Below are 57,671 nucleotides of genomic sequence, written 5' to 3' on the forward strand. Positions count from 1 at the left end.
AGGGGCCGGCGGTTTTACCGCCGGCCCTTTTTTCATGCGCTCACGCGGTGGCCTTGCGGTTCTGGCGGTTGCCGATGAGGTCGTCGACGACGCCCGGATCGGCGAGCGTGGAGGTGTCGCCGAGACTGTCGAAGGAATCCTCGGCGATCTTGCGCAGGATGCGCCGCATGATCTTGCCCGAGCGCGTCTTCGGCAGGCCCGGCGCGAACTGGATGAGGTCTGGCGAGGCGATCGGCCCGATCTCCTTCCTCACCCACTGGACGAGCTCCTTCTTCAGCTCCTCCGTCGGCTCGACGTCGCCCATGAGGGTCACGTAGGCGTAGATGCCCTGGCCCTTGAGGTCGTGCGGATAGCCGACGACGGCGGCCTCGGAGACCTTCGGGTGCGCGACGAGGGCGGATTCGACCTCGGCCGTGCCCATGCGGTGGCCGGAGACGTTGATGACGTCGTCGACGCGGCCGGTGATCCAGTAGTAGCCGTCGGCGTCGCGCCGGCAGCCGTCACCGGTGAAGTAGTTGCCCTTGTAGGCCGAGAAGTAGGTCTGAACGAACCGCTCGTGGTCGCCGTAGACCGTGCGCATCTGCCCCGGCCAGGAGTCCGTGATGATCAGGTTGCCCTCGCAGGCGCCCTGCTGCTCGTGGCCCTCCGCATCGACGATCGCCGGCTGGATGCCGAAGAAGGGCAGGGTCGCGGAGCCGGGCTTCTGGTCAATGGCGCCGGCGAGCGGCGTGATCATGATCCCGCCGGTCTCGGTCTGCCACCAGGTGTCCATGATCGGGCAGCGGCTGTCGCCCGCGACCCGGTAGTACCAGAGCCAGGCTTCCGGGTTGATCGGCTCGCCGACCGAGCCGAGCAGCCTCAGCGACTTGCGGCTCGTCTTCTTCACGTGCTCCTCGCCCGCGCCCATCAGCGCGCGGATCGCGGTCGGCGCGGTGTAGAGGGTGTTGACCTCGTGCTTGTCGACCACCTCCCAGATGCGCGACGGTGAGGGCCAGTTCGGCACGCCCTCGTACATCAGCGTCGTCGCGCCGTTCGCGAGCGGGCCGTAGACGATGTAGCTGTGGCCGGTGACCCAGCCGACATCGGCGGCGCACCAGTAGATGTCGTCCTCGTGGTAGTCGAAGACGTACTGGTGGGTCATCGAGGCGTAGACGAGGTAGCCGCCCGACGTGTGCATCACGCCCTTCGGCTTGCCGGTCGAGCCCGAGGTGTAGAGGATGAAGAGGGGATCCTCGGCGTTCATCTCCTCGGGCGGGCAGTCTGCGGAGACCTTCTCCATCTCCTCGTGCAGCCAGACGTCGCGCTCGGCGTTCCACGCGACGTCCCCGCCCGTGCGCTTCACGACGATCACCGTCTTCGCGCTCGGCGACTTGTCGCAGGCGGCGTCGGTGTTCGCCTTCAGCGGGATCTTGCGGCCCCCGCGCACGCCCTCGTCCGCCGTGATGACGCAGTTCGAATCGCAGTCCTGGATGCGGCCGGCGAGGCTGTCGGGGGAGAAGCCGCCGAAGACGACGGAGTGGATCGCGCCGATCCGCACGCAGGCGAGCATCGCGTAGGCGGCTTCCGGGATCATCGGCAGGTAGATCGTGACGCGGTCGCCTTTCCCGATGCCACGGGCCTTCAGGACGTTCGCGAAGCGGCACACCTGCTCGTGCAGCTCGCGGTAGGTGATCCTCGCGTCGTCCTTCGGGTCGTCGCCCTCCCAGATGATCGCGACCTTGTCGCCGCGCGTCTCCAGATGGCGGTCGATGCAGTTCGCCGAGACGTTGAGGGTGCCGTCCTCGAACCACTTGATCGACACGTTGTGCGGGTCGAACGAGGTGTGCTTGACCTTCGTGTACGGCCTGATCCAGTCGATGCGCCTGCCGTGCTCGGCCCAGAACCCGTCGGGGTCGCTGACCGACCGCTCGTACATCTCCTTGTACTTGGCCGCGTCGACATGGGCGCGCCTCTTCCACTCCTCAGAGACCGGAAACACGTTCTCCGACATCTTTCCTCCCTTCGTCCGGTTCTCCGGACATTGCTGCTTATGTGGAACGAATATGCGCCAGGGGAGCTTGTCGCTTCAACCGAGCGGCCATCCGACCTTTGTCTGATCCGGCATGGCCCTCAGGCGCCCAGTAGGCCGATCGTCGCGCCCATCAGGCTCAGGACGACGAGCCAGTGGCCGGCGTCGATCAGCGTCACCGTGACGGGCGATCCGGCGAAGCTGTCATTGACCGCGATCGAGGTCGCGACGAAGCCGAGCCAGGCCATGGCGCCGATGACGACGCCCGATTCTATCGTGACCCTCCCGGCCTCGCCGATCAGGCTAGCCAGGACGTAGGCCATGACGAGAAGGGCGACGGCCGCCGTCACGTAGGTCTGCGGCGTGGTCTTCATCGGCTCGGCGCGCCCGAGGGCGAGGCGCCAGGGGGTCCCGAAGGCCTTGTACCAGAGGAAGCTCGCGAGGAAGCCGACGGCGGCGGCGAGCAGCACCGCGAAGGTGGATGTGTTGGCGGCGGCCATGTTCTTTCCCTTTTCGCCTCGAATGTCGAGGTCCGGACGCTATCACGCGTGCGGTGGGACGGCGAGTTGGCTGGACCACGCATTTTCCCGCGCTTTCCCGCCCGATGCGCGACGGTGAGGCCATGCCGGCGCCATGGCGGCGGATCGCTCCGGCGCCTTTCCGCGTTTCCCATACCCCCCGCAGAGATCTCCCGCCATGCGCATCGCGATCATCGTGAACGAGGGCGCCGGCCACGGCGCCGGCGCCGCCGCGCTCGAGGCGCGTGCGGCCGGGCTGCTGAACGAGCGGGGCCACGAGGTCGTGCCGGTTCCGGCGGGGGAACTGGCGGGCCGCATCGAGAGCGCGCGGGACGGCCCCGCCGAGATCGTGCTCGTCGGCGGCGGCGACGGCACGCTGAACCTCGCGGCCTCGCTCCTGGCCGGCAGCGGCAAGGCGCTCGCGATCTGGCCCCTCGGCACGGCGAACCTCCTGGCGCGCGATCTCCGCGTGCCGCTCTCGCGCGACGCCGCGGTCCTCGCCCTCTCGGAGAGCGAGCGTCAGGAGATCGACCTCGGCGAGGTGAACGGCCGGATCTTCCTGTCGAAGTGCATGATCGGGGCGACGTCGAGCCTGTCGTCGATGCGCAAGCGCCTGAAGGCGCGCCTCGGGTCGCGGCCGTGGGTCGGGCTGCTCGCGGCCTTCCTGATCCTGTTCCGCCCGTCGCCGAGGCTCGCGCTCGTGGCCGAGACCGCCGAGGGGCGCCAGAGCCTGCGGGTGCGGGTCGTCGCGGTCCTCAACAACGAATACGACGAGGGCAGGGGCCGCGTCTTCGCCCGCTCGCGCCTCGATCGCGGCCTCCTGACGATGTACCTCGCCAAGAGGATCTCGCCGGCCGGCCTCCTGCGGATCGTCGGCGGGATGGCCGTCGGGCGCTGGAAGAAGGCCGACATCCTGTCCTACCGGACGATACGCGAGATCACGATCCACTCGCGGCGCAGGCTCCTGCACGTGACGGTCGACGGCGACCTCGTCCGGATGGCCCCGCCGCTGCGCTTCAGCGTGCGGCCAAAGGCGCTCGCGGTGATGGTGCCGAGGCGGCGGGCGTTGGCGAGCGGCCGCGATCACAACGACGAGAGCGGGGAAAACCGGTGCGGGAGGGGCGGCGTAGGGACATGAGCGGGCAATATTGCCGCTCAATCAACGGAAGGACCACCATGACCCGCACAATGATTGCACTCCTGGCCACGGTCGGGTTCGCCACAACCGCTCTGGCGCAGTCGGACATGCAGCCGTCAGTCTCGGCCTCCGACCAGGACGTGTCGAACGGGATCGTGAGCGCCGACGCCGTCACGGCAGAGGAGAACGGCTGGCTGGTCGTGCACAGGACGGATTCGGAGATGAAGCCGGGGCCCGTCATCGGCTACGCGCCCATCCGGGCGGGCACGACGCAGGACGTCGCAGCGATCCTCCAGGAAGAGGTGGCGAGCGGCGACATGCTGATGCTCATGGTCCACTCCGAGCAGGGCGGCACCGCGACGGGCGTCTTCGAGTACACGCTCGGCGCGACGGAAGACGGGCCGGTGCGCGTCGACGACGAGCTCGTGATGCAGGTCATCACCACCCAGTAAGAGGGGGCTTTGCCTGTCCTGGACGACAGGCAGAACCGACTGGGAAGGGGGCCGGACGGGCCCTCTTCCGCCCTGGCCGAGCCCGCCGGGCTCAGGGCCCTCCGGCCAGGGAGCCGGCGATGACCATGACGAGGTCGTCGATCTTCACCGGGCCATTCACGACAATGTCCTCGTCGCCCGCCTCCACGGTCAGCCGGCCCTCGCTGATCTCCGCCTGGCGCCGCAGCTCCTGCACGATCGCCTCGCGAAGCTCGCCCTGCATGTCCATGTCCGTCTCCTCAGATCGCCGGCACCCATTTCCAGAACACGCCTTCCATGCGGTCCGGGTAGTGCTTGAACTCGCACTCGAACCGCCAGCCGAACTCGGCGGCGGCCGCCTTCGCTTCCTCGCTCAACGGATCCATGCCCGCGCCCGGCGCGAACCAGGCTTCGAGGAGGTCGTCGGGCACGGCCGTCGCCACGCGCAGCGGCAGTTCGCGCAGTATGTTCGCCAACGCTTCTGGGGGCATCGGGGGTTCCTTTTCAGCGGGTGAAAGCTGCGGCCGCAGATGCGTTCCGGGCTACCGGGCGGCGGCACATTGGCGCGCAAGAATATGGCTGCAAGTCGAAGAGCGACAACGATCGGCGCGGCGGCCGGCGCCAGGACGGGTCGTGAGCCTGAAGAAAAGCCCGTCGTGCCCGGCACTTCCACGCAGCGCCGCAGATGATCGCCGCGAACTACGTGGCACTTCGTACGCAGTCGGACGAATTTCGCGGGGCTCCTGCGTCCGGTACCCATTGGATCACGCCACCGCGAAACCCGCGGCAGATCGAGGAAGCCACAAGATGCAGATCGCGACCGACACGCAGCGTCACGAGACGACCTTCCAGCCGACCTCGGCTTCCGTCGCCGCCGGTACGGCCAAGCGCCCGCGGCTCCAGAGCTTCGCGGCCCACGCCGAGGTCTTCGCGGAGGGCGACGCCGCCACCGCCGTCTGGGAGATCGTCGAGGGGGCGGTGATGCTCTACAAGCTCCTGCCGGACGGCCGGCGCCAGGTCGTCGAGCTTCTGGGGCCCGGCGACTTCTTCGGCTTCGGCATCGGCGACGAGACCGACTGCGGCGCCGAGACCGTGACGGCGGCGCGCATCCACGCCCACGACCGCCGCTCGGCGGAGGAGTCCGCGGAGCTCCAGCTGCGCCTGATGGCGCATCTGCGCCGGCGCGTGCGGCTGATCCACGAGCACACCGTGCTCCTCGGCCGCAAGTCGGCCCTCGAGCGGCTGGCGACGTTCCTCGTCGGGCTGCCGGCAGAGGAGGTGATCGAGCTGGCGCTGACCCGGCAGGAGATCGCCGACTATCTCGGCCTGACGATCGAGACGGTGTCGCGCTCGTTCAGCGAGCTCCGGCGCAGGGGCGCCATCGTGCTCGACCGGCAGGACCGCGTGCGGCTGACCGACCGCGAGGCGCTCGAGGAGCTCGCCGGCTTCTACTGAGGCCGCGGGGCGAGCGGTGCCACGGGCTTCGGCTCGAGGGCCCAGACCGACGTCTTCTTGATCTCCATGTCCTCCAGCGCCCGGGGCGTCGGGACCTCGTAGAGCGCGAGATGCCGCAGCCGCTCGCGCGGCAGGTAGGTTCGGTCGGGGTCGCCGACGAGGACCCCAGCGCCGGCCTCCATCGCCCGGTCGAGAAAGGCGAGGACCCGGGCCGCGAGCGGCCTCTCGTAGAAGAGGTCGCCGACGGCGACGAGGTCGAAGCCCTCCGTACCGCCGTCGAGCATGTCCTGCGTGCTCGACGTCACCGCCACGCCGTTCAGAGAGGCATTGAGCGCGACTGCCGCCTCGGCCCACGGGTCGGTGTCGGCGGCGAGGGCGGAGGCCGCGCCCGCCTTCATCGCGGCGATGGCCACGAGCCCGCTGCCTGCGCCGAGGTCGAGCACGCGTCGGCCGGAGACAGTTTCCGGGTTGTCGAGGATGTAGCGCGCCAGCGCCTGGCCGCCCGCCCAGGCGAAGGCCCAGAAGGGCGGCGGCAGCCCTGCCTCGCCGAGCTCCTCCTCGGTCTTCTCCCAAAGGGGCAGCGCCTCGTCCGCCACGTGCAGGCGGATCTCCGGGCAGTGCGGCACCGGCAGGACGAGCGTGTTCGCCTCGACGAAGGCGCGCCGCGCTTCGAGGCTGCGGGCGGTGAGGGACCTTTCCGTCAATCCGTGTGTTCCTCGGGCGCCCTGGCGGAGCCCAGCCGATGGGGACGTGGCGGCACGCCGCCGCGCGTCGTCAGGTCAAGCAGAGCCGACGGACCCAGTCGCGGATGTCCTGCGGTGCCCGGTGCTCGACGATGAAGGCTTCGATATCGAGACCCAGTGCCTCGGAATCGAAGCTCGGTTCCAGGTGCCAGCCGTTCCGAGCCAGGAATTCGTCCATCGCGGCGAAGGCCGTGCGCTTGTTGCCCTGCTCGAAGGCGTGACTTTGACAGATCCCCTGGAGCAGCGCGGCAGCGAGGGTGAAAAGATCGGTCTGGCCATAGGCCCAGTGCTGGCGAGGGCGCATCACCGCGCTCTCGAGAAGTCCGGCATCCCTTACGAGGTGCGTCTCCCCCGTCGCCGAGACGATCGCCAGATTGAGCTCCACGACGAAGCCGGGCTCTATCCAATCCGGCTCCAAGTCGTCTGTCACTTCGAGAGCTGGTCCATCGTCCTGGGGAAATTGCGCAGCGTCCGGGCAGCAGCGTCCGAGGCCGTGGATCTCACCGCCTTTTCGGGACGCGGCGCTGCGGGCGGCTGGTGTGCCTCGTCACTCGCCGGCTTCGCTGGCTCAGCCATCACGGTCCTCCCGCTCGCGCACGATCGCGCGGTATCCATTATCGTCTGTCGACCTGATGTGTGTCCACCGACACGCGCGTGCAAGCCGCACCCGAGGCCAGGCCCCACGCCCGCACCGGGCACCGAGCCTCGCTCGCCTTCAGCCCATCCCGCCCATCTTCCGGATGAGCTTCCACTCCTCCTCGCGGACCGGCTGGACGGAGAGACGCATCGAGGTGACGAGCGACATCTCCTTCAGCTCCGGCGTGTCCTTCACCTCGGCGAGCGTCACCGGGCGCGGCATGGGCTCTACGGCACGGATGTCGACGCATTCCCACTTGCCGGTCCCGTCGGTCGAATCGGGATGGGCCTCGGCGCAGACCTCGCAGATGCCGACGATCTCCTTGCCTTCGTTCGAGTGATAGAAGAAGCCGAGATCGCCGACCTTCATCGCGCGCATGTTGTTGCGCGCCTGATAGTTGCGCACGCCGTCCCACTCCTCGCCGGACTTGCCCTTCTTCCGAAGGTCCTCCCAGGAAAAGACGTCCGGCTCGGACTTGAACAGCCAGTAGGCCATCGCGTTTCGCTCTCCAGCTTGAGTTGAACTCATTCCTCGTCGCGGAACGGGCGCGCCAGCAGGGCTTCGACCGCCCGTGCGACGTCGAGCTCTCCCGCGAGCACCCGCGCCACCGCGTCGCACACCGGCATCTCGACGTTCAGGCGCCGGGCGAGGCCGACGACGGCGGGGGCGGTGAAGACCCCCTCCGTCACCGCCGTCTGGCCCGCGAGCGCCGCGTCGAGCGTGCCGCCGCGGCCCAGGGCGAGGCCGAACGACATGTTGCGCGACTGCTCGCTCGTCGCCGTCAGCACGAGGTCGCCGAGGCCGGAGAGCCCCATCATCGTCTCGGGCCGCCCGCCCATCGCCTGGCCGAGGCGGCGCAGCTCCGCGAGGCTTCGCGAGATGAGCGCCGCCGAGGCGCTCGCTCCGAGGCCGCGGCCCTTCGCGGCGCCGCAGGCGATGGCGAGCACGTTCTTCACGGCGCCGCCGGCCTGCACGCCGACGAGATCCGTCGAGGAGTAGGGGCGGAAGGCCTGATGTCCGAGGGACGCGACGAGGGCCTTGGCAAGGCCGGCATCCGCGGCGGCGAGCGTGACGGCCGTCGGCAGGCCGGCGGCGACGTCGGCGGCGAAGCTCGGCCCCGACAGGACGGCAGGGGTCGCGGCCGGCAGCGCCTCCGCCAGAACGGCGCTCATCAACGCGCCGCTGTCGCGCTCGAAGCCCTTGGCCGCGACGACCACGGGCGTGTCCGCGACGAGATGCGGGCAGAGCTCGCCCGACACCTGCCGGACCGTCTGGGCCGGCACGGCGAGAATCACGAGGTCGGCGGTCCGGACCTGCGCGAGATCGGGTGTCAGCGCGAGACCGGGTCCGAGGGGGATCCCCGGGAGCCGCTTCCGGTTCTCGCCGTAGAGCTCGATGTCGCGCAGTGTCGTGGCGTCGCGCGCCCACAGCGTGACCTCGCATCCGGCGCGAAGCGCGGACATGGCGAGCGCGGTGCCCCACGCGCCGGCACCGAGAACGAGGACGCGCCGGAACCCGCTCATGCCGCGGCGCCCATGTCGGAGAGCGGCCAGCGGGCCCGGGCCTTCGTCTCCATGCCGCCGGTCTCGCCGGCGGCGAGGCGCTCGGCGCCCGCGAAGGCGATCATGGCGGCGTTGTCGCCGCAGAGCCTCAGCGGCGGCGCCACGAGCGCCGCGCCCGTCTCGAAGGCGAGCTCCTCCAGCGCGGCGCGGATCGAGCCGTTCGCCGCGACGCCCCCCGCCACGACGAGACGCAGCGGAACGTTCGGATCGATCGCGCCGGCGAAGAGCTCGAGCGCCCGCCGCGTGCGGTCGCGTATCACGTCGACGACGGCGGCCTGGAAGCCGGCGCAGAGATCCGCGACGTCCTGCTCCGACAGGGGAACGAGACGCTCCGCCTCGATGCGCACCGCCGTCTTGAGGCCAGAGAAGGAGAAGTCGCAGTTCGGGCGGCCGGACATCGGGCGCGGCAGGGCGAAGCGGTGGGGATCGCCCTGCGTCGCCGCGCGCTCGAGAGCCGGGCCACCGGGATAGCCGAGGCCGAGGAGCTTCGCCACCTTGTCGAAGGCCTCGCCCACCGCGTCGTCGACGGTGGTGCCGAGGCGCTCGTAGCGGCCGAGCCCGTGGACGGCGACGAGCTGCGTGTGCCCGCCCGTGACGAGGAGCAGGAGGTAGGGAAAGCCGATCCCGTCCGTCAGGCGCGGCGTGAGCGCGTGTCCCTCGAGATGGTTGATGGCGAGGAACGGCTTGCCGGCGGCGAAGGCGAGGGCCTTGCCCGTCATGACGCCCACCAGGAGGCCGCCGATCAGCCCGGGCCCTGCCGTTGCCGCGACCGCGTCGACCTCGGCGAGCCGCACGCCCGCCTCGCGCAGCGCCTGGTCGACGAGGTGGTCGAGCAGGTCCACATGGGCGCGCGCCGCGATCTCCGGCACGACGCCGCCATAGGCGCGGTGCTCGTCGAGCTGGCTCCGCACGACGTTCGACAGGATCGACGCACGCCCGTCCGCCTCGCGGCGCACCACGGCGGCCGCCGTCTCGTCACAGCTCGTCTCGATACCCAGCACCAGCATGATATGCGTCATCCGCGGTCTTTATCGGCGCGTCCGCGTCTCTATAGTCGCGCCGATCCCGTTCTGTCATCCGACGAGGCCAAGCAGTTGATCGACTTCCCCGTCCGCATCGCCACGCGCGGCAGCCCTCTCGCCCTCGCACAGGCCCACGAAGTGCGCGACCGGCTCGCCGCCGCGCACAATCTCGGACAGGAGGCCTTCGAGATCGTCGTCATCCGCACGACCGGCGACCGCATCACGGACCGTCCGCTCTCGGAGGCGGGCGGCAAGGGGCTGTTCACGAAGGAGATCGAGGAGGCTCTCGCGGACGACCGGGCCGATCTCGCCGTTCATTCCGCGAAGGACGTGCCGACCTGGCTGCCGGACGGCATGACGCTGTCGGCCGTCCTGCCGCGCGAGGATCCGCGCGACGCCTTCATCAGCCATGTGGCGAGCGACCTCGCGGGCCTGCCGCGAGGCTCCGTCGTGGGCACCGCCTCGCTGCGCCGGCAGGCGCTCGTGCGGCGGGCGCGGCCGGACCTCGAGGTCGTCACCTTCCGCGGCAACGTCCAGACGCGGCTCGAGAAGCTGAGGCGGGGCGAGGTGCAGGCGACGCTTCTGGCCGCGGCGGGCCTCAATCGCCTCGGCATGCCCGAGGTGGCGACGTCGGTGTTCGATCCGGCGGGCTTCCTGCCGGCGCTAGGGCAGGGAATCATCGCCATCGAGACGCGCGCCGGCGGCGCGATGGCGGCGTTCGTGGCCGCCATCGACCATGCCGACAGCGCCGCGGCGCTGCAGTGCGAGCGCGCGTTCCTGACCGTCCTCGACGGCTCCTGCCGCACGCCGATCGCGGGCCACGCCACCGTGGAGGGCGACCGCATCTCCTTCTCGGGCCTCGTCATCAGCCCGGACGGGCGCACCGAATTCGCCACGTCGCGCTCGGGGGCGGTCGGGGAGGCCGGGGCGCTGGGGCAGGATGCCGCCGAGGAGATCATCGCGGAGGCGGGCGAAGCGTTCCTGGCGGAGCTGCGCTCGCACTGATGAGGGTGCTCGTCACGAGGCCGGAGGGCGACGCGGGCCGCACGGCGGAGCGGCTCGAGGCGGCGGGGCACGAGCCGCTCGTGGCGCCGCTGATGGAGATCGCTCCCGTTCCCGCTTCCCTGCCCGGCGGGGAGGTGCAGGCCGTGGTTCTGACGAGCGCCAACGCGGCCGCCGAGATCGGCCGCCGCCCCGAGCTCGCCCGCCTGCTCGCTGCGAGGGCCTTTCCCGTCGGCGAGCGCACGGCCCGGGCGGCGCGGGAGGCCGGCTTCACCGACGTGGCGGAGGCGTCTCCGACCGGCGAGGGGCATGCGCTCGTCGCGGCCGTCGCAGCCGCCTGCCGGCCCGAGGGCGGCGCGATCCTGCATCCGGCCGGCCGCGACGTCGCCGTCGACGTGGCGGCCGCGCTGGCGGGCCGCGGCTTTCGGACGCACCGGCTCGTCCTCTACGAGGCGCGCGCGGTGGAGCGCCTGCCGGCCGACGCGGCGGAGGCGCTCCGGCAGGGGCGGATCGATGCCGTGCTCCTCTATTCCGCCCGATCCGCGCGGCTGCTGCTCGAGGTCGCCGCGCGCGAGGGGCTGTCGGACGCGCTGGCCCCGCTGGCCGCCGTGGCGATGTCCGAGGCGGTGGCGGAACCGCTTCGTCAGGCGGGCCATTCCCATATCGCCGTGGCACGCGGCAACACGGAGGATGCGCTCGTCGAGGCGCTGCGGACCCTTCGGCCCGGTGTCGGCTGAGGTGTCCTGCCGGGTCGCGACGTGCGCGCAAATGCGTGTATAACGGCGGGATCGACTTCCCGAAGAACTGGAACGGCAACGGATTTCGAAGATGGCAGCAGGCGACGACGACAGGAAGAAGACAGCTCCGGGAGGACGCCGTCGCGCCGTCAAGCCTCCGACGATCCAGGGCACCGCCAAGGACGTCTCCAAGCCCGGGACATCCTCCGGCACGGCCTCCGCCTCGGGCACCGGCGCGTCCTCGTCGGCAACGTCGTCATCGAAGCCCGCCCCGTCGAGCTCGCCGGCAACCCCGTCGGGCCCCGCCACGACCTCGCCCTCCGCGAGCTCTCCGTCCTCCGCAAGCTCGTCGACCTCCGTTCCGAAATCCGGCTCCTCCGGCGCCGCCGCGACGGGCAGCGGCGCATCGTCCACGCCGGCTTCGAAGCCCGCCGATCCGCTCCAGGGCTTCACCACCGACTTCAAGGCGAGATCCGAGGACGGCAAGCCGTCCGCGGCGACCTCGGCGGCGGCGGGGACGGGAGCTGCGGCCTCCACATCCTCGGCGTCGTCCGCCTCGAAGGCGTCGGGCACGGCCGCCTCGGCCGCACCTTCGTCTGGCGCGCCGTCCCCGGGCACGACGTCCTCTTCCGCGAAGCCGTCGGGCACGGGCTCAACGCCGCCGCCCGCCGCACCGGCGCGCGGGGGAGGCGGCGGCGGCTTCCTCGGCGGGCTCGTCGCGGCGCTCATCGTCCTCGGCCTCTATCTCGGCGCCCTCTATGGCGGCCTTCTGCCACCGGTGCAGACGGCGGGGCCGGGCGATCTCGAGGCGCAGGTCGAGAGCAACGCGGAGCGCCTGCAGGCGCTCGAGGGCACGATCGACACCGTCCGCAGCGAGGCGGCGCCGGCCGACCTGCAGGAACGGGTCGAGGGGCTCGAGACGCAGCTGTCGCAGCTCGGCGAGGGCGTGCAACAGGCCGAGGGCGGCGACCTGGGCGAGAGGGTTTCCCAGCTCGAGCAGCAGCTTGCGGCACTCGGCGAGCAGCAGCCGGGCGGCGGCGCCGACCTCGCGCCGATCGAGGAGCGCATCGCGGCCCTCGAGGAGGCGGCGGCGCCTGCTGAGCAGGCGGGCCCGTCCGAGGACGCGCTCGCGGGGCTCCGCCAGTCCGTCGGCTCCGTCGAGCAGGCGGTCCAGTCCGTCGAGTCCCGGCTCGGCGAGCTCGCCGGTCAGGTCCAGGTGAACGCCGAGGCGGCGTCGGCTCCGTCGGAGGAGACGCGGCAGCAGCTCGCCGATCTCGACCAGCGCGTGCAGCAGCTCGAAGGCACGCTCGGCGAGCTGCGGCAGTCGATCGACACGGTGAGCGGCGATCTGCAGGGGCGCATGGAGGAGCTGCAGGGCAACCTCGCCGCCACCGACGCGAGCGCGCGGCAGATCCTCGCCCTCTCGGGCCTTCGCCGGGCGGCCGAGAGCGGGCAGCCCTACGCGACGGAGCTCGCCATGGTGCGGGCGCTGTCGCCGGGCGGCGCGGGGGCACAGGCGCTCGCCGAGAACGCCGACGCGGGCCTCCCGACGGTTTCGGACCTGCGCGCCGAGTTCGACCGGGTGACGACGCGCGTGCTCCTGGCCGGCGAGGACCGCACGGACGGCTATGCCGGCGAGATGCTCCAGGGGCTGCGCTCGCTCGTGCGCGTGCGCCCGGCGCCGGGCGCCGAGGGCGAGGGCCGCTCGGCGACGCTCGCCCGGGTGGGGCGTGCGCTCGAGGCCGGCGACGTGCAGGGCGCACACGAGGCGTGGCGGTCGCTCGAGGAGGCGGCGCGTGACGCCGCCCCCGAGTTCGACGCGATGCTCTCCGCCCGCGCCCGCGCCGAGGCCGAGCTGCAGCAGCTGACGGCCGCCACGTCCGGGCGCGGTCAGCCCGCCGCCGAGGCCGCCGAACCCGCCGCAACGACGAACTGACAGAGCACCGATGATCCGCGCATTCCTCTACGTTCTCGTCGTCGCGGCGCTGGCCATCGCGGCCAGCTGGCTCGCCGACCTGCCGGGAGCTTTCCAGCTCACGGTGGCGGGCTACCAGTTCGAGACGAGCCTGCTCGTCGCGTTCGTCCTGCTGCTCCTCGTGGTCGCGGCGGTGATGATCCTGTGGTGGCTGATCTCCGCGATCTTCCGCAGCCCGGCCGCGGTGTCCGGCTACTTCCGCGCGCGCCGCCGCGACAAGGGCTACCACGCCCTGTCGCGCGGCATGGTGGCGGCGGCGGCCGGCGACGTGCGGCTGACGAAGCACTATTCGGCCGAGGCGCGGCGGCTGGCGCCGCGCGAATCGCTGACCGTGCTGCTCGCCGCGCAGGCCGCGCAGCTCTCCGGCGACCGCGCGGCGGCGCGGGCCGCCTTCGAGGCGATGCTCGCCCGGCCCGACACCGAGCTCCTCGGCTATCGCGGCCTCTACATCGAGGCCCAGCGCGACGGCGACTACGCGGCCGCCCGGACCTATGCGGAGGAGGCCGCCCGCCGCGCGCCGAGCCTGCCCTGGGCCGGCAACGCGCTGCTCGACTACCAGACGCGCGAGCACGACTGGGACGAGGCGCTGGCGACCGTCAAGCGGAACGCCGACGCGCGGCTGATTGACCGGAAGGCCGCCGCCCGCCAGCGCGCGGTTCTCCTGACCGCGAAGGCGCAGGAGACCGAGGAGAAGGACCCCGACGCCGCTCTCGCGCAGGCCCAGGAGGCGCACAAGCTCGCGCCCGACCTCGTGCCGGCCGCGGTGATCGCCGGCCGCCTCCTGTCGGCGACCGGCAGCTCGCGCCAGGCCGCGAAGATCGTCGAGCGCACGTGGAAGGAGCACCCGCATCCCGATCTCGCGGAGGTCTACGCGCACGCCCGCCAGGGCGATTCGGCGCAGGACCGCCTGAAGCGGGTGCGCGCGCTGGCCGACAAGCGGCCGCACGAGGCGGAGAGCCGCATGGCCGTCGCCGTCGCCGCGATCGAGGCGCGGGAATGGCCGGCCGCCCGCGAGGCGCTGGAGCCGCTGCTGCGGGAGCGCCCGACCCGGCGCACCTGCATGCTGATGGCCGAGATCGAGGAGGGCGAGCGCGGCGACGCGGGCCGCGTCCGCGAGTGGCTGTCGCGGGCGCTGCATGCGCCCAGAGATGCCGCCTGGGTCGCCGACGGCTACGTGTCCGAGGAGTGGCAGCCGGTCTCGCCCGTCACGGGCGAGCTCGACACCTTCGAGTGGACGACGCCGCCCGAGTTCCTGACGAGCGGAGAGGTCGAGGAGGAGCGCCGGGCCGTGATGGCGCTCGAGAGCGAGCGGCCGGCCGACGAGCCGGTGGTGCCGGCGGCCGAACCGCATCCGATAGACCACGAGCCGACGACGCCGGCCGAGAAGGAGCACGGGGCCGAGCCGACGACGGCGCCCGCGCCGGTGGCCGCGCCGCCGGCGGAAGCGGGCGAACGGGCGGAGGCGAAGACCCGTTCCCCGAGCCGGCCGCCGCCGCCAAGCTGGAAGCGGGTGCCGCGTCGGCTCCCGCCGCCGGCAGCGAGGCGGGCCAGCCGACGACGGCCGAGCCGGGGCGAGGCGTCGCGAAGCCCGTGACGCAACCTGTGCCGGCGGAGCCCGCGGCGCCGGGTCCGATGTCTCCCACGGCCGCCCCGAAGCCGGCCTCCGCCCCGAAGCCTGCCTCGGCGCCGCAGCCGGGACCTTCCTGGCGAGGCGGCGTGCCCCGGCGCGGCGAGGCGGCCTCCTCCGACCTTCCGCGGCCGCCCGACGATCCGGGCCCCGACGGGGCGGACGATCCCGACGCGCCCCCGCATCGCGCGCCGGTTCTGTAAGGGACGGGAAAAAGGCGAGCGGACCGCTTGAAAAGATCGGCCGAGACCTTTACTAGAAGGCTCGGCCGGACGGCAGGCTTCGCCTGTTCCGTCGGTCGGGGCCCAGCGTCCCGGCCAGGCCGAGGGAACCGGGAGGGCACACCAGCACGCCCGGTGCCGGCAAGCCGCTTTAGCTCAGTTGGTAGAGCACATCATTCGTAATGATGGGGTCGCGTGTTCGAGTCACGCAAGCGGCACCACTTTCCTCTCCACCCGCTCTGGCGGGTCTTTCCCCTCCGATCCACCACGTCTCCACAGCGCCGCGACGAAACCGGGCGCGGGCGCAGCGCGTTGACTCCGCAACACCATGCCGCGGATGGCGGCAGCACATGGAAGAGACGGAGTCGGAAGCATGAGCACTCACGGCGACATCGGCGCGCGCCGCGGCGACAAGATGGACGTCCTCCGCATCCTGGTGGCGATCATCCTCCCGCCGGTCGGCGTCTTCATGCAGGTCGGGCTCGGCCTGCATTTCTGGCTGAACATCCTCCTCACGATCCTCGGCTACGTGCCCGGCATCATCCATGCCGTCTGGATCATCCTGAAGAGGTGACGACATGACCTACGCCCACGCCACGGGAACGCGGGCCGGTTCCCCGCCCGACGAAAGCGCGCTGATCGAGGAACTCGAGTGGCTCGCGCATCTGCTCGACTCCCGCTGGCGCGTTCCCGGCACGAACTGGCGCTTCGGCGTCGACGGCCTCGCCGGGATCATCCCCGGCGTGGGCGACGTGTCGACCGGCCTCGTCTCGGTCTATCTCGTCTGGCGCGCCCGGGAGCTCGGCCTGCCGTTCCACGTGCTCGCGCGGATGGGCGGCAACGTGCTCCTCGACACGACCGTCGGCTCGATCCCGATCCTCGGGTCGGTCTTCGATTTCGCCTTCAAGGCGAACCGCCGCAACATGGCGCTCATGCGGCGCCACCTGGAGCGCCGAAGGGCCTAGGCGCCCTCGCTCCCCGAGAGCAGTCATCGAGGCCGCCGGCTCGGCCGGCGGCCTTTTCTATTGTCCGCTCGCGCGGCTCTATTGTCCGCTCGCGCGGCTCGGAAGCGCCATCGTCACGACGAAGATCGTCAGCGCGGCGACGACGATCGACGGGCCGGAGGGCGTGTCGAACTCGAGCGAGCCGAAGAGCCCCAGAGCCACCGCCGCCACCCCCGCCAGTGCCGCGAGGCCGGCCATGGCCTCGGGCGAGCCGGAGAAGCGGCGGGCCGTCGCGGCCGGGATGATGAGCAGCGACGTGATGAGGAGCACGCCGACGATCTTCATCGCGATCGCTATGACCATCGCGATCAGCAGCATGAAGGCGAGCCGTGCGGCGCCGGCGGGAACGCCCTCGGCGCGGGCGAGATCGGCGTTCACCGTGCCGGCGAGCAGCGGGCGCCAGATCGCCGCCAGAACGACGAGCACGAAGAGGCTGCCGCCCCAGATCACGAGCAGGTCGCCGCGGCCGACGGCGAGGATGTCTCCGAAGAGGAGAGCCATGAGGTCGAGCCGCACCCAGCTCATGAAGGCGACCGCGACGAGGCCGAGCGAGAGCGAGGAGTGGGAGAGGATGCCGAGCAGCGTGTCGGTCGGCATGGTTCTCTGGCGCTCGAGAAGCACGAGAATGACGGCGCCGGCCATGCTCACGCCGAGAATGCCGATCGAGAGGGGCAGCTGGAGGAGAATCCCGAGGACCACGCCCAGGAGCGCGGCATGGGCCATCGTGTCGCCGAAATAGGCCATCCGGCGCCAGACGATGAAGCACCCGAGCGGCCCCGCCGCGAGCGCGACGCCGATGCCGCCGAGCATGGCGCGGACGAAGAAATCGTTGAGCATGCCCGTCAATGGCCTCCGTGATCGTGCAGCGGGCCGTGAGCCTCGTCGTGCACGTGGTCGTGCTCGTGCCGGTAGACGGCGACGACCTCGGCGGCGCGGGGCCCGAAGAGGGCGGTGTAGGCGGGGTCGCGTGCGACGTCGCGCGGCGCCCCGGCGCAGCAGACATGCGTGTTGATGCAGATCACGCGGTCCGTACGGGCCATCACGAGGTGCAGGTCGTGGCTGACGAGCAGTATCCCGCAGCCGAGCTTGTCGCGGATCGTGCCGATGAGCTCGTAGAGCGCGATCTCCCCCGCGAAATCCACCCCCTGGACGGGCTCGTCGAGGACGAGGAGCTGCGGCCGGTTGAGGATCGCGCGCGCGATGAGCACCCGCTGGAACTCGCCACCGGACAGGGCCTGCACCGGCCGGTCGACGAGATGGGCGACGCCCGTCTCGGCGAGCGCCGCCTCGATCCGCTCCCGCGGCTGCGATCCCGTCAGCGTCATCAGCCGCTTCACGGAGAGGGGCAGCGTCCAGTCGATCGCGAGGCGCTGCGGCACGTATCCCACGCGAAGGCCGGGACGCCGCTCGACGGTGCCGAGTGTCGGCTTCACGATCTGAAGGATCGCCCGCAGCGTCGTCGTCTTGCCGCCCCCGTTCGGGCCGAGGAGCGTGACCACCTCGCCCTCGCTCACCGTGAGATCGATGTCGCGGACGATGAAGCGGCCGCCGCGTTCGACACCGAGGCCGCTGGCGCGCACGAGAGGGCCGGCGGCGCGCGCCGGCTGGGTCTGGTTCGTGGGGAGCACGGGGAATATCCGACTTGCTGAGGTTACGTTATAACGTTACACACCGTCGCGGAGACCACAACCGGACGAGAACTCATGAGAGCTGTCTGCGCTGCCATCGTCGCCAGTCCCCTCCTGTTCGCTCCTGCCGCGGCCGCGCCGTCGGTGGTCGCTTCCGTCGCCCCCGTGCATTCCCTCGTCACCGCCGTCATGGAGGGCATCGGCGAGCCGACCCTCCTCGTGAAGGGAGCCGCGAGCCCCCACACCTATTCGATGCGTCCCTCCGACGCCACGGCCCTGTCGGAGGCCGATGTCGTATTCTGGGTGGACGAGGATCTCGAGGCCTTCCTGCAGCATCCCCTGAAGACGCTGGGCAGCGAGGCGGAGTCCGTGAGCCTGATCGATGCGCCGGGGGTCGTGATCCACACCTATCGCGACAGCGGCGAGGTGGGCGACGGCGGCGCGGAGGCCCACGATCACGGCCATGACCACGATCACGACCATGCGGAGGGCCCGCACGCGGACCACGACGACGCCCATGATGATGGTCACGCCCACCGTGACGACGGGCGCGGCCATACCCACGCCGCGGGCGAGCCCGACGCCCATGTCTGGCTCGATCCGCAGAACGGCGTGGCCATGCTGGACGCCATCTCCGGCGCCCTAAGCAGCGTCGACCCGGAGAATGCCGGCCGCTACCGCGAGAATGCGGAAGCAGCGAAGGCGCGCCTTCGCGAGCTCGACCGGGAGATCGCCGAGACGCTCGAGCCGGTGAAGGACCGGCCCTTCGTCGTCTTCCACGACGCCTTCCAGTACTTCCAGCGGCATTACGGGCTGAACATCGCCGGGATCGTCACGGTGTCGCCGGAGCGGGCGCCCGGCGCGGCGCGGCTGCGGGAGATCCAGGCGAGGATCACCGAGACCAGCGCCGTGTGTGTCTTCGCCGAGCCGCAGTTCGAGCCCAGCGTCGTCCAGGTAGTGATGGAGGGCACGCCGGCGCGGTCGGGCGTGCTCGACCCGGTCGGCGCCGATCTCGAGCCGGGCGCGGATCTCTACGCCGGGCTTCTCCGGAACGTCGCGCAGCAACTGGTCGACTGCCTCTCCGAAGAGGGCTGAAATCCTTGTCCGCCGGCGCGGACGCCGCGACGCTCTCATTCCGTTAGCGGAACATACACCCCCGGCCCACGATTAGTGACGCTTCGCGGGGCCGGGGGAGCGATGCTGAAACGATGCGCGGATATCGGCCTGGCTGTCGGGCGAGGGGCGGTCGCGAACGGCCTGTGCTTCGCCGTCGTGGTCGGGCTGACGAGCCTCGAGAACCATGAGCGGACCCGCCGGGAGACGGTGCGCCACGCGACGACCGCCGAGGGCGTGGAGACGGAGGAGGAGCTTGCCGCCGTGCGCGAGGCCGGCTGCAGCGAGGTGCAGGGGTATCTCTTCGCGAGGCCGATGGCCGCCGAGGCGGCACGGGCTTTCCTGCTGAACGGCCGCCAGCGGGCGGCCTGAGCAAGTCAGCCGAGCATCGCGTCGAGCGCGAACCCGGCGAACAGCAGCGCGCCGGCGTAGCGGTTCGACCTGAAGAGCATCAGGCAGACATCCGGCGCGTTCGCGTCGAGCCTCCAGACCTGCCAGGCGAGGTGTGCCGCGAAGGCGGCGACACCGAGGAAGGACATGGCGCCGCCGCCCGCCAGCCATGCCGAGAGCCCGGCGCAGATGACGGTCGCCCCGAAGATCCCGACGAGCGCCGGCTTCGTCTTGTCGGCGAAGAAGAGCGATGAGGACTTGATGCCGATGATCGCGTCGTCGGCCTTGTCCTGGTGGCCGTAGATCGTGTCGTAGCCGAGGCCCCAGAACCAGACGCCGATGTAGAGAACGATGGGCGCGGCGGCGAGCGAGCCTGTCGTCGCCGACCATCCGACGAGGGCGCCCCAGGCGAAGGTCAGCGCGAAGACCGTCTGCGGCAGGGCGATGAAGCGCTTCATGAAGGGATAGATCGCGACGATCAGGAGCGACGCGAAGGAGAGGAGGATCGTGAAGAGGTTGAACTGCAGCACGACGGCGAGCCCGACGAGGCTCTGGAACACCGCGAAGGCCAGCGCCTGCTTCACGCTCACCTGGCCGGACGCGACGGGGCGGTGCCGGGTGCGCGCGACCTGTGCGTCGACCTTCCTGTCGACGATGTCGTTCCAGGTGGAGCCCGCTCCCCGCATCGCGACCGCCCCGACGAAGAACAGGAAGAGGTGCCAGGGATCGGGGTAGGGCAGGCCGGCCGCCACCGCCACGAGCGCGGTCGACCACCAGCAGGGCCACATCAGGAGCCACCAGCCGATCGGCCGGTCGAGGCGGGCGAGCCTCAGATACGGCTTGAGGCCGTCGGGAGCGCGGCGGTCGACCCAGTTGCCCTTCACGGCGTCGGCCACCGTCGGGCCGGGCTCGCCGAGGCCGGTGGTGCCTCCGTCGCTCGTCATCGCGGTCTCCCTGCCCATCGTCCTGTCGTCGAACCGGGTTATGGCGTGGGAGAGGGGCGGGTCAAGCGGAACCGTTGCCGGGAGGAGCCGGTTGATCCGTCCTGTCGTAACGCCAACGGAACGATAGAACCGGGCCGCGCCTCGTGCATTGTATGCTTCAGAAGGTCTGGCGCCAAAGCGGGAGGGGCAGTTTGAGACGCCGCGCACCCAGTCTCTACCAACTCCGACTCGAGAGCGGGATCGGCCCCGAGGGCTGGGCCGAGGAGGCCCGGCGGGCGCTCGATCTCGGCTTCGACCACCTGCTGCTTCCGAGCGTCTTCGCGCTTCCCTCGCCGGGGGGCGGGACACCGCCGCTGTCGGGAGCGTTCGAGCGCTTCGAGGCTCTCCCCCAGGTGCTCGATCAGCTCCGGAGCCTCGGCCTTGGCCTGGTGCTGGAAGCCGCCTTCGACGAGGTCGACCAGAACTCCCCGATCGCCCGGGAGGAGCACGACTGGCTGAAGCCTTCGAAGACCGACTCGACGCTCGATCCCCGGCCGGAGCGGCCGTCGACGCAGCCCGACTACACGCGCAACCAGGTGCGCGACGGCATGGCGTCCGCCGCGCAGCATTTCGGGCGGTTCCTGGCCGGCGCCGGCATCGACGGCATCCTCGCGCGCCGGGCCGCGAAGACGCCCGCGCCGATCTGGCAGCGGCTCGTCGGCGCCGCGCGCGACCTGACCCCGGATTTCCTCGTCATCGCCGACACGCTCGCCACCCCGCCCCTTGAGGTCGAGGCGCTCGCGGGGGCCGGTTTCGATTTCCTGCTCTCGAGCGCGGCGTGGTGGAACCTGCATGACGACTGGCTGATCGAAGAGCACCGGCGACAGGGGCGCATCGCGCCGCTGATCGCGTTCCCGACGCCGCTCGACGAGCCGGCGCCCGCCATGGCGCCGGAGGAGCTGAAGGGCCGCATCCGGGCGTGCGGCGCGCTTTCGGCCGGCTTCCTCCTGCCGGCGAGCGCCCGTGACGCGGTGGCCGCCCATTCCCCCCATGCCTCCGGCGAGAGCTTCTCCGCCGCCATCGCGGACGTGAACGCCCTGCGGGCCCGCCACGACATCGTGGGCCGGGCCGAGAGCCTGGAGCGCGTGACAGGCCCCTACGATCCGCTCGCCGTGATCTGGCGCCACGACGGCGGCCATCCCCAGACGGCGCAGGGCGCGGTGGCGATCGCCGTGAACACCGGGCCCGAGCCCATCGCGGTCGAGCCGCGCCTGCTCCACGGCGCCGGGGGCGGCCAGATCTGCCAGTTCACCGAGATCCTGCCGGGCTGCGTCGAGAAGCCGGTGGCGCCGTCCGTCCCGATCGAGCTCGCGCCCGGCGAGGTCCGGCTGTTCGTCGGAGGCGAGGGGCCGGTCCGCGGCAAGCGGCGCAAGCTCGCAGCGGCGGAAGGAGCGGACCGGCGCCTCGAGGCGCTGGCCGCCGAGCGGGTCGCGATCGAGGCCGTCGAGCCGCAGATCGAGGGCGGCCGCTTCCCCGTCAAGCGGGTGATCGGCGACGAGGTCCACGTCACCGCCGACATCTTCTGCGACGGCCACGACAAGATCGACGCCCGCATCCTCTACCAGGGGCCGGGCAAGCGCGACTGGGAGGCGGTCCCGATGCGCTTCGTCGAGAACGACCGGTGGGAGGGCTTCTTCCCCGTCACGCAGCTCGGCCGCTACTCCTTCACGATCGAGAGCTGGCGCGATCTCTTCGCCACGTGGCGGGAGGAGGTCGTCAAGAAGCGGAATGCGGGGCAGCGCGTCGCGCTCGAGATCGAGGAGGGCAAGCACCTGCTCGAGGCCGCAGACGAGAAGGCGGGCAAGAACGAGCGCATCCTGATCGAGACCGCGCTCACCCGCCTCTCCGAGCTCGAGGGAGACGATGCGCGGCTGGCGGTGCTGCTCGACGAGGACCTGTTCCTCGCCATGAAGGCGGCCGGCGCGAAGACGAACCTGACGCGCTGGAACAGGAAGCTCGAGGTGCGCGTCGACCGCCCGGCCGCGTCCTTCTCGGCCTGGTACGAGATCATGCCGCGCTCGCAGTCGGGCGATGCCGGCCGCCACGGCACGTTCGACGACGTCATCGCCCGGATCCCGTCGATCGCCGACATGGGCTTCGACGTCCTCTACTTCCCGCCGATCCACCCGATCGGCAAGACGAACCGCAAGGGCCGCAACAACACGCTGACGCCCGCTCCCGACGATCCGGGCAGCCCCTACGCGATCGGCTCTCCCGAAGGCGGCCACGACGCGATCCATCCCGAGCTCGGCACGCTCGACGACTTCCGCCGCATGGTGGACGCGGCGAACGCGCACGGGCTCGAGGTGGCGCTCGACTTCGCGATCCAGTGCTCGCCCGACCACCCCTGGATCAAGGAGCATCCGGAGTGGTTCGACTGGCGGCCGGACGGCACGATCAAGTTCGCCGAGAACCCGCCGAAGAAGTACGAGGACATCGTCAACGTCCACTTCTACCGCGGCGCGATCCCGAGCCTGTGGTACGCGCTGCGCGACGTCGTGCTGTTCTGGGTCGAGCAGGGGGTGAAGATCTTCCGGGTCGACAACCCGCACACGAAGCCGCTGCCCTTCTGGGAGTGGATGATCGCCGAGGTCCTGGCTGTCTCGCCGGGCGTCGTCTTCCTCGCCGAGGCCTTCACGCGGCCGAAGATGATGAAACGGCTGGGCAAGGTCGGATACCACCAGTCCTACACCTACTTCACGTGGCGCAACGAGAAGTGGGAGATCGTCGAGTACATGACCGAGCTCGCCCACACCGACATGCGCGAGTACTACCGGCCGAACTTCTTCCCCAACACGCCGGACATCAACCCGGCCTACCTGCAGACCGGCGGCCGGGCCGGCCATCTCGTGCGCGCCGTGCTGGCGGGGACGCTCAGCCCCTCCTACGGCATCTACGAGCCTTTCGTGCTGACGGAGGCGACGCCGGTGCCTGGCAAGGAGGAGTATCTCGACTCCGAGAAGTACGAGATCCGCGCCTGGGACCGCGAGCGGCCGGGCAACATCAGGGCGGAGCTCACGCGCCTGAACGAGATCAGGCGGCTGCATCCCGCCCTCAGGCGCATCGAGACGGTGTCCTTCCTGAACGCCTGGAACGACAACATCCTCGCCTACGCGAAGATCACCGCCGACAGGTCGGACGCGCTGCTGATCCTCGTCAATCTCGACCCGCACACCGCGCAGACGGCCGACTACGAGGTTCCCTTATGGGAATTCGGCCTGCCGGACGACGCCACGATCGGCGTGCAGGACCTCTTCGGGGGCAACCACTTCACGCTGACGGGGAAGATCCAGTCGATTACGCTCGATCCCGCCGACAGGCCGTTCATGGTCTGGCGGCTGATCCCGCCCGGCGCGTGAGCCGTCGCTGCCAAGTCAGAACAAGACGTATCGGAACCGGAACAACATGATCGATCGCTCCGCCCACGACTGGTACAAGGACGCCGTCATCTACCAGACGCACATCAAGGCGTTCTTCGACTCCAACGACGACGGCATCGGTGATTTCCAGGGGCTGATCCAGAAGCTCGACTACATCCAGAGCCTGGGCGTGAACGCCATCTGGCTCCTGCCGTTCTACCCCTCGCCGCTGCGCGACGACGGCTACGACATCGCGGACTACCGTGGCGTCAACCCGGCCTACGGCACGGTCTCCGACGTGAAGCGGCTGATCAAGGAGGCGCATCGGCGCGGCATCCGGATCATCACCGAGCTCGTCGTCAACCACACCTCGGACCAGCACCCCTGGTTCCAGCGGGCACGCCACGCGAAGCCCGGCTCGCGCTACCGCGACTACTACGTGTGGAACGACACGGACCAGAAATACACCGACACGCGCATCATCTTCCTCGACACCGAGAGCTCCAACTGGACGTGGGACCCGGTGGCGCGCGCCTATTTCTGGCACCGCTTCTACTCGCACCAGCCCGACCTGAACTTCGACAATCCGGTCGTGCGCCGGGAGATCATCGGCGTCCTCAGACACTGGCTCGACATGGGCGTCGACGGGCTGCGGCTCGACGCGGTGCCCTATCTCATCGAGCGGGAGGGCACGAACTGCGAGAACCTCGACGAGACCCACGACATCCTGAAGGAGATCCGCGCCGAGATCGACGCGAACTACCCCGACAGGATGCTGCTCGCGGAAGCGAACCAGTGGCCGGAGGACACGCGCCCCTATTTCGGCGACGGCGACGAGTGCCACATGGCGTTCCACTTCCCGCTGATGCCGCGCATGTACATGGCGCTGGCGCAGGAGGACCGGCACCCGATCACCGACATCCTGCGGCAGACGCCGGAGATCCCCGAGAACTGCCAGTGGGCGATCTTCCTCCGCAACCACGACGAGCTGACGCTCGAGATGGTGACGGAGAAGGAGCGGGACTATCTCTGGCGCTTCTACGCCGCCGACCCGCGGATGCGCATCAATCTCGGCATCCGCCGCCGCCTCGCGCCGCTGATGGACAACGACCGGCGCAAGATCGAGCTGATGATGTCGCTCCTCATGTCGATGCCCGGCTCGCCGGTCCTCTATTACGGCGACGAGCTCGGCATGGGCGACAACATCTATCTCGGCGACCGCGACGGCGTGCGCACGCCGATGCAGTGGTCGCCCGACCGCAACGGCGGCTTCTCGCGCGCCGACCCGCAGAAGCTCTTCCTGCCCTCGGTGATGGACCCCGTCTACGGCTTCCAGGGCATCAACGTCGAGGCGCAGGACCGGAACCCGACGTCGCTTCTCAACTGGACGCGCCGCCTCGTCTCGGTGCGCCGCAACCACAAGGCCTTCTCCCGGGCGAGCGTCGACTTCCTCTATCCCGGCAACCGCAAGATCCTCGCCTTCATCCGCGAGCACGAGGGCGAGGCGATCCTGTGCGTCGCGAACATCTCGCGCACGGCGCAGCCGGTCGAGCTGCACCTGCAGGACTACAAGGGCCGCGTCCCGGTCGAGCTTCTCGGCCGCAACGCGTTCCCGCCGATCGGCGAATTGCCCTACCTCCTGACGCTGCAGCCCTACGGCTTCTACTGGTTCCTCCTCGCCGAGGAGGCGGAGGTTCCGAGCTGGCACACCGATGCGCCGGAACCGATGCCGGAATTCGTCACGCTCGTCGTGCCGGAGGGCCTGAAGTCCCTGTTCGACGGCCGGCCGCGCAAGGAGTTCGAGGGCGGCATCCTCAGGAGCTTCATGCAGCACCAGCGCTGGTTCGCCGCGAAGGGCGAAGGCCTGAGCCGCGTCCGGATCGGCTGGGCGAGCCACGTCGAGGCCGGGCCGGATTCGCACGCGCTCCTCGGGCTCGAGGCGGCGATCGGCAGCGGCGACACCCAGACCTACCTCCTGCCGCTCGACATCGCGTGGGGCGAGGAGAATGTCGGCCACGGCAACCCGCTCCTGCCCTACACCGTCGCCGAGGTGCGGCGCGGGCCCAGGCTCGGCGCCCTGTGCGACGGAACGCATGGCGGGGCCTTCGCCCGGGCGACGCTGAAGGCGATGCTGGAGGATAAGACCGTCGACACCCCGGACGGGGCGCTGCGCTACCTGCACAGCCCGAAGTTCGAATTCACCGCCGATCTCGACGAGCTCGAGATCAGGCGCCTGGGGGCGGAGCAGTCGAACTCCTCGATCATGATCGGCCAGGAGGTCATCATGAAGGCCTATCGCCGCCTCTCCTCCGGCATTCATCCCGAAGTCGAGGTCGGCCGCTTCCTGACCGACGTCGCGGGCTTCGAGAACACGCCGCCCCTCGTCGGCTCGCTCGAGCGGATCGCCCCCGACGGAACCGCGACAGCGCTCGCCGCGGCGTTCGGCTATATCTGGAACCAGGGCGACGGCTGGCACTTCACGCTCGACTACCTGAAGCGCGAGCTCGACACGCTGACGATCGGCGGGCCCGAGGAGGAGGCGAAGTCGCCGGAGGACATCTTCGGCCTCTACAACGAATCCGCCCGCGGTCTCGGCCGGCGGACGGCCGACATGCACCGCGCCTTCGCGATCGACACGGACGACGAGGCCTTCGCCCGCGAGCCGGTCGACGTGGAGGACCTGCGGGACTGGCAGCTCAAGGCCGAGGCGCAGCTCGACAAGGCGCTCGAGGCGGTGAAGCGCGTCCTGCCGGACCTCGAGGGCGACGACCGCGAGACGGTCGACCGGTTCGTCGCCGCCGAGCCGGCGATCCGCGAGCGGCTCAAGGCGCTGTCGGAGACGCCGGTCGAAGCCGCCAAGACGCGGGTCCACGGCGACTACCACCTCGGCCAGGTGCTCGTCGCGAAGGACGATTTCTTCATCCTCGACTTCGAGGGCGAGCCGTCGCGGCCGCTCGAGGAGCGGCGGGCGAAGACTTCGCCGCTGAAGGACGTCGCCGGCATGCTGAGGAGCTTCGACTATGCCGCCTGGGCGGCGGTGGACGCCATGTCCGACAACGGCCGCTCCTCGCGCGGCGCGCTCACCCACTATGCGCTCATGTGGCGCGAGGAGGCGTGCCGCAACTTCCTCAACGCCTACCGCGAGACGATGGGCGACTGCCCCTCGCTGCCCGAACCGATCGGGGAGGCGAACCGTTTGCTCGAGACATTCCTTCTCGAGAAGGCCTTCTACGAGCTCGTCTACGAGGCGAGCAATCGCCCCCGCTGGGTCTCGATACCCTTGCGCGGGATCCTCGGTCTCCTCGAGACCAACGACGAGAGCCAGCGATTCACATGACGGAAATCGAAAGAAAGAACGTCGAGCCCCTCGGTGATCGCGCCGACCGCAGCGCCGTGGATGCGCTCGTGCAGGGGCGGCACGGCGACCCGTTCCAGCTCCTCGGCATGCATGGCGGAACGCTCCGGACCCTCCAGCCGGGTGCGAAGCGCGTCTGGGTGCTCGGCGAGACGGGCGACGAGCCGCTCGTCGAGCTCGAGAAGACGCATCCGGACGGCCTGTTCGCGGGCAGCGTGCCGGGGCATTCGGAGCCCTTCCCCTACCGGCTGCGGATCGAGTGGCCGTCCGAGACGCTCGACGTCCACGACGCCTACCGCTTCCCGCCGCTCCTCGGCGAGCTCGACGTCTACCTGATGGCGGAGGGCAAGCACCTCCACCTCTACAAGACGCTGGGCGCCCATCCGGTCGAGTGCGAGGGCGTGGCAGGGACGCGCTTCGCCGTCTGGGCCCCGAACGCCAGCCGCGTCAGCGTCGTCGGCGACTTCAACTCCTGGGATGGGCGGCGCCACCCGATGCGCCACCGCGTGGAGTGCGGCGTCTGGGAGCTGTTCGTTCCGGGCATCGGGCAGGGCGAGAGGTACAAGTACGAGATCCTCGACGCCCGCGGAAACCGGCTGCCGCTGAAGGCCGATCCCGTCGGCTTCCGGTCGGAGCACCCGCCGGAGACGGCCTCGGTGGTGCAGGGCCTGCCGCGCCACGCCTTCCAGGACGAGGCCTGGGTGAGGGAGCGCGAGGCGCGGAACTCGCTGAAGGCGCCGATCTCGATCTACGAGGTGCATCTGGCGTCGTGGATGCGCGTGCCGGAGGACGGCAACCGCTACCTCTCCTACGACGAGCTGGCGGAGCGCCTCGTGCCCTACGTGGCCGAGATGGGCTTCACCCATATCGAGCTCCTGCCGATCTCGGAATATCCCTTCGACGGCTCGTGGGGCTACCAGCCGGTCGGCCTCTACGCCCCGACGATCCGGCACGGCGACGCCGAGGGCTTCGCCCGCTTCGTCGACGCGTGTCACGCCAAGGGGATCGGCGTCTATATCGACTGGGTGCCCGGGCACTTCCCGGAGGATGCGCACGGGCTCGCGAAGTTCGACGGCACCCATCTCTACGAGCACGAGGACCCGCGCCTCGGCTTCCACAAGGACTGGAACACGCTCATCTACAACTACGGGCGCAACGAGGTCGCGAACTTCCTCCACTCGAACGCGCTCTACTGGCTCGACCAGTTCCACATCGACGGGCTGCGCGTCGACGCGGTCGCTTCGATGCTCTATCTCGACTACTCGCGCAACGAGGGCGAGTGGGTGCCGAACAAGCATGGCGGCAACGAGAACCTCGAGGCGATCGACTTCCTGCGCCGGCTGAACGAGCTGACCTTCGCCGAATATCCCGGCACGACGACGCTCGCCGAGGAGTCGACCTCGTGGCCGAGCGTGTCGCGGCCCGTCTATCTCGGCGGCTTGGGCTTCGGCTACAAGTGGAACATGGGCTGGATGCACGACACGCTGCGCTACATCCAGAACGAGCCGGTCCACCGCAAGTACCACCAGAACGACCTGACCTTCGGCCTGCTCTACGCCTTCTCCGAGAACTTCGTGCTGCCGCTCAGCCACGACGAGGTCGTGCACGGCAAGCGCTCGCTTCTAGGCCGGATGCCGGGCGACCAGTGGCAGCGCTTCGCCAACCTGCGCGCCTATTTCGGCTTCATGTGGCTGCACCCCGGCAAGAAGCTCCTGTTCATGGGCGGCGAGTTCGGTCAGGAGCGGGAGTGGGCCTATGCGCAGAGCCTCGACTGGCACCTCCTCTCGGAGCCCTACAATGCCGGCGTCCAGCGGCTCGTGCGCGATCTCAACCACACCTATCGTGGCACGCCCGCGCTGCACGAGCTCGACGCGCAGTCCTCGGGCTTCGAGTGGGTCGACGCGAGCGATACCGAGCAGAGCGTGCTCAGCTTCCTGCGCCGCGGCGAGGGCCCCGAGGACGTCGTGCTCGTGGTGTGCAACTTCACGCCCGTCGTGCGGCACGACTACCGGCTCGGCGTTCCGCTGCCCGGCGAGTGGCGCGAGATCGTGAACACCGACCGGCCCGACTATGGCGGAGGCGGGATCGACACCGGCGGCACGCTGCAGGCCGAGGCGGAGCCCTGGCACGGCCGCGACTACTCCCTGCGGGCGACGCTGCCGCCGCTCGCGACGGTGGCCTTCGCCTGGCACAAGCCGGCCACATGAGCCGATACGCTGTCTGGCCGGGCCGGGCCTACCCGCTCGGAGCGACCTTCGACGGCCATGGCGTGAACTTCGCCGTCTATTCGGCGAACGCCGACCGGGTCGACCTGTGCCTGTTCGACGCGGCGGGGCGGCGTCAGACCGACGTCATCCCGTTGCCGGAATACACCGACGAGATCTGGCACGGCTACCTGCCGGAGGCCAGGCCGGGCCTCCTCTACGGCTTCAGGGCGTACGGCCCGTACGAGCCGCGCCGCGGGCACCGCTTCAACCCGCACAAGCTTCTGCTCGACCCTTATGCCAAGGCCCTGATGGGCCACGTGCGCTGGTCGGATTCGCTCTTCGGCTACCGCGTCGGCTCGGGGCGCGACGACCTCTCCGTCGACCGGCGCGACAGCGCGTCCGGCATGCCGAAATGCGTGGTCGTGGACGATTCCTTCACGTGGGACGGCGACCGGCCGCCGCGCCGGTCCTGGTCGGACCTCGTCGTCTACGAGGCGCACGTGAAGGGCATGACGGCGCTGCGGCCCGACGTGCCGGAGCATCTGCGCGGCACCTATTCGGGCCTCTCGTCCCTGCCGGTGATCGAGCATCTGCAGAAGCTCGGCGTGACGGCGGTCGAGCTCCTGCCGGTCCACGCCTTCGTCGACGACCGCCGTCTCAGGCAGGACGGCCTCTACAACTACTGGGGCTACAACACGATCGGCTTCTTCGCGCCGGAGCCGCGCTACCTCGCCGGCAGCGCGGTGCACGAGTTCAAGACGATGGTGCGCAGGCTTCACGCTGCGGGCATCGAGGTGATCCTCGACGTCGTCTACAACCACACCGCGGAAGGCAACCACCTGGGGCCCACGTTGAGCTTCAAGGGGCTCGACAACGCGAACTACTACCGGCTCGGCCCCGACGACCTGCGCTACTACATGGACGTGACGGGGACAGGGAACTCGCTGAACATCGCGCATGCGCCGGTGCTGCGCATGGTGATGGACAGCCTGCGCTACTGGGTCCAGAACTACCACGTCGACGGCTTCCGCTTCGACCTCGCCACGACGCTCGGCCGCGAGAGCGACCACCGGTTCGACCCCGGTTCGAGCTTCTTCGACGCGATCCGCCAGGACCCCGTGCTGCAGGGCGTGAAGCTGATCGCAGAGCCTTGGGACGTGGGCTTCGAGGGCTACCGGCTCGGCGGCCACGGGCCGGGCTGGGCGGAGTGGAACGACCGCTTCCGCGACAGCGTGCGCGCCTTCTGGCTCGGCGAGGAGCAGCTCGCCCCCGAGGTCGCCACCCGGATGCTCGGCTCCTCCGACCTCTTCAACCACCAGGGACGAAGGCCCTGGGCGAGCGTGAACTTCGTGACGGCCCATGACGGCTTCACGCTCGAGGACCTCGTCTCCTACAACCGCAAGCACAACGAGGCGAACGGCGAAGGCAACAGGGACGGGCACGGGCACAATCTGAGCCACAATTTCGGCGTCGAGGGCCCGAGCGACGATCCCGGCATCCGGGCCATGCGCGACAAGCACAAGCGCAACCTGATCGCGACCCTGTTCCTGTCGCAGGGCACGCCCATGATGCTGATGGGCGACGAGATCGGACGGACGCAGAACGGCAACAACAACGCCTACTGCCAGGACAACGAGACGAGCTGGGTCGACTGGGAGCACCGCGACGGCTCGGCGGAGAGCTTCCACCGTTTCGTCCAGCGCATGATCGCGCTGAGGCGCGAGCATCCCGTGTTCCGGCGCAGCTATTTCCTGCACGGGATCGAGCGGGCCGCCGACGGCCTGCCGGACGTCACCTGGGTGACGCCGGCGGGCGTGAGGGTGCGCGACGAGGACTGGCACAACGGCCATCTCGGCGCCTTCGGCATGCTGCTTTCGGGCGCGGCGGGCGATCATGTCGACGAGATGGGCCGTCCGCTTGCGGACGCGACTTTCCTCGTCGCGATGAACGCGCGGAACGAAGACGTGGACTGGACGCTTCCCAAGTTCGTCGAGGGGCTGTGGAGCCGCCTGATCGACACGGCGGACCCCGAGGGCCTGCCGGTCGAGGGCGGCGAGCCCTCCGGAACGACCGTCACGGTGGCGGGTGGATCGCTCGCGCTCTTCGAGTTGAGCGCGGACCACCACGTCAGGGGAGGCTGGGAAGGCATGCCGACACCATTCGGCTCTCATCTATCGGCCCATGGCGGGACGACGTTCCGCCTGTGGGCGCCGTCGCTCGACCAGGTGCAGCTCGTGATCGAGGAGGTGCCGACGCCGAGGGTGATCGACATGGAGCGGCAGCGCGACGGCTGGTTCTCGACCTTCGTCCGCGACGCCGGGGCCGGCACGGCCTACCGCTACGCGCTGGCCGACCCGCAGATCCTGGTGCCCGATCCCGCCTCGGCCGCGCAGGCGGGCGACGTGCACGGGCCGAGCCTCGTCGTCGACCATTCCGCCTATCAGTGGCGGCACGGCGACTGGAAGGGCCGGCCGTGGGAGGAGACGGTCCTCCTGGAGCTCCATGTCGGCAGCTTCACGGAGGAGGGGACCTTCGCGGCGCTCGCGGGGAAGCTCGAGGAGATCGCCGAGGCCGGCTTCACCGCGATCGAGCTGATGCCGGTCGCCGACTTCCCGGGCCGCCGCGGCTGGGGCTATGACGGCACGCTGTTCTATGCGCCCAAGCGCGCCTACGGCTCGCCCGACGACCTCAAGGCGCTGATCGACGAGGCGCACGGCCTCGGGCTGATGGTGTTCCTCGACGTCGTCTACAACCATTTCGGGCCCGACGGTAACTATCTCGGCCTCTACGCGAAGGACTTCTTCCGCGACGACGTGCACACACCGTGGGGCGTGGCGATCGACTACCGCCGGCCGGAGGTGCGCGAGTTCGTCATCTGCAACGCGATCTACTGGCTCGACGTCTACCGCTTCGACGGGCTGCGCCTCGACGCCGTCCACGCGATCGTCGACGAGGGCGAGCGGCATCTCCTGACGGAGCTCTCCGCCCGCGTGCGTGAGCGCTTCGGCCCCGACCGCCACGTGCATCTCGTGCTCGAGAACGACGACAACGCCTCGCGCTTCCTGCAGCGCGGCGCCGACAGGCAGCCTTACGACGCGCAGTGGAACGACGACTTCCACCACGTCATGCACGTGCTCCTGACGGAGGAGAGCAACGGCTACTACGCCGACTACAGCGAGAAGCCGGCGGAGAAGCTCGCGCGGTCGCTCGCCCAGGGCTTCGTCTATCAGGGCGAGCCTTCCCCCTACCGCGACGGGGCGAGGCGCGGCGAGCCGTCGCGGGATCTGCCGGCGCAGGCCTTCGTGAACTTCATCCAGAACCACGACCAGATCGGCAACCGCGCCTTCGGCGAGCGGCTGACGGCGCTCGCGCCGGCCGACGCGGTGAAGGCCGCGCAGAGCCTCCTGCTCCTCGCGCCGCCGATCCCGCTCCTCTACATGGGCGAATCCTACGGCGCGGAGCACCCGTTCCTGTTCTTCTGCGACTATTCCGGCGACCTCGCCGACGCCGTGCGCGAGGGACGCCGCCGCGAGTTCGCGAGCTTCGGCGGCTTCAAGGACCCGGAGGCGCGGGAGAAGATCCCCGATCCGAACGCCGAGGAGACGTTCGAGCGCTCGCGGCCCGAGGCGCCCGACAGCGAAGAGGCGAAGGCCTGGGCCGCCCGCACGCGGGAGATTCTCGCCTTGCGGCGGCAGGCGGTCGTGCCGCTACTGAAGGCCGGCGTGACGGGCACCGCGGCCAGGGCCGTGGGAGATCGCGGCGTCGAGGCGGAGTGGCGCTTCGCCGGCGGCTCGACCCTGCGCGTCGCGGCCCAGCTCGGCCCGTCGAGCGGCAGCGGTTTCCGCCTGCCCGAGGGAAGGGCCTTGCATCTTTCCGCGCCCGATCTCGACAAGGCCCTCGGCCACGGCGGATTGCCCGCCTGGTCCGTCGCCTGGTTCCTGGAGCGTCCATGAGCGAAGTGCTTGACCGGCTGGCCGACGCCTGCGGCATCGAGCCTGCCTATCACGACATCTCCGGCCGCCACCACGTCGCCTCGCCCGAGACGAAGCGGGCGCTGATCGAGGCCATGGGCCTTGCCGCCGGCAGCGACGGCGAGTGCCGGGACAGCCTCGGGCGGCTCGAGGAGCGCCAGGGCGCGGCGCTCGGGCCCGTCGTCGTGAGCCGCGAGGCGGACCGCATCGTCGCCGAGGTGCGCCTGCCGGACGCAGAGCCGCACTGGCAGCTCCGCCACGAGAACGGCGAGGCGGTGGAGGGGCGCGCGGAGATCCGCCACGGGCGGCTCGAGATCCGCTTCCCGCCGCTGCCGCACGGGCGTGCGAAGCTGCACCTCGAGATCGGCGAGGGCATCGAGACGGAAGTCATCCTCGCGCCGCCGCGCTGCGTGACGCCGGCCGATCTCGGCATCGACCGCGCCTTCGGCATCACGGCGCAGGTCTACTCGATCCGCGACGCGCGGGACGTGCCGACGGGCGACTACACGTCTCTCGCCGACCTCGCGCGGCGGGCGGGCCAGGCCGGCGCCGACCTCGTCGGCATCAATCCCGTCCACGCGCCGTTCCCCGCCGCCTTCGACCGGCCGAGCCCCTATTCTCCGTCGAACCGCGGCTTCCTCGACTGGCGGCTCGTCGACATCGCCGCGGTGCCCGGTGCCGCGCCCGACGATGCGGGGACGGTGCCGCCGAGCGAGGCGCTGGTCGACTGGCCGGCCGCGCTCAACTGGCGGATGGCGGCGCTGCGCAAGGCGCATGGCCGCTTCATGGCGGGATCCGACGACGCCGCGCGCGACGAGTTCCTGCGCTTCCGCGCCGCGGGCGGGGAGGACCTGCACAACCAGTGCCTGTTCGACGCGCTGAGCGACCATTTCGAAGGCCGCGCCTGGTGGGACTGGCCGGAGGAGTATCGCTCCGCCCGCAGCGGCACGGTCGCCCGCTTCGCGGAGGAGAATCAGGAGGCGACGTCCTTCTTCGCCTACCTGCAGTGGCTCGCCGACCGGCAGCTCGCCAGGGCGCACGACGTGGGGCGCCACGCCGGCATGCGGCTCGGGCTCTACCGCGACCTCGCGGTCGGGGCCGATCCCGCCGGCTCGGCGAGCTGGGCGACGCCGGAGCTCGTCGTGCCGGCGGCCTCCGTCGGCGCGCCGCCGGACGACCTCGCCCCCGGGGGGCAGAACTGGGGGCTCGCGCCGTTCTCGCCGGTCGCGCTGCAGGCGAACGCGTACCGGCCGATCGGCGCGGCCTTCGCCGCCTCGATGCGCCACGCCGGCGCGGTCCGCATAGACCATGCGATGGCGCTGCAGCGACTGTTCTGGATCCCTCGGGGCGGCTCCGCGGCGGACGGCGCCTATGTGCGCTACCCGTTCCACGACCTCCTCGCCGTCCTGGCGCTCGAATCCAACCGCGCCCGCGCCGTCGTCATCGGCGAGGATCTCGGGACGGTGCCGTCCGGCTTCCGCGAGGCGATGCACGACAACGGCATGCTCGCCTACCGGGTGCTGCCCTTCGAGCGCCGCGACGACGGCAGCTTCAAGGAGCCGCAGGAATACCCGCAGCTCGCCGCCGCCTGCACGGCGACCCACGACATGCCGACCGTGCGCGGCTGGCTCGCCGGACGCGACGCGCACTGGCGGGCGAATGTCGGGCAGATCCCGGACGAGGCCGAGGCGCGGGCGAACCGCGAGGCCGACGTCGCCCGGCTCGTCGAGACATTGCAGCGCCTCGACCTGCTCGACGGTGCCGATCCCCTGACGGAGAGCGAGTTCGTGGCGGCGGTCCACCGCTTCGTCGCGCGCACCGCGTCCTGCCTCGCCTTCGTGCAGATCGAGGATCTCGCCAGGGAGCTCGAGCAGCCGAACCTGCCGGGCACGCTCGACGAGCATCCGAACTGGCGCCGCAGGCTCGGCCGCGACCTCTCCGCGATCTTCTCCGACCCCGCGACAGACGCGATCCTCACGGACTTGCGGGCGCAGCGCCCGAGACGGTGAACCCCATGATCTCGACATACAGACTGCAGTTCCGCGGCGGCGTCGACTTCGCCCGGGCGGCCGCCCTCGTGCCGTATCTGAAGCGGCTCGGCGTCAGCCACCTCTACGCCTCGCCGATCTTCGAGGCGGCCGAGGGCTCGACCCACGGCTACGACGTCGTGAACCCCAACGTGCTCGACCCCGTGCTCGGCGGGGAGGCGGGCTTCGCCGAGCTTCATGATGCGCTGAAGCAGCACGGCCTCGGCCTCGTCATCGACATCGTGCCGAACCACATGGCGGTCGGCGAGAGCAACCCGTGGTGGTGGGACGCGCTGGCGCGGGGGGCGGACAGCCCCTATGCCGGCCATTTCGACATCGACTGGGAGGCCGAGGAGGGGCGCGGCCGCATCGCACTGCCGATGCTGGGCGCTCCTTACGCCGAGGAGCTGCAGGGCGGCAACCTGAAGCTCTACGCGGAGAACGGCCGGTTCCGTCTCGGCTATTTCGACCGCTTCTTCCCGCTCTCGGCCGAGACGCGGGAGGCGCTGAAGGGCGAGGATCTCGACCGGATCAACGGCGATGCCGACCGCCTGCACGAGATCCTCGAGCAGCAGAACTACCGGCTCGTGCACTGGCGCGCGGCACCCGACAGCCGCAACTGGCGCCGCTTCTTCGACATCGACAACCTGATCGGCGTCCGGGTCGACGATCCAGCCGTCTTCGCAGCGACCCACGAGCTGACGCTCGACCTCGTGCGCTCCGGACGGATCGACGGTCTCCGCATCGACCATGTCGACGGTCTCGCCGCGCCGACGACCTACCTGAAGCGCCTGCGCGAGGCGGTGAACGAGGCGGGCGCGGGGAAGGACTTCCCGATCTATGTCGAGAAGATCCTCGGTCCGGACGAGGAGCTGCCCGAGACGTGGCCGGTCGACGGCACGACGGGATACGAGGCCCTGAACGAGATCACCGGGCTTCTCCTGCCGGCAGGGGCACCCGAAGCGCTGATCGAGGTCGCGCGCGAGCTCACGGGGCAGGAGACGCCTTTCGAGGAGGAGCTGAAGGCCGCGAAGGCCGAGGTGATCGACACGCTGTTCGCGGGCGAGCTCGAGGGCCTCACTTCGGCGCTGGCGAGCCTCGCGCAGCGCGAGATCGCGACCGCCGAGATCGGTGCCGTCCGCGGCCGGCGGGCGATCAACCAGCTCCTGATCGCGCTGCCGGTCTACCGCGTCTATCCCGGCCGTGACGGGATCACGGCGCCGGAGGAGGAGACGCTTCGATCTGCGGCCGAGACCGCCCGTGCACAGCTCGACGAGGGCGACCATCCCGCGCTCGACCTCCTCGTGCGCCTCGTCTCGGCGCCGCAGGACGACGAAGAGCTCGACTTCGCGCGGCGGCTGCAGCAGCTGTCGGGGCCGGTGATGGCGAAGTCGCTCGAGGACACCGCCTGCTACCGCAACGTCTCCGTGCTCGTCGGCAACGAGGTAGGCGGGCACCCGCCGCACGTCGCCCTGTCGCCGGAGCGCTTCCTGGAGCGGGCGCGGCGGCGCCAGGAGACCTTTCCGCGCAACCTCGTGCCGACCGCCACCCACGACACGAAGCGCGGCGCCGACACGCGGGCGCGGCTCGTCGCCATCGCGGGCCTCCACGAGGAGTGGCGCGCCGCCGTCGACGCCTGGTTCGGCATGAATGCCGGAATCCGCGGCGAGATCGACGGTTCGCCGGCGCCCGATCCCGTGACGGAATATCTCTTCTACCAGAGCGCGGCGGCGGCGTGGCCGCCCCTTCTGGAGGCGGACGACGAGGCCGGCGCCCGGGACTACGCGGCGCGGCTTCAGGACTACATGATCAAGGCGGCGCGCGAGGCGAAGCTGAAGACGAAGTGGACGGCGCCGAACGAGGCCTTCGAGAGCACCGTGCGAGATTTCGTCAACGAGGCCCTGAAACCCGGGCCGGACAACCTGTTCCTGCCCTCACTCCACCGGTTCGTCAGGCGTGCCGATCCCGCCACGCTGTGGACGAGCCTGTCGCAGCTCCTCGTGCAGACGATCGCCCCGGGCGTGCCGGACATCTACCAGGGCAGCGAAGCGTTCGACTTCTCGCTCGTCGACCCGGACAACAGGCGCATCCCCGACTTCGACGGATTGGCGGAGGGCCTGCCGGCGAGCGCCGCGGGCCTTCTCGGGCAGTGGCGCGACGGCCGGCTCAAGCAGTTCGTCACCGCCCGCGCGCTTGCCCTGCGGGGGCGGCACCGCGAGCTCTTCCTGCATGGCGAGGTCTCGTTCCTGCCGGTCTCCGGCGCGGCGGCCGGGCACCTCCTCGCCCTCTGCCGGCGCCACGGCGACATCTCGGTCGTCGCGCTGCTGCCCCGGGAGCCGGGGCGGCTGTCGGGAGACGAAGGGCTGTGCCTGCCGGCCGAGATCATCGCCGACACGACCGTGGAGTTGCCGGGCGACCCGCCGGCCGTGGGAGACGTGCTCTGCGACCGGACGCTCGAGACGAGCGGCGGCCGGTTGCCTGTGGCCGCCTGCCTCGACCAGCTCCCCGTCGCGCTCATCGAGATCCCCGGCGGCTGAGGGCGATCGGGGACGTTTTCCTCCAGTCGGGGCCCGTGACTTGGTGGCTCCAATGTGGGAATAGCCGGACGACCCGTTCCGGAGCGCCCGCATGACCGAGCCGATCCTCCTCGACGTCGACGGCGACGTCGCCACGCTGACCTTCAACCGGCCCGAGGCGCGCAACGCCCTCACCTTCGAGATGTACGAGGGGCTGCGCGAGACCTGCGAGAGGCTCGCGGCGGAGGGCACGGTCAGGTGCCTCGTCATCACCGGCGCCGGCGGCGAGGCCTTCGCGGCCGGCACCGACATCTCGCAGTTCCGCAGCTTCCGCACGGCGGAGGACGCGATCGCCTACGAGGAGAGGATCGAAGGGGTTCTCCGGGCGATCGAGCTGTGCCCGATGCCGGTCGTGGCGGCGATCGCCGGGGCCTGCACGGGCGGCGGGGCCGCCATCGCCTCGGCCTGCGACATCCGTATCGCGACGGCTGGGTCCCGCTTCGGCTTTCCCATCGCGCGCACGCTCGGCAACTGCCTGTCGACCGCCACGATCTCGCGGGTCGCCGAGCTCATCGGGCCGGGCCGCACGAAGGAGCTGATCTTCACGGCGCGGCTGATCCCGGCGGAGGAGGCGAGGGCCGTCGGATTCGTGAGCGAGGTGGTGCCGGACGACGCGGCGCTTCAGGCCCGCGCACGGGAGCTGGCCGCGCTGATGACGGGCCACGCCCCGATCACGCTCAGCGCGACCAAGGAGGCGCTGCGGCGGCTGCGCACCGGCGATGGCGACGCGACGGGCTCCGACCTCGTCGTGCGCGCCTATACGAGCGAGGACTTCCGCGAGGGAATGGAGGCCTTCCTCGCGAAGCGCCCGCCGCAGTGGAAGGGCAGGTGAGGACGAAAGCCGATACGAAAAAAGCTGACGACCCGGGGGACATGGGTCGCCAGCTTCTCGGGGATGACCGCCCGGGGGAGAGCGGTCAGGATGAGCTCTTCAACTATCCGCCGGCCATGTCCGGATGAGGGAGGCGGCGTGGCAATTTTGCGTCACTGCGCAATTACTTTCTCATCGGGCCGCCGTGACGGTTGACGCGGTGCGCATCACCACGCTGGTGTTCTCGCCCAGTCGGTCTTCGATCGCGACCGTGCGGATGACCCGGGGTGTGTCGCCGCCCTCGGCCGCCTGGAGGCAGGAGGCGTCGATGCGCGGCCAGGTCTGGCCTGCGCAGGAGGACCGCTCCACCGCGAGGTCGGCCTTCTGGGCCTCGTGGACCGTCTGCGGCACGTGCCGCTCCGGCACCTGCACCGCCTGGAGCGCGAACGTGGCCGTGTCTTCGCGCCCCTCGAGGGCGGGATGACGGTCGCTGATCTTCGCCGGCTCGATCTGCGAGCTTCCGTTCGCGGAGGGCTGCGTCATAAGCACGAATCCACCCGCGCAAATGGCGGCAGCCGTGACGAGTGCGGTACCGCGTGCGAACATGGATATTCTCTCCAACCTCTGTGGGGTCCGGCGCATGTAATGCGCTCGTGAGCCCTGTTGCCCTTCTGTCGCCTTCTGGACAAAACAACGCACTCGATGGCTTCCGGTTTCATAGTGTATTGACGTCTCGCTCCGAGTGTGGTCACAAAAGTGTTTAGCTCTCGCGGCACATCCCCCATCCTGATTATCGACGCATCCGTTTCCGCCCGGTCCGCAAGGCCTTCGCCGGCGCCGTCGGGCTGTTCACGTTTTCGTGAACGCGCACGCGCCGGATCGGAGGGTCCCACCCCCTCTTCCGAGAGGCTCCCGGCCCGCCGCGGCGCCGTCCCGGGTTCGAGACCGAAGAGGCCGACGTGACCTCCTTCCGCTTCCTGCACGCCGCCGACCTTCACCTCGGGAGCCCTTTCCAGGGCCTCGCCGTCAAGGATCCCGAGATCGCCGCGCGCTTTGCGGAGGCGACGCGAAAGGCCTTCGCGAACCTCGTGGCGCGGGCGATCGAGGAGAGGGTGGCCTTCGTGGTGATCGCCGGCGACGTCTATGACGGCGAGTGGAAGGACAACACGGTGGGCCTGTTCTTCAACCGCGAGGTCGCGCGGCTCGACCGCGAGGGCATCCCGCTCTTTCTCCTGCGCGGCAACCACGACGCCGACAGCGTCGTCACGAGGAGCATCACCCTGCCGCCCTCCGTCTCGCAGTTCGAGACCCGCAGGCCCACGACCTTCCGCATCGAGCATCTGAAGGTGGCGCTGCACGGGCAGGGCTTCGCCGAACGGGCGGCGACCGAGAACCTGTCGCTCGGCTACCCGCCGCCGGTCGCCGGCCACTTCAACATCGGCGTGCTGCACACCTCGCTCACCGGGCGGCCGCCGCACGCGAACTACGCGCCGTGCGGCATCGAGGACCTGAAGGGCCGTGGCTACGACTACTGGGCGCTCGGCCACGTCCACGAGCACGAGATCGTGTGCACGGATCCCCACGTCGTCTTCCCGGGCAACCTGCAGGGCCGCAGCATCCGGGAGACCGGAGCGAAGGGCGCGGTGATCGTGTCGGTCGAGGAGGGGCGGGTGACGTCGCTCGAGCACGCGGCGCTCGACGAGGCGCGCTGGGCGCTCGCCGAGGTGGACGTCGCGGGCGCGGAGGACCTGTCCGGGCTTCTCGGCCAGGTCGAGCGGGCGCTGGCGCCGGTCGCCGCCGAGGCGGAGGGCAGGCTCCTCGCGCTGCGCCTGCGGCTGACGGGCGAGACCCCGATGCGGCGCCACCTCGTCGCGAACCGTGCCTCGGTCGGCGACGAGATCCAGGCCGCCTGCCACAGGCTGCACCCCGACATCTGGCTCGAGAAGCTCGACATGCGCCTCGCCGATCCCGCCGGCCCGCGCGCTCCGGCCGCCGATCCGGCCCTCGATCTCGCCGCCATCCTCGAAGGCCTCGCCTCCGACCCGGAGATGATCGCGCGCGCGAGGAGCGTGATCGCCGAGGTCGCGGGCAAGCTGCCGGCCGGGCTCGGCGCCCTCGACGCGCCGCTCGGCGACGACGCGGAGACGCTGCTCGCGGAGGCGCGCGACGTGCTGCTCGAGCGCGCGGGCGGGGCCTGAGGGCGGCATGCGGTTCGAGAGGCTCCATCTCCTGCGCTACGGGGCGCTCAGCGACCGCACGCTCGGCTTCCGGCCGGACGCGAGGCTCCACCTCGTCTACGGGCCGAACGAGGCGGGCAAGACCTCGGCGCTCGCCGCGATCTCCGACCTCCTGTTCGGCTTCCCGCATCTCAAGGCCTACGACTTCGTGCACGACGCCGCCTCGCTGCGGGTCGCGGCGACGCTCGAGGCCCGCGACGGCTCGGTTCTCTCCTTCCGGCGGCGGCGCGGCAACAAGAGCACCCTCCTCGCCGACGACGACAACGAGGCGGCGCTGCGCGACGACGCGCTGGCGCCGTTCCTGGGCTCGCTGACGCGCGAGGTGTTCGAGCGCGCCTTCGGCCTCGACTCCCAGCGTCTGCGGCGGGGCGCCGACGAGATGCTGAGGAGCGACGGCGAGCTCGGCTCGATGCTGTTCGCCGCCTCCTCCGGCCTCTCCGGCCTCTCCGGCCTCAAGTCCGACCTCGACGCCGAGGCCGGCCAGATCTTCGCGCCGCGCGCCTCGAAGGACCGGCTCTTCTACCAGGCGCTCGCGCGCCACGAGGAGGCGCGGCGGGCCGAGCGCGAAAGCGAGCTGAGCGCCACCCGGTGGAAGGCGCTCAACCAGGAGATCGACGATCTGCGCCTCCAGTACGACGAGCTGGCGGACGCGAAGGCGCGACTGCGCACGCGCGTGTCGCGGCTCGAGACGCTGAGGACGCTGCAGCCGATCGTCGCCGAGATCGACGGCGACGAGGCGCGCCTCGCCGAGTACGGCGATCTCGCCGGTCTCCCCGCGGGATTCGCGTCCGACCTCGAGGGGCGGCTCGACGAGGCGGAGAGGGCGCAACGGGCCTTCGCGGCGGCCGAGGAGCAGGTCGCGCGGTGCCGCGAGCAGCTCGGCCGGATCGTCGTCGATCGCGCGCTGCTCCAGGAGGCGGAGGCCGTCAGCGCGCTGTTCGGCCGGTCGGGCGACTATGCCGGCAAGGCGAGGGACATCCCACGCATCGTCGCCGAGCGCGACGACTACGAGGCGCAGCTCGTGCAGATTTCGCGGCGCCTCGGCGTCGGGCGCGACGAGCTCGAGGCGCGTCTGCCCTCGGACGCCGCGATCGCGCGGGCGCAGGCGCTCGTGGCGGAGGGCAGGAGGCTCGCTGAGGACCGCGCCTCGATGAAGAGGCGGCTGCAGGAGGAGCGCGAGACGCTCGCGCGGCTCGACGACGAAAAGCCGACGGAGGCGCTGGTCGACCCGCGACCGTGGCGCGACAGGCTCCTCGCGCTCGGCCCGGACCTGCGGCTCGTCGAGGGCAGGGCGGAGCGGGAGGCCTCGATCCGCGGGGAGCGCCGGCGCATCGCCGAGGACGCGGCCCGGCTCGAGCCCGCGGTCGTCGAATTGGACCGGCTGGCGCAGGCGGCGATGCCCTCGCTCGAGACGATGGCGAGGCAGCACGAGGACATCGCCGCGCTCGACCGGAAGCTCGAGGCGCTTCGCGCGCGGCAGGCCGAGGCGGAGGAGAGGCTCGCGCGGCTGCGGTCGGCGATCGCGGAGACGGAGCGTTCGGGCGTCGTGCCGACCGACGCCGCCATCAGGGAGGCGCGGGAGGCGCGCGACGCCGGTTTCGCGACGCTCGCCGACGCGCTCCTCGGGCGGAGGCCGCTTGCGGCAGAAGGGGCGCACGGCGAGATCGAGCGGTTCGGCGCGCTGGTGCGCGAGGCCGACCGCCTCGCCGACGCGGCGCTGTCCGACGCCGAGCGCGTCGTCACCCACGCCGCCCGTCTCTCCGAGGTCGAGGCGCTGGCGGAGGCCGGGCGCGGCCTCGACGAGGAGGCGGCGTCGCTCGAGGCGAGGCGCGAGGCCCTGCTGGACGCGTTCGCGGGCCCGTTGCGCCGCCTCGGGCTCGAGCCCGGCGGCACGGAGCCGATGCTCGGCTGGCGGCGCTCTCTCGACGCCCTCCTCGAGGACAGGCGCCGCCTGCTCGCCGAGGAGGATGCGGTCGCGGGGCTCGCGGCGCTGGAGGATCGCATGAGGCCTGCGCTGGAGGAGATCGCGGCGGCGGTCGGGCTCGCCGCAGGCAGCCTGCCCGTGCCGGCGATGGCGCGGGCGGCCGAGGATCGACTGCGCCATCTCGGGGAAGCCTGGACCGAGAGCCGGACGCAGGCCGGCCGCCGCGAGGACTGCCTGCGCAGGATCGCGAAGCTCGAGGCTGACGGGGAGGCGCTGGCCGGCGACGAGGAAGGGTGGCGGCGCCGCTTCGCCGAGGGCGCCGGCGCGATCGGGCTCGCGGCATCCGCCGGGGCGGACGAGGCCTCCGTCGCGCTCGGCCTGTGGGAGAAGGTGCCAGCGATCTTGCGGGAGCGCGACAACCGGGCGCGCCGGGTGGCCGGCATGGAGCGCGACATCGACGCCTTCACCGCGGCCGCGGGTGATTTCGTCGCCCGTCTCGCGCCGGACCTCGCGGGGCTGCCGCCGCTCCACCAGGTCGAGCGGCTGAACGAGCGCGCACAGGCCGCCCGAACCGCCATGGCCCAGGAGCGCGATGCCCGCGCCTCGCTGCAGGAGGGGGAGGTCGCGCTTCAGGCGCGCTCGCAGGAGGTCGAGGCGGCGCGTGCCGCGCGCGACGCGCTTCTCGATGCGTGTCCGCAGGGCGCCGACCCGGCCGATCTCGTGCGGCGGCTGCGCGAGCGCGACGGATTGCGCGAGGAGCTCCGCAAGTGCCGGACCCGGCTGGCCGAGGTCGCGGCAGGGGCCGCGGAGACCGAAGTGCGCGAGGACCTGACGGATTTCGACCGGGAACGGGCCGGCATCGAGATCGAGACGCTGAAGAAGGAGGAGGCCCGGCTCGACGGCGAGATGAACGAGGTCTTCGCCGCCCTGTCGGAGCGCCGGCGCGAGCGGGAGCGTCTCGACGCGTCGGGGGGCGCCGAGCGCGCGGCCTTCGAGAAGAACGCGGCCGAGGTCGAAGCCGTCGAGGCGGCGCGGCGCTGGGCGGTGCTGCGGCTCGCCTCCGGCCTGCTGTCGGCGGCGATCGAGCGCCACCGCGACCGGCAGAGCGACCCCGTCATGCGGCGCGCGGGCGAGCTCTTCTCCATCCTGACCGGCGGCTCGTTCGCCGCGCTGAGGCAGGAATACGACAAGGACGACCAGCCGCAGCTCGTGGGCGTGCGCCCGTCGGGCGAGCGGGTCGATGTCGCCGGCCTCAGCGACGGCACGCGGGACCAGCTCTATCTGGCGCTGCGTCTCGCCTTCCTGGAGGACTATGCGACGCGCAACGAGCCCGCGCCCTTCATCGGCGACGACATCTTCCAGACCTTCGACGACGACCGCACCGCGGCAGGGCTCCGGACGCTCGCCGCCGCCAGCGGGAGCTTCCAGCCGATCCTCTTCGCGCACCACCGCAGCGTCGTCGACATCGCGCGCGACGTGCTGGGCACGGACGCCGATATCATAGAGCTCTGAAGCGCGCGGAATGAAAAAAAGGCCCGGCCGCTCGCGCGGCCGGACCCGATCATTCGGCATCGTGGAGGGGGCAGGATACCCTGTTCAGAAGCTGAAGTCGCCCAGCTTCATGAACTGCGTCTCGCCGTTCGAGTCGTCGACCCCGTCATTGTCGGTGACGATGTAGGCCGATCCGTCGGCGGCGAGGGTGAAGCCCTCGATCTTGTCGAGCACGTAGCCGTTCGCCGACCTGAGATCTTCCAGCAGGTCGCGCACGAGCGTCTTTTCGACGATCGGTGCCTCCTCGCCCGGCAGCGCCGGCTCGATCCCGTCGAGCGAGACGGCGTAGAGCCTCTTCACGGCCGCGTCCTGGCCGATCTGGTTGTCGCGCTCGACGATCAGCAGCCGCCCGTCCTCGGTCGCGGTGATCTCGGAGAGGCCGATCCAGCCCTTCGGCGCCTCGTCGAGCGGATAGTGCACGACGCCCCATTTCTCCGTCGCGGGCTTGTAGGCGACGAGCTTCACCATGCCGGCGGGATCGTCCTTCCACTCGCGCTGAACGGCGGCCCAGATCGTCCGGTCGTCGCCTGAGCCGGCGACGGTGACGCCCTCGAAGCCGTAGCGGATCGCCTGCGACCTGATCTCCTCGGGCAGGGTCAGGATCTCCTGCACGGCCCCGTCCGTGTCGACGCGGATCAGCCGGTCGTCCATCTCCTTCTCGGGGTTGCCCTCCGAGGCGAGCCAGAAGCCGCCCTCCGGCGCGACGGCGATGCCCTCGAGGTCGAGCTTCTCCATCGGCGCGCCGTCCTGCGTCACGACCTTGGCGTCGACGATCTTGGCCGGCGTCTGCGAGGCGTCGATCGTGAAGATCTTCGACTGCGCGTAGAAGCTGTCGGACACGGCATAGAGGCGGCTCGCATCCTCGGGATCGGCCGCCAGGCCCGACAGCGCGCCCCAGGTGATCGGCGCGCCGTCACTGTCGACGGACTCGATCGTGGGGTAGCTCGCCTCGCCGCCGCGCTCGTAGATCATAACGGTCGCGCGCACGCCGCCATCCTCGACGAAGTCCCGCTCGTTCGCCGTCACGAACAGGTTGCGGGAGGGAATGGCCAGCAGGCCTTCCGGGCCGACGCCCGACGGGAGGACCTGCAGGAACTCCGGCGCATCGCCCGTGTCGCGGTAGACGGCGACGAAGGAGCCGCGCTCGGAGCCGACGAAGATCAGGCGGTCGTCGCCGAAGCTAGCGACCTCGAGGCCCTCGGGCTCGGTGCCCTTCGCCCCGGAGCGCTTCTCCGGATAGTGGCCGATCCGCATTCCGAGCCGCTCGAACGCGTTGCCGGCGTCCCAGAGGACCTCGCCGGACTTCGCGAAGATCGTGAAGCCGCGCGAGCCGCCCTGGTAGTCGCCCTCGTTGGCCGTGACGAAGCGCTCGTCGTCGAGCCACTTCACGGTGTCGGGCTCCCGCTTCAGGCCCGTCGCGCTCTCGGTGGGGTCGATCACCATGTCGCGCGTCGCGTCGATGCCGTCGAGATCGACCGTGCCGGCCGAGAAATGCGCCGTCACCTCGCCGCTCTCGAGGTCGACGATCGCGATGTGGTTGTTCTCCTGCAGCGTGACGACGGCTTCGCCCGCCTCGTTGACGTCGACGAACTCGGGCTCGGCGTCCTCCGGCGCGATCTCGGCGAGGCCCGTCAGGTCGACCTCCTGCATCGAGGCGCAGTCGACCGCGCCGTCGGCCACCGAGAAGATCACGAGGCTTCCCGAGGGCAGCTGCGGGATCTGCCCGTCGTTCAGGTCCTCGTCGCGTTCGTTCTCGAGAACCACGGCCAGCCGGCCGCCGTCCTTGGAGAGCGCCACGGAGTCGGGCTGGCCCGGGATGTCGCAGGTGGCCTCGACCGAGGTGCCGGCGATGTCGACCGTCGCGACCTGACCGCTCGGCTCGGTGTAGCTCTCGGAGGTCTTCACGCCGACGAACGCCTTGCCTCCGGCAACGACGACGGAGGTCGGCTCGCCGTCGAGCGGCACGAAGCCGGCGGCGGCCGGCGCGCGCGCGTCGCTGATGTCGATGATGCCGACCGCACTCTGAGGCGAGTCGGTGTAGACGAGCGTCATGCCGTCCTCGGTCGCGGAAATGATCTCGGCCACCGTCTCCGTCGCCTGGTCGCGGTCGGCGGGCAGGTTCTCCGCGACCGGGAACGTGGCGATGCGATTGAACATGTCGCTGCTCTGAGCCGCCGCAGGCAGCCCCCAGACGGCTGCGATGGCGAGCACGCTGCTCGTGATGGTGAGACGCATGGGATCTCCGCTCGAATATGAAGGATGTGCCGACCCCTCTCGGCGGAGCGGACTCTTATGGGGGCTTCGCAACGTTTCGATGACGCTGCAGAAGCTGCTCCGGCAGCGCCGGAGACCCCGGCCCGCGCGGTGACGCCGGTGTGGGCGACTAGCTCGCCGTTCCGGAGACCACCACGCTGCCGCGGCGGTCCCGCTTCGCCTGGTAGAGCGCGGCGTCCGCCCGCCCGATCAGCGCGTGGGGGTCGTGCGCGCCGTCGGCGGCGATGGCGATCCCGATCGTGGCGCCGATCCTGATCGTGGCCCCCTGAACGTAGAAGGGCTCCTCGAGCGTTCGGGTGATCCGGCGGGCGAGGAACTCCACCTCGCTCAGATGCTGGATGCCGTCCTGCACGACGACGAACTCGTCGCCCCCGAGCCTGGCGGGGAAGTCCGTGTCCCTGACCGTGCGGCGCAGCCGATCGGCCACCGCCTTCAGCAACGCATCGCCCATCGCGTGGCCGTGCTCGTCGTTGGCCGCCTTGAACCGGTCGAGATCGAGGAAGTGGATCGCCGTCCTGCCGTCGCGGCAGGGCCGCGCGAGGAGGCTCTCGAGCTTCTCCTCCAGTGCGATGCGGTTCGGAAGCCCCGTCAGGCGGTCGGAGTGGGCGAGCTGCTCGAGCCTCTGCTGCGCCTCGATGTCCTTCCGCACGGCCTGCCCGATGTGTCGCGCGGTGTCGAGGCCGCCGAACAGCATGATCAGCGTCAGGGCGGAGAGGCCGAGATATGACGCCTCCCAATGCGTCGCGATGGCCGCGGCCGCGGGGAGGGTGGCGAGCAGGATCGCCGCCCGGCACATGCGAGGCCGCGGCGCCACGCGGGCCATCAGGCCGCCGACATGGGAATAGAGGAGCGCGATCGCGAGCATATGCCCCACCGCGTCCGGATAGGCGAAGGCGCTCGCCACCGTGCCCCCGAGAATGGCGGCGAAGAGACAGGTGAGCGCGGCGTATACCCGCTCCCATTTCCGGAAGTCCGCCGGCTCGTACCAGCGGCGATAGGCGAGCGTCATGGCGATGCGGGCCGCCGTCGCCAGGAGCCCCGCCGCCAGCAGGACGGCCATTCCGATGCTCTGGTGGCGGTAGAGGATCAGGCCGGCCACCAGTGCCTGGGCGACGCCGGTGATGAGGATCGGCACGAGGTTCGTGAAGAGGAGCTCGACCAGGCGCCGGTGCGTGGCCGGCGAAGGAGCGGCTTGCGCGTCAGGGAGCATCGTGGAACAGGTCACCTTCTGCGGCACACCGGCGATCGCGGCCCGCCAGGGAGCCTCATCGAAAGGTATCCCGCAGATGCCCTAACGGGACCTTGCGCCGTTGCGTGACATTCGAGGGGGGCGGCGCGCAGCAGGCCGCGGTATCACCAGGCCGTTACCCTGGATGCGCGGATCTCGATCCGCTCACCCCACGGAGCCGTGTCCGCCCCCGCCGATGAGCGCCACCCGCTCGCGCGGGATGTAGACGGCCTGCCCGTGCTCCCGAGACTGCTCGGCCTCGAGCCGTGCCACCACCTTCAGCATCTCCTCGCGCAGGCGGCAGTGCATGTTCCATCCCGAGGCGGGATCGCCGGCCCATGCGTAGAAGCGAACGACCATCCCGTCCGCGTCGTGGTCGATCACCTGTACCTTCGCCTCGTCCTTCTTGATGACGTCGTCGTCCTCCTCGACGAAGCGCTGGAACGGCTCGCGCAGGCGGTCGACGTCGGTGCGGTGGTCGAGCCGCAGCTCCACCGTCCGGAACATGCTCGCGTCCTCCCGCGACCAGTTCTCGAAGGTCTTGGAGACGAGCTCGTTGACCGGCACGATCAGCCGCCGGCCGTCCCAGCTCTGCAGCTGGATGTAGGTGAAGTTGACCTTCTCCACATAACACCATTGCCCGTCGTAGAGCACGGCGTCGCCGATGCGCGCGGACTTCGCGAACGCGATCTGCAGGCTCGCCATGATGTCGGCGAGCATGGTGCGCGCGGCGAAGGCGAGAACGATGCCGACGGCGCCGGCGGAGGCGAGGAGCGAGAAGCCGAGCGACTGGAACGCGTGGACCTGCACGAGGACGAGCCCGACCCCGATCAGGAACGCGACGACGATGGCGATGCGACGGGCCGCCGAAATATTGGTGTAGGTCACGCGCTCGTCGGCGGACTCGCTGCCGCCGAGCTTCTCCACGTTGCTGCGGACCATCCTGTCGAGGAGGGCGTCGACGATCCTGACGCCGATCAGGACGATGGCGACGACGAAGAGCACGGTCTGCAGGGGCGTCAGGAAGGTGTTCACGGCGCCGGAGAACGTGAACAGCATCGACCTGGTCGCCGTGAAGATCCCGACCACCAGGAGAAGCGCGACGGGCATTCGGATCGAGTCGAGCACGGCGCGCGCCGTCTTGGATTGCCATTTCCGCTCGATCCCGCCGATCGCCCGGTAGGCGAAGGCTGCCGCCAGCACGCTGGCGAGGAGGAGAAGCGGAAGCGCGATGACCTCCCACCAGGTGAGCGTGAGGAATGCGCGCTGCTGCAGGAAGGCCGGCAGGCTCCTCTCCAGGGCGGTTGCCCCGAAGCGTTGGTGCATCTCCTCGATGTTGCCGACGGTCTGCGCGGAGAAGACCCAACTCGGGTCGCCATCGGACGGCTTCACGCGCGCGACGCGGATCGAGACCGGTCGGTTCTCGAGCTCGAGAAGTGCCAGCCGGATGTTGCGGCGTGGCTCGCCGGACATCGGGTCCTTGTCCGGCTCATTCGCCATCAGGCCGTCGGGACGGTCGGGAAGCGACCCCCAGTCGAGCCACATGCCGCGGCGTATCACGTCGTGGAGGCGGGATGCGAGGAGCGGTGCGGAGAGCGCCTGCTCCTCGACCGGAACGTGCGACAGGTCGAGCGTGTGCGCGGCCCGTTCCCAGTCGTCCTGCTCGGCGGCGGCGAGGAAGGTCTCCATCAGAGCCTGCGGCGTCTCGAGATTGAGGTCCGCCGGCGGCTGCGGGAGCCCACGGTTCAGGGCCTCCACCTCGTAGTAGCGGCTGGCGCCGTCGCTCTGGGCGAGGGCGGTGCCGGCGAGGCAGACGAGAAGAAGAGGCAGAAGAAGCAGACGTCGCGGCGTCACGGGGCCGGGGTCCTTTCTCACCGATTGGTTTGCGGCGCGCGCTCCCGGACTGAACGGCAGAGGGCGGATCTGGTTCGCGCTCCGGTTCCGCCCGAGGCTTCCCGGCGGCGTGATGGCGCGGGCTTGTCGAAGTCCCGCGGAAGTGAAGAGGCGTGCGCGACGCTGGCCTTCAGCGGGCGGGGCGGGATCCGCTAGGGTGCGGCCGACGGCGATTCGAGGAGAGCCCTCTTGGAGAGCATCTACTACGTCCTGAGCTGGGCCTGTCACCGCAAGTGCAGGCACTGCTACGAGACGCGCTTCCGGCCCTATGTGCGCGGCGCCCTGCGGGAGGTCGTCGACGAGGTGAGGGCGGCCTTCCCGAAGGTGATCGCGAACCTGCCGGAGGACTTCACCTATCTCGACCTGTCGGCGCCGTCCGAAACCGCCCCCGGAGGATACGAGCGCCGGCCCGGTCGCATCATCCTCGCGGGCGGCGAGGTGCTGGTGGACCCCGTGCGCGAGGAGGTGCTCTATCCCGCGCTCGAAATGCTCCAGGCGCGCTATGCCGGCCAGGGCGTGCGCGTGGTGGTGCAGACGACGGGCGACCTCGTGACGCCGCAGATCGTCGACGACCTGCTGACGCGCGGCGTGTGGATGATCTCCTGCGCCGGGATGGACGATTTCCACGTCGGCATGGAGGGCGAGAAGCGCGTGCCGCTTCAGGAGCGTCTTCGCGCGATGTTCGAGGCCGCCGGCATGCGCGACAGCGCGCTGCCTGTGACCGAGCGGAACTGGTCGAATCTCGGCCCCGGTCAGCCGGTCTACTCGTTCTTCGGCGCCACCGACGACGCGTGGATCGGCAAGATCTGGCCGCGCGGCCGGGCCTGGGAGAACTCGCTGTCGAAGGCCGGGATCGGCGACAATTTCTGCAACGCCTGGTCGGGTGGGCTCAACTTCCTGCGCCGCGGCTTCTCGGGCTCCGAGGTCTCGGTCGATCCGAACGGCGACGTCTTCCCGTGCTGCCTGAAGACGAAGAAGGCGATCGGCAACCTGAAGGAGGAGAGGCTCGACGACATCATCGACAGCCTCGTGGGCCATCCGGCCTTCGAGGCGATCGCGACGGGCCACCCCGAGCGCATGGGGCTCGCCTATGGCTGGGACGTCGGGCGCTTCCTCGAGGAGTCGCGGACGACGCGGCCGGACGGCGCGCCCTACCGCAACCTCTGCATCGGCTGCGACCGCTTCCACGAGAAGGTGCTCGGCCCGGTGATCGACGAGATCCGGGAGCGGCGGATGGCCCTCCGCGTCGCTGCCGAATGATGGTGAGCCCGATGAAGACGCTGCTGGCCGCCACGCTTCTCCTGCTTGCCGGACCGCTCCCGGCCGCCGCGCAGGCCGCTCCCGACCCCGCCGACTGGGACGGGGTGCTCCGGGAGGCGCGGGGGCAGACGGTCTACTGGAACGCCTGGGGCGGCTCCTCGCAGGTCAACGAGCATATCGAATGGGCGGCGCGCGAGGTTCACGAGCGGTTCGGCGTGACGGTCGAGCACGTGAAGCTCGCCGACACGGCCGATGCCGTCAGCCGCGTCATCGCGGAGAAGGCGGCGGGCCAGGACCAGGACGGCGCCGTCGACCTCGTCTGGATCAACGGCGAGAACTTCGCCGCGATGAAGGAGCAGGACCTGCTCTTCGGGCCGTGGGCCGAGGCGCTGCCGAACTGGCGGTATGTCGACGTCGAGGGCAAGCCCGCGGTGACGGCCGACTTCACGGTGCCGACGGAGGGGCTCGAGGCGCCGTGGGGCATGGCGCAGGTCGTCTTCTACTACGACACGGCCCGCGTCGAGGATCCTCCCCGCACGTTCGGGGGCATCCTCGACTGGGCGAAGGCCAACCCGGGCCGCTTCACCTATCCCCAGCCGCCCGACTTCCTCGGCTCGACCTTCCTGAAGCAGGCGCTGATCGGGCTCGCGCCGGACCCGTCGGTGCTCTCGGGCCCGGTCGGCGAGGCGAACTACGAGAAGGTCACCGCGCCGCTGTGGGCGTTCATGGAGGAGCTGACGCCCGTGCTCTGGCGGTCCGGCCGCGCCTATCCGCAGAGCGGGCCGCGCCAGGTGCAGCTTATGGCCGACGGCGAGATCGACATGGCGATCTCGTTCAACCCCAACGAGGCCTCGGCCGCGATCGCGAATTCCGAGCTGCCCGAGACGGTGCGCACCTTCGTGCTCGATGGCGGGACGATCGGCAATGCGAGCTTCCTTGCCATCCCGTACAACGCGAGCGCCAAGGCGGGGGCGATGGTGGTGGCGAACTTCCTGATGTCGCCCGAGGCGCAGGCGCGGAAGCAGGATCCCACCCGCTGGGGCAACGGCACCGTGCTGGCGCTCGACAAGCTCTCCCCGGAGGATCGGGCGCGGTTCGACGCGCTCGAGCTCGGCGTCGCGACCCTCTCGCCGGAAGAGCTCGGCGCGACGCTGCCAGAGCCGCATCCGAGCTGGATGGTCAGGCTGGAGGAGGACTGGGTGGCTCGCTTCGGGGTGGCCGAGTGACCGCGGCGGCACGGGGATGAGCCTCGGCGAGGCGGCCGCCGGGGGCGCCTCCTCGACGCCCGGCCGCAGGCTCCGTCTCCTCCCCTGGGCGCCCCTCCTGACGATCCTCGCGATGCTCGCGCCGGTGGCCTTCGGGCTCGGCGGCACGCTCCTGCCGGCGCTCGGGTGGCTGCCTGCGCTCGGCGGGCACGGGATCGGGCTCGATGCCTTCCGCGACCTCGTGGCGTGGCCGGGCTTTCCCCGCGCCGCGACGCTGAGCCTCACGACCGGCTTCGCCGCGACGGCGGTCTCGCTCGCCCTCGTCTGCCTCGTCTGTGCCGGCTGGCAGGGGACGCGCGCCTTCACGTTCGTCCAGAGGGCGCTGTCGCCGCTCCTCTCCGTGCCGCACGCGGCCGCCGCCTTCGGCATCGCCTTCCTGGTCGCGCCGTCGGGCTGGATCGCGCGCGCCCTGTCGCCGTGGCTGACGGGGTGGGAGCGGCCGCCGGACCTCCTGATCGTGCAGGACCCCTACGGTCTGGCGATGATCGCCGGCCTCGTCGCGAAGGAGGTGCCGTTCCTCCTCCTGATGACGCTCTCGGCGCTCGGACAGGTGCGCAGCGGCCAGAGCGTCATGGTGGCGCAGGCGCTCGGCCACCGGCGGACGACGGCCTGGCTCAAGATCGTGCTGCCGCAGGTCTACGTGCAGATCCGGCTTCCGGTCTACGCCGTCCTCGCCTACTCGATGTCGGTCGTCGACGTCGCGATCATCCTCGGGCCGAACACGCCGCCGACCCTCTCGGTCCAGGTCGTGCGCTGGATGAGCGATCCCGACCTCGCGTTCCGCTTCCAGGCGGCGGCAGGGGCGGTGGCGCAGCTCGCCCTCGTGGTGGCGGGACTCGCGGTCTGGCGCCTCCTCGAATTCGCCGCGGCAAGGGCCGGCCGCCGCTGGATCGAACGCGGCGGGCGCGGCTGCGGCGACGCGGCCCTGCGGGCGGCCGGCCTCGCCGCCGCGATCCTCGTCTCGCTCGCGATCGGGCTCGGCATCGCCGGCCTCGCCGTGTGGTCGGTCGCGGGCTTCTGGACCTTCCCGAACCTTCTGCCCGACAGCCTCACCTGGCGCGGCTGGGCAAGGCACGGGCCCGAGATCCTGTCGGCGGCTTCCGAGACGGTGATCATCGCCGGCGCCGCCACGTCGATCGCGCTGTTCCTCACGCTCGCGAGCCTCGAGGCGGAGCACCGGCACGGCCTCAGGCCGACGCGGCGAGCGCTGTGGCTGCTCTATATTCCGCTGATCGTCCCGCAGGTCGCGTTCCTGACCGGGCTGCAGACGCTCGCTCTGTCGACCGGCCTCGCGGGCGGCCGGGTCGCCGTGATCCTCGCCCATCTCGTCTTCGTGCTGCCCTACGTGTTCCTGTCGCTGTCGGCGCCCTGGCGGGCGTGGGACGCGCGCCACGCCACCGTCGCGCGGGCGCTGGGGAGCGGGCCCGACCGCGTGCTGTGGAGGGTGCGGCTGCCGATGCTCCTGCGGCCGATCCTCGTCGCCGCCGCCGTCGGATTCGCGGTGTCGGTCGGGCAATATCTCCCCACGCTGCTCGTCGGCGCGGGGCGGGTCGAGACGCTGACGACGGAGGCCGTCGCGCTCGCGGCGGGCGGCGACAGGCGGATCATCGGCGCCTACGCGCTGGCGCAGACGGCGGCCGCCTTCCTGCCCTTCGCGGTCGCCATCCTTCTGCCCCGCCTCCTGTGGCGCAACCGGAAGGGACTGGGCCATGTCTGACGCGACGCGTGACGGGCTGCGGCTCGAGGGCCTCGTCGTCTCCCACGGCGGGCACCGCCTTCTCGCGATCGACGATCACGTCCGCCCGGGCGAGGTCCTGACGGTGATGGGCCCCTCGGGCTCCGGCAAGTCGACGCTTCTCTCGGTGATCGTGGGCACCGTCGATCCGGCCTTCGCCGTGCGGGGTCGGGTGCGGCTCGACGGGCGCGACCTGACGGGCGTGCCGCCGGAGGGGCGGCGGATCGGCATCCTCTTCCAGGAAGAGCTCCTGTTTCCCCACCTCTCCGTCGGCGGCAATCTCGCCTTCGGCCTGCCGCCCGACCTGCGTGGCCGGGCCGCGCGGCAGGCGCGCATCGAGGCGGCGCTGGAGGAGGTCGGGCTCACGGGCTTCGCCGGCCGCGATCCCGCCACCCTGTCGGGCGGGGAGAGGGCCCGCGTTGCGCTCATGCGGATGCTCCTGTCGGAGCCGCGTGCGCTTCTGCTCGACGAGCCGTTCTCCAGGCTCGACGCGGCGCTCCGCGCCCAGGTGCGCGACCTCGTCTTCGCGGCGGCCAGGGCACGGGGGCTGCCGACGCTCCTCGTCACCCATGACGCCACGGATGCCGCCGCGGCCGGCGGACGCGTCTTCGAGATCGGTGTTCCCGTCGCGTCCGGATGACCCTGCGACGCGGACAAAGAAAAGCCCTCCGCGGGATGCCGCAGAGGGGCCGAGTTCGGGGCAGGGCGGGATGGCTGCCTGTCCGCCCGCCCCGGAACGGCGAGCCTCAGCTCTTGCCAGTCTTCAAGACGACCTTCGTCCAGTCGTCCTGGTTGTTCTTGAAGTTGTAGTAGCCCTTCGGCGCCTCCTCGAGCGGCAGGCGATGCGAGATCAGGAAGGTCGTGTCGATCTCGCCGTCCTCGATCCGCTTCAGGAGCTCCGAGATATAGTGCTGCACATGGGTCTGCCCGGTCTTCACCTGCAGGCCCTTCTCCATCAGGGCACCCGTCGGGAACTTGTCGAGGAAGCCGCCATAGACGCCGGGAATGGAGACGCGGCCGCCCTTGCGCACCGCCATCAGCGCCTCGCGCAGGGCGTGGCCGCTGTCGGCGCCGAAGCCGACCGTCTGCTTGATGTTGTCGAGCACCGTGTCGGGCGCGAAGCCGTGGCTCTCCATCCCGACCGCGTCGATCACGGCGTCGGGGCCGAGCCCGCCCGACATCTCCATCAGCGCCTCGAGGACGTGGGTCTGCTTGTAGTCGATCACGTCCGCTCCGAGCTTGCGGGCGAGCGCGAGCCGGTTCGGGTAGTGGTCGATCGCGATCACCCGCGCCGCGCCCATCAGGAGCGCGCTCTGCACGGCGAACAGGCCGACGGGCCCGCAGCCCCACACGGCGACCGTGTCGCCCTCCTCGATGTCGGCGTTGACCGCCGCCATCCAGCCGGTCGGCAGGATGTCGGAGAGGAAGAGCACCTGGTCGTCGTCCATCCCGTCGGGCACGACGATCGGGCCGATGTCGGAGAACGGCACGCGGACATACTCCGCCTGGCCGCCGGGATAGCCGCCGGTCAGGTGCGAATAGCCGAACAGGGCAGAGACGGCGTGGCCGTAGAGACCTTCCGTGATGTCCTGGTTCTCGACGGGGTTCGAGTTGTCGCAGGCCGAGTAGAGGTGCTTCTTGCAGAAGAAGCACGAGCCGCAGGAGATGGTGAAGGGCACGACGACGCGCTGGCCCTTCTGGAGGGTCGACTTCGGACCGGTCTCGACGACGCGGCCCATGAACTCGTGGCCCAGAATGTCGCCCGACATCATCCCGGGGATGACGCCGTCATAGAGGTGCAGGTCCGAGCCGCAGATCGCCGTCGAGGTGACCTCGATGATCGCGTCGCGGGGGTTCATGATCTCGGGATCGGGAACGGTGTCGACGCGGACGTCGTGCGAGCCGTGCCAGGTGAGAGCGCGCATTACTGGCCTCCTCGGCGTGCGGAATGGTGGTTGCGGGACGTGGCGATCTCGCCCGTCTCCATGAGCATCTTGAGGCGCTTGAGCTCGCGGCGGCCCTGGATGGCCGGCTCCTTCTGGAAGATCGTGGCGATCCAGCGCCCGATCTCGCCGCCCGGCGCGTCGTAGGCGACCACCGCCTCGACTTCCGTGCCGCGGCCGCCCGGCGCGTCGCGGAAGCGGACGCGCCCCTCGGTGTCGATGTCGGAGCCCTCGACCGACCGCCAGGCGATCAGCTCGTTCGGGCGGTCCTCGACGATGCGCGTCTCCACCTGGACGTCGCGGCCCATCGGGCCCTCGATCGTCCAGCGCGTCACCTCACCGTCGAGCGGCGTGACCGCCTTCACGTTCTCCATGAACTGCGGCAGGTTCTGGAAGTCGCGCCAGAAGCCGTAGAGCTGGGTGCGCGGCCGGTCGATCGTGACCGTCCGGCTGACGACCGCGTAGCGGCCGAACGTGCGCTGCCGCGCCGTGCGGCCGGGCGCGCTGTCCGGCGGCCTGTGCGCCTGGTGGCGCTGCGGCTGCTGCTGGAGGTAGTAGGCGGCACCGGCCGCGCCGATGAGTGCCGCCGCGCCGAGCGCGATCCACTCCGTGTTGCCGCCCCGGTCGTGGCCGTGGCGCCTCCAGTGCTCGCGCCGTCTCCACTCGTCACGTCGCATGATGGTCTCCAATCGCGTGCTGGCGAGCCCGGCCCGGCGCAGGGCCGGGGCAGGACGAGGCTTTGGGCTTTCCCGCCTTCAAGCCGGGCGAACGGAGAGTTGTTCCCGTGCTGCGACATACCCGGCCCGTCCCGTCTGGGAGGGGCGGCCATTACGTGCGCGTCCGTACCGGAACCGCCGGGATCACGGCGCCCTTGTCCTGCCGAGATCCACCGCGGCATCGAGCCTGCCGCACGCACCGGAGTACGTCACATGACCGACCATCGCCCACTCGCCGTCGTCACCGGCGCCTCGACCGGAATCGGGTACGAGCTGGCGAAGGTCGCCGTCGAGAACGGCTTCGACCTCATCGTCGCCGCGGACGAGCCGGAGATCCGCCGCGCGGCGGCCGATCTGAAGGGTGGCGGAGCCGTGGTCGAGGCGGTGGAAGCCGACCTCGCCACGCTCGAGGGCGTGGAGGAGCTCTGCGCGGCGATAGAGAAGACGGGGCGCCCGGTCGACGCGCTCCTCGCCAATGCCGGCCGCGGCCTCGGCAAGGGGTTTCTCGATCAGAATTTCGACGACGTGCAGCGGGTCGTCGACACGAACGTCACCGGCACTCTCTACCTGCTGCAGAAAATCGGCAACGAGATGCGCCGGCGCGGTGAAGGCCGCATCCTGATCACCGGCTCGATCGCGGGCTTCATGCCGGGCTCCTTCCAGGCCGTCTACAACGGCACGAAGGCCTTCCTCGACAACTTCTCATTCGCCCTGCGCAACGAGCTGAAGGACACCGGCGTCACGGTCTCCTGCCTGATGCCGGGCCCGACGGACACGGAGTTCTTCCGCCGCGCCGACATGCTCGACACCAAGGTGGGGCAGGACGACAAGGATGATGCCGGCATGGTCGCCCGAAAGGGCTTCGAGGCGATGATGCGCGGAGACGGCGACGTCGTCACCGGCTGGAAGAACAAGTTCCAGTCCGCCATGGCCGACGTGACGCCGCCCGACATGCTGGCCGAGCAGCACCGCAAGATGGCCGAGCCCGGCTCCGGCAACCGCTGAGCCGGGCGGCCGCGGAGCGTCAGGCCGCGTCGGCCTTGCCCGTCCGGGTGCGGATCTCGTCGGCGAGAGGGCTGAACCTCTCGCCCTCGAGCGTCTCCTTC

Annotated in this window: 44 protein-coding genes and 1 tRNA gene (1 of these 45 running past the window's edge); 26 read left to right on the forward strand and 19 right to left on the reverse strand. The window is 70.7% G+C overall.

Annotated elements, in window-relative coordinates:
- Positions 1-40: 40 nt before the first annotated feature.
- Both acs and N177_RS17860 read right to left on the reverse strand, forming a co-directional pair.
- Positions 41-1,990 (reverse strand): acetate--CoA ligase, encoded by a 1,950-nt coding sequence (acs, locus tag N177_RS17855; protein WP_023433808.1) that lies wholly within the window; start codon positions 1,988-1,990, stop codon positions 41-43.
- Between the two features lie 119 nt (positions 1,991-2,109).
- Positions 2,110-2,508 (reverse strand): DUF1761 domain-containing protein, encoded by a 399-nt coding sequence (locus N177_RS17860; protein WP_023433809.1) that lies wholly within the window; start codon positions 2,506-2,508, stop codon positions 2,110-2,112.
- A gap of 196 nt (positions 2,509-2,704) precedes the next feature.
- On the opposite strand from N177_RS17860, the gene N177_RS17865 reads away from it, so the two are divergent.
- Both N177_RS17865 and N177_RS17870 read left to right on the forward strand, forming a co-directional pair.
- Positions 2,705-3,664, forward strand: a complete 960-nt coding sequence (locus N177_RS17865) for a diacylglycerol/lipid kinase family protein (protein ID WP_023433810.1) — start codon at positions 2,705-2,707, stop codon at positions 3,662-3,664.
- Between the two features lie 38 nt (positions 3,665-3,702).
- Positions 3,703-4,116, forward strand: coding sequence for a DUF7282 domain-containing protein (locus N177_RS17870; RefSeq protein WP_023433811.1), 414 nt, complete (start codon positions 3,703-3,705; stop codon positions 4,114-4,116).
- Between the two features lie 91 nt (positions 4,117-4,207).
- Here N177_RS17870 and N177_RS21730 read toward each other — a convergent pair whose 3' ends face one another.
- Both N177_RS21730 and N177_RS17875 read right to left on the reverse strand, forming a co-directional pair.
- On the reverse strand, positions 4,208-4,384 hold the full coding sequence (locus N177_RS21730) for a hypothetical protein (RefSeq protein WP_023433812.1): 177 nt from the start codon (positions 4,382-4,384) through the stop codon (positions 4,208-4,210).
- 10 nt (positions 4,385-4,394) lie between these two features.
- Entirely contained in the window at positions 4,395-4,625 is a 231-nt protein-coding gene (locus N177_RS17875) for a hypothetical protein (RefSeq protein WP_023433813.1), read from the reverse strand.
- 316 nt (positions 4,626-4,941) lie between these two features.
- On the opposite strand from N177_RS17875, the gene N177_RS21735 reads away from it, so the two are divergent.
- Positions 4,942-5,589 carry a helix-turn-helix domain-containing protein gene (locus N177_RS21735; RefSeq protein WP_023433814.1) on the forward strand — a complete coding sequence of 216 codons (648 nt, stop codon included), beginning with the start codon at positions 4,942-4,944 and terminating at the stop codon, positions 5,587-5,589.
- On the opposite strand, the gene N177_RS17885 is transcribed toward N177_RS21735, so the two are convergent.
- The 5 genes from N177_RS17885 to tsaD form a co-directional block, all read right to left on the reverse strand.
- Positions 5,583-6,293 (reverse strand): class I SAM-dependent methyltransferase, encoded by a 711-nt coding sequence (locus N177_RS17885; RefSeq protein WP_023433815.1) that lies wholly within the window; start codon positions 6,291-6,293, stop codon positions 5,583-5,585. The two genes, N177_RS21735 and N177_RS17885, sit on opposite strands and share 7 nt — an antisense overlap.
- 70 nt (positions 6,294-6,363) lie before the next feature.
- Positions 6,364-6,762: a type II toxin-antitoxin system death-on-curing family toxin gene (locus tag N177_RS17890; RefSeq protein ID WP_244444309.1), complete on the reverse strand. Its 399-nt coding sequence runs from the start codon at positions 6,760-6,762 to the stop codon at positions 6,364-6,366.
- 285 nt (positions 6,763-7,047) lie between these two features.
- Positions 7,048-7,464 carry an EVE domain-containing protein gene (locus N177_RS17895; RefSeq protein WP_023433818.1) on the reverse strand — a complete coding sequence of 139 codons (417 nt, stop codon included), beginning with the start codon at positions 7,462-7,464 and terminating at the stop codon, positions 7,048-7,050.
- 29 nt (positions 7,465-7,493) lie between these two features.
- Positions 7,494-8,492 carry an NAD(P)H-dependent glycerol-3-phosphate dehydrogenase gene (locus tag N177_RS17900; protein WP_023433819.1) on the reverse strand — a complete coding sequence of 333 codons (999 nt, stop codon included), beginning with the start codon at positions 8,490-8,492 and terminating at the stop codon, positions 7,494-7,496.
- Entirely contained in the window at positions 8,489-9,538 is a 1,050-nt protein-coding gene (gene tsaD / locus N177_RS17905; protein WP_023433820.1) for a tRNA (adenosine(37)-N6)-threonylcarbamoyltransferase complex transferase subunit TsaD, read from the reverse strand. The genes N177_RS17900 and tsaD overlap by 4 nt, the downstream gene beginning before the upstream one ends.
- Positions 9,539-9,628: 90 nt before the next feature.
- On the opposite strand from tsaD, the gene hemC reads away from it, so the two are divergent.
- From hemC to N177_RS17945, 7 genes are all read left to right on the forward strand, one after another.
- Positions 9,629-10,558, forward strand: a complete 930-nt coding sequence (gene hemC / locus N177_RS17910) for a hydroxymethylbilane synthase (RefSeq protein WP_040486198.1) — start codon at positions 9,629-9,631, stop codon at positions 10,556-10,558.
- Positions 10,558-11,292 (forward strand): uroporphyrinogen-III synthase, encoded by a 735-nt coding sequence (locus tag N177_RS17915; protein WP_040486149.1) that lies wholly within the window; start codon positions 10,558-10,560, stop codon positions 11,290-11,292. The genes hemC and N177_RS17915 overlap by 1 nt, the downstream gene beginning before the upstream one ends.
- A gap of 91 nt (positions 11,293-11,383) precedes the next feature.
- Positions 11,384-13,228 carry a COG4223 family protein gene (locus N177_RS17920; RefSeq protein WP_023433823.1) on the forward strand — a complete coding sequence of 615 codons (1,845 nt, stop codon included), beginning with the start codon at positions 11,384-11,386 and terminating at the stop codon, positions 13,226-13,228.
- Positions 13,229-13,238: 10 nt separating this feature from the next.
- Positions 13,239-14,861, forward strand: coding sequence for a heme biosynthesis protein HemY (locus N177_RS17925; RefSeq protein WP_023433824.1), 1,623 nt, complete (start codon positions 13,239-13,241; stop codon positions 14,859-14,861).
- A 399-nt stretch (positions 14,862-15,260) separates the two neighbouring features.
- Positions 15,261-15,336, forward strand: a tRNA-Thr gene (locus tag N177_RS17935).
- Positions 15,337-15,530: 194 nt separating this feature from the next.
- Positions 15,531-15,689, forward strand: coding sequence for a YqaE/Pmp3 family membrane protein (locus N177_RS17940; protein WP_040486200.1), 159 nt, complete (start codon positions 15,531-15,533; stop codon positions 15,687-15,689).
- Between the two features lie 4 nt (positions 15,690-15,693).
- A complete protein-coding gene (locus N177_RS17945) occupies positions 15,694-16,080 on the forward strand; it encodes a DUF4112 domain-containing protein (RefSeq protein WP_023433827.1) in 387 nt (128 codons plus the stop codon).
- A 78-nt stretch (positions 16,081-16,158) separates the two neighbouring features.
- Here the strand turns inward: N177_RS17945 and N177_RS17950 are convergent, their stop codons facing one another.
- Both N177_RS17950 and znuC read right to left on the reverse strand, forming a co-directional pair.
- On the reverse strand, positions 16,159-16,956 hold the full coding sequence (locus N177_RS17950) for a metal ABC transporter permease (protein ID WP_040486151.1): 798 nt from the start codon (positions 16,954-16,956) through the stop codon (positions 16,159-16,161).
- A gap of 5 nt (positions 16,957-16,961) precedes the next feature.
- Entirely contained in the window at positions 16,962-17,747 is a 786-nt protein-coding gene (gene znuC, locus N177_RS17955) for a zinc ABC transporter ATP-binding protein ZnuC (protein ID WP_023433829.1), read from the reverse strand.
- 75 nt (positions 17,748-17,822) lie between these two features.
- On the opposite strand from znuC, the gene znuA reads away from it, so the two are divergent.
- Positions 17,823-18,842, forward strand: a complete 1,020-nt coding sequence (gene znuA / locus N177_RS17960; protein WP_023433830.1) for a zinc ABC transporter substrate-binding protein ZnuA — start codon at positions 17,823-17,825, stop codon at positions 18,840-18,842.
- 102 nt (positions 18,843-18,944) lie between these two features.
- Positions 18,945-19,232: an EAL domain-containing protein gene (locus tag N177_RS22410; RefSeq protein WP_023433831.1), complete on the forward strand. Its 288-nt coding sequence runs from the start codon at positions 18,945-18,947 to the stop codon at positions 19,230-19,232.
- Positions 19,233-19,237: 5 nt separating this feature from the next.
- Here the strand turns inward: N177_RS22410 and ubiA are convergent, their stop codons facing one another.
- On the reverse strand, positions 19,238-20,194 hold the full coding sequence (ubiA, locus tag N177_RS17970) for a 4-hydroxybenzoate octaprenyltransferase (RefSeq protein WP_023433832.1): 957 nt from the start codon (positions 20,192-20,194) through the stop codon (positions 19,238-19,240).
- Positions 20,195-20,385: 191 nt separating this feature from the next.
- On the opposite strand from ubiA, the gene N177_RS21160 reads away from it, so the two are divergent.
- The 7 genes from N177_RS21160 to N177_RS18005 all read left to right on the forward strand — a co-directional run bounded on the left by N177_RS21160 (position 20,386) and on the right by N177_RS18005 (position 38,560).
- The gene (locus tag N177_RS21160; RefSeq protein WP_023433834.1) at positions 20,386-23,592 is read left to right on the forward strand and encodes an alpha-1,4-glucan--maltose-1-phosphate maltosyltransferase; all 3,207 of its coding nucleotides are present in this window, start codon (positions 20,386-20,388) and stop codon (positions 23,590-23,592) included.
- 46 nt (positions 23,593-23,638) lie between these two features.
- On the forward strand, positions 23,639-26,929 hold the full coding sequence (gene treS / locus N177_RS17980) for a maltose alpha-D-glucosyltransferase (RefSeq protein ID WP_023433835.1): 3,291 nt from the start codon (positions 23,639-23,641) through the stop codon (positions 26,927-26,929).
- Positions 26,926-29,154 carry a 1,4-alpha-glucan branching protein GlgB gene (glgB, locus tag N177_RS17985; RefSeq protein WP_023433836.1) on the forward strand — a complete coding sequence of 743 codons (2,229 nt, stop codon included), beginning with the start codon at positions 26,926-26,928 and terminating at the stop codon, positions 29,152-29,154. The genes treS and glgB overlap by 4 nt, the downstream gene beginning before the upstream one ends.
- Entirely contained in the window at positions 29,151-33,107 is a 3,957-nt protein-coding gene (gene glgX, locus N177_RS21165) for a glycogen debranching protein GlgX (protein ID WP_023433837.1), read from the forward strand. Before glgB ends, glgX begins: the two co-directional genes overlap by 4 nt.
- On the forward strand, positions 33,104-35,134 hold the full coding sequence (gene malQ, locus N177_RS17995) for a 4-alpha-glucanotransferase (RefSeq protein WP_023433838.1): 2,031 nt from the start codon (positions 33,104-33,106) through the stop codon (positions 35,132-35,134). The genes glgX and malQ overlap by 4 nt, the downstream gene beginning before the upstream one ends.
- A 5-nt stretch (positions 35,135-35,139) precedes the next feature.
- Entirely contained in the window at positions 35,140-37,689 is a 2,550-nt protein-coding gene (treY, locus tag N177_RS18000) for a malto-oligosyltrehalose synthase (RefSeq protein WP_023433839.1), read from the forward strand.
- Positions 37,690-37,780: 91 nt separating this feature from the next.
- Entirely contained in the window at positions 37,781-38,560 is a 780-nt protein-coding gene (locus N177_RS18005) for an enoyl-CoA hydratase (RefSeq protein WP_023433840.1), read from the forward strand.
- 171 nt (positions 38,561-38,731) lie between these two features.
- On the opposite strand, the gene N177_RS18010 is transcribed toward N177_RS18005, so the two are convergent.
- A complete protein-coding gene (locus tag N177_RS18010) occupies positions 38,732-39,082 on the reverse strand; it encodes a hypothetical protein (RefSeq protein WP_023433841.1) in 351 nt (116 codons plus the stop codon).
- 416 nt (positions 39,083-39,498) lie between these two features.
- Here N177_RS18010 and N177_RS18015 point away from each other — a divergent pair, with 416 nt between their 5' ends.
- Entirely contained in the window at positions 39,499-40,737 is a 1,239-nt protein-coding gene (locus N177_RS18015; protein ID WP_023433843.1) for a metallophosphoesterase family protein, read from the forward strand.
- 7 nt (positions 40,738-40,744) lie between these two features.
- Positions 40,745-44,212, forward strand: a complete 3,468-nt coding sequence (locus N177_RS18020) for an ATP-binding protein (RefSeq protein WP_023433844.1) — start codon at positions 40,745-40,747, stop codon at positions 44,210-44,212.
- An 84-nt stretch (positions 44,213-44,296) separates the two neighbouring features.
- Here the strand turns inward: N177_RS18020 and N177_RS18025 are convergent, their stop codons facing one another.
- From N177_RS18025 to N177_RS18035, 3 genes are all read right to left on the reverse strand, one after another.
- Positions 44,297-46,486, reverse strand: coding sequence for an esterase-like activity of phytase family protein (locus tag N177_RS18025; RefSeq protein ID WP_023433845.1), 2,190 nt, complete (start codon positions 46,484-46,486; stop codon positions 44,297-44,299).
- A gap of 148 nt (positions 46,487-46,634) precedes the next feature.
- On the reverse strand, positions 46,635-47,735 hold the full coding sequence (locus N177_RS18030; RefSeq protein WP_023433846.1) for a GGDEF domain-containing protein: 1,101 nt from the start codon (positions 47,733-47,735) through the stop codon (positions 46,635-46,637).
- Between the two features lie 183 nt (positions 47,736-47,918).
- Complete coding sequence (locus tag N177_RS18035) at positions 47,919-49,607, reverse strand: mechanosensitive ion channel family protein (RefSeq protein WP_023433847.1); 1,689 nt, start codon at positions 49,605-49,607, stop codon at positions 47,919-47,921.
- 228 nt (positions 49,608-49,835) lie between these two features.
- Between N177_RS18035 and N177_RS18040 the strand changes: the two genes are divergently transcribed.
- The 4 genes from N177_RS18040 to N177_RS18055 are packed head-to-tail and all read left to right on the forward strand — an operon-like array spanning position 49,836 to position 54,546.
- Entirely contained in the window at positions 49,836-50,906 is a 1,071-nt protein-coding gene (locus tag N177_RS18040) for an SPASM domain-containing protein (protein WP_023433849.1), read from the forward strand.
- Positions 50,907-50,917: 11 nt separating this feature from the next.
- Positions 50,918-52,132, forward strand: a complete 1,215-nt coding sequence (locus N177_RS18045) for an ABC transporter substrate-binding protein (RefSeq protein ID WP_023433850.1) — start codon at positions 50,918-50,920, stop codon at positions 52,130-52,132.
- Between the two features lie 16 nt (positions 52,133-52,148).
- Entirely contained in the window at positions 52,149-53,888 is a 1,740-nt protein-coding gene (locus N177_RS18050) for an ABC transporter permease (protein WP_023433851.1), read from the forward strand.
- Entirely contained in the window at positions 53,881-54,546 is a 666-nt protein-coding gene (locus N177_RS18055) for an ATP-binding cassette domain-containing protein (protein WP_023433852.1), read from the forward strand. Before N177_RS18050 ends, N177_RS18055 begins: the two co-directional genes overlap by 8 nt.
- Before the next feature lie 106 nt (positions 54,547-54,652).
- Here the strand turns inward: N177_RS18055 and N177_RS18060 are convergent, their stop codons facing one another.
- Together N177_RS18060 and N177_RS18065 are read right to left on the reverse strand one after the other, a co-directional pair.
- Entirely contained in the window at positions 54,653-55,831 is a 1,179-nt protein-coding gene (locus N177_RS18060) for a zinc-dependent alcohol dehydrogenase (protein WP_023433853.1), read from the reverse strand.
- Complete coding sequence (locus N177_RS18065) at positions 55,831-56,526, reverse strand: SRPBCC family protein (RefSeq protein ID WP_023433854.1); 696 nt, start codon at positions 56,524-56,526, stop codon at positions 55,831-55,833. The genes N177_RS18060 and N177_RS18065 overlap by 1 nt, the downstream gene beginning before the upstream one ends.
- Positions 56,527-56,778: 252 nt before the next feature.
- Between N177_RS18065 and N177_RS18070 the strand changes: the two genes are divergently transcribed.
- Positions 56,779-57,570: an SDR family NAD(P)-dependent oxidoreductase gene (locus tag N177_RS18070; protein ID WP_023433855.1), complete on the forward strand. Its 792-nt coding sequence runs from the start codon at positions 56,779-56,781 to the stop codon at positions 57,568-57,570.
- A gap of 19 nt (positions 57,571-57,589) precedes the next feature.
- On the opposite strand, the gene N177_RS18075 is transcribed toward N177_RS18070, so the two are convergent.
- Positions 57,590-57,671, reverse strand: partial view of an NAD(P)-dependent oxidoreductase gene (locus tag N177_RS18075; RefSeq protein ID WP_023433856.1) — the 3' end only. 803 nt of this gene lie beyond the right edge of the window; only the last 82 of its 885 coding nucleotides appear in the window; the start codon falls outside the window, past its right edge; the stop codon is at positions 57,590-57,592.

This window comes from Lutibaculum baratangense AMV1 (genome assembly GCF_000496075.1).
Classification (GTDB): Bacteria; Pseudomonadota; Alphaproteobacteria; order Rhizobiales; family Tepidamorphaceae; genus Lutibaculum; species Lutibaculum baratangense.

Excerpts from the sequence above, each read along its gene's own strand:
- acs (WP_023433808.1), bottom strand. The coding sequence starts at position 1,990 with ATGTCGGAGAACGTGTTTCCGGTCTCTGAGGAGTGGAAGAGGCGCGCC.
- N177_RS17860 (WP_023433809.1), bottom strand. The coding sequence starts at position 2,508 with ATGGCCGCCGCCAACACATCCACCTTCGCGGTGCTGCTCGCCGCCGCC.
- N177_RS17865 (WP_023433810.1), top strand. The coding sequence starts at position 2,705 with ATGCGCATCGCGATCATCGTGAACGAGGGCGCCGGCCACGGCGCCGGC.
- N177_RS17870 (WP_023433811.1), top strand. The coding sequence starts at position 3,703 with ATGACCCGCACAATGATTGCACTCCTGGCCACGGTCGGGTTCGCCACA.
- N177_RS21730 (WP_023433812.1), bottom strand. The coding sequence starts at position 4,384 with ATGGACATGCAGGGCGAGCTTCGCGAGGCGATCGTGCAGGAGCTGCGG.
- N177_RS17875 (WP_023433813.1), bottom strand. The coding sequence starts at position 4,625 with ATGCCCCCAGAAGCGTTGGCGAACATACTGCGCGAACTGCCGCTGCGC.
- N177_RS21735 (WP_023433814.1), top strand. The coding sequence starts at position 4,942 with ATGCAGATCGCGACCGACACGCAGCGTCACGAGACGACCTTCCAGCCG.
- N177_RS17895 (WP_023433818.1), bottom strand. The coding sequence starts at position 7,464 with ATGGCCTACTGGCTGTTCAAGTCCGAGCCGGACGTCTTTTCCTGGGAG.
- N177_RS17900 (WP_023433819.1), bottom strand. The coding sequence starts at position 8,492 with ATGAGCGGGTTCCGGCGCGTCCTCGTTCTCGGTGCCGGCGCGTGGGGC.
- tsaD (WP_023433820.1), bottom strand. The coding sequence starts at position 9,538 with ATGCTGGTGCTGGGTATCGAGACGAGCTGTGACGAGACGGCGGCCGCC.
- N177_RS17915 (WP_040486149.1), top strand. The coding sequence starts at position 10,558 with ATGAGGGTGCTCGTCACGAGGCCGGAGGGCGACGCGGGCCGCACGGCG.
- N177_RS17920 (WP_023433823.1), top strand. The coding sequence starts at position 11,384 with ATGGCAGCAGGCGACGACGACAGGAAGAAGACAGCTCCGGGAGGACGC.
- N177_RS17925 (WP_023433824.1), top strand. The coding sequence starts at position 13,239 with ATGATCCGCGCATTCCTCTACGTTCTCGTCGTCGCGGCGCTGGCCATC.
- N177_RS17940 (WP_040486200.1), top strand. The coding sequence starts at position 15,531 with ATGGACGTCCTCCGCATCCTGGTGGCGATCATCCTCCCGCCGGTCGGC.
- N177_RS17945 (WP_023433827.1), top strand. The coding sequence starts at position 15,694 with ATGACCTACGCCCACGCCACGGGAACGCGGGCCGGTTCCCCGCCCGAC.
- N177_RS17950 (WP_040486151.1), bottom strand. The coding sequence starts at position 16,956 with ATGCTCAACGATTTCTTCGTCCGCGCCATGCTCGGCGGCATCGGCGTC.
- znuA (WP_023433830.1), top strand. The coding sequence starts at position 17,823 with ATGAGAGCTGTCTGCGCTGCCATCGTCGCCAGTCCCCTCCTGTTCGCT.
- N177_RS22410 (WP_023433831.1), top strand. The coding sequence starts at position 18,945 with ATGCTGAAACGATGCGCGGATATCGGCCTGGCTGTCGGGCGAGGGGCG.
- ubiA (WP_023433832.1), bottom strand. The coding sequence starts at position 20,194 with ATGACGAGCGACGGAGGCACCACCGGCCTCGGCGAGCCCGGCCCGACG.
- treS (WP_023433835.1), top strand. The coding sequence starts at position 23,639 with ATGATCGATCGCTCCGCCCACGACTGGTACAAGGACGCCGTCATCTAC.
- glgB (WP_023433836.1), top strand. The coding sequence starts at position 26,926 with ATGACGGAAATCGAAAGAAAGAACGTCGAGCCCCTCGGTGATCGCGCC.
- glgX (WP_023433837.1), top strand. The coding sequence starts at position 29,151 with ATGAGCCGATACGCTGTCTGGCCGGGCCGGGCCTACCCGCTCGGAGCG.
- malQ (WP_023433838.1), top strand. The coding sequence starts at position 33,104 with ATGAGCGAAGTGCTTGACCGGCTGGCCGACGCCTGCGGCATCGAGCCT.
- treY (WP_023433839.1), top strand. The coding sequence starts at position 35,140 with ATGATCTCGACATACAGACTGCAGTTCCGCGGCGGCGTCGACTTCGCC.
- N177_RS18005 (WP_023433840.1), top strand. The coding sequence starts at position 37,781 with ATGACCGAGCCGATCCTCCTCGACGTCGACGGCGACGTCGCCACGCTG.
- N177_RS18010 (WP_023433841.1), bottom strand. The coding sequence starts at position 39,082 with ATGACGCAGCCCTCCGCGAACGGAAGCTCGCAGATCGAGCCGGCGAAG.
- N177_RS18020 (WP_023433844.1), top strand. The coding sequence starts at position 40,745 with ATGCGGTTCGAGAGGCTCCATCTCCTGCGCTACGGGGCGCTCAGCGAC.
- N177_RS18025 (WP_023433845.1), bottom strand. The coding sequence starts at position 46,486 with ATGCGTCTCACCATCACGAGCAGCGTGCTCGCCATCGCAGCCGTCTGG.
- N177_RS18030 (WP_023433846.1), bottom strand. The coding sequence starts at position 47,735 with ATGCTCCCTGACGCGCAAGCCGCTCCTTCGCCGGCCACGCACCGGCGC.
- N177_RS18045 (WP_023433850.1), top strand. The coding sequence starts at position 50,918 with ATGAAGACGCTGCTGGCCGCCACGCTTCTCCTGCTTGCCGGACCGCTC.
- N177_RS18050 (WP_023433851.1), top strand. The coding sequence starts at position 52,149 with ATGAGCCTCGGCGAGGCGGCCGCCGGGGGCGCCTCCTCGACGCCCGGC.
- N177_RS18055 (WP_023433852.1), top strand. The coding sequence starts at position 53,881 with ATGTCTGACGCGACGCGTGACGGGCTGCGGCTCGAGGGCCTCGTCGTC.
- N177_RS18060 (WP_023433853.1), bottom strand. The coding sequence starts at position 55,831 with ATGCGCGCTCTCACCTGGCACGGCTCGCACGACGTCCGCGTCGACACC.
- N177_RS18065 (WP_023433854.1), bottom strand. The coding sequence starts at position 56,526 with ATGCGACGTGACGAGTGGAGACGGCGCGAGCACTGGAGGCGCCACGGC.
- N177_RS18070 (WP_023433855.1), top strand. The coding sequence starts at position 56,779 with ATGACCGACCATCGCCCACTCGCCGTCGTCACCGGCGCCTCGACCGGA.